Below are 55,688 nucleotides of genomic sequence, written 5' to 3'. Positions count from 1 at the left end.
CCCACCGGAGTGGTCGGCGCCATCACGCCGTGGAACGTGCCGTTCTACCTGAACATCGCCGAGACGATGCCCGCGCTGATGGCCGGCAACACCGTCGTGCTCAAACCCGCGCAGCTCACGCCGTGGTCGGGCAGCGAATTGGGGCGCATCCTCGCCGAGGAGACCGATATCCCGGCCGGGGTGTTCAATGTCGTGACCTCCAACGCCAACGAGGTCGGCGCGGCACTGAGCGCGGACCCGCGCGTGGACATGATCACCTTCACCGGTTCGACAGCGACCGGCCGGGCGATTCTGGCGGCCGCGTCGGCGACGGTGAAGAAGACGCTGCTCGAATTGGGCGGCAAATCCGCGCATATCGTGCTCGACGACGCCGACCTGTCCGCATCGCTGCCGCTCGCGGCAATGATGGCGTGTGTGATGAGTGGGCAGTCCTGCATTCTGCCCTCACGAATCCTGCTGTCCCGCAAGCGCTATGACGAGGGTCTGGCGATCCTCGAGACGAGTATGGCCAATTTCCCGGTCGGCGACCCGTGGACGCCGGGCGTCATGCAGGGCCCGCAGATCAGCCAGGCCCAGCGCGAGAAGGTGTTCGGTCTGATCCGCTCCGGGATCGATTCGGGCGCACGGGTTGTCACCGGCGGCGGCACCCCCGCGGATCTGCCGGTCGGCTATTACGTCCAACCCACGCTGCTCGCCGATGTGGACCCGAATTCGCGTGTGGCACAGGAGGAGATCTTCGGCCCGGTACTGACAGTGACGCCGTACGACACCGAGGACGAGGCCGTCGCCATCGCGAACAACTCCATCTACGGGCTGTCCGGCGAGGTGTCCGGCGCCGATGTGGACCGTGCGGTGTCGGTGGCGCGGCGCATGCGGACCGGCAACGTCACGATCAACGGCAAGAGCCACTTCGGCATCGGCAGCCCGTTCGGCGGCATCAAACAATCCGGACTCGGGCGACGCAACGGCGACGAAGGTTTCAAGGAGTACCTGGAATCCAAGACCGTCGGCATGCCCGCCTGAGGCGATAGGCACTGTCGTGAAATTCTGGACCGGCACGGCGTTCACGCCGACGACAGACGCTATCGCGTTGGCGCGCATACTCGACGAGGTCGGCTTCGACGGGATCGTGGTCTCCGATCACCTGATCTATCCGCGCGAGCTGACCTCACCGTATCCCTCCCCCACCGGCAAACCGATGTGGACGCCCGATACCGCCTGGCCGGACTCGTGGGTACTCATCGGCGCGATGGCCGCTGTGACACAACGGATTCGGTTCACCAACGCCGTCTACGTCGCACCGGCCCGGCCGCTGTTGGAGGTGGCCAAACAGGTGGCCACCGCCTCCGTCATCGCCGACGGCCGCGTCGCGCTGAGCGTCGGGGCGGGCTGGATGCGCGAAGAGTTCGAGTTGCTGGGTCAGGAGTTCGGTAATCGCGGCAAACGCCTGGACGAGATGATCGAGGCACTTCCGGCGCTGTGGCGCGGTGGCTGGGTGTCCTGGACCGGAAAGCATTACCGCATACCGGAACTGATGATCGAGCCACACCCGCCCGAGCCGGTTCCCATCATGTGTGGCGGCGAGTCGGAGGCGGCGATGCGGCGCGCGGCGCGATTGTGCGACGGATGGGTCGGCAGCGCCTACACCTGGGACGAGGCCGTACACCGGGTCCAGAGGCTCACCGCGCTGCGTCGCGAATACGGCCGCCAGAGCGAACCTTTCGAGATCATGTTCGCATTCCGCGAGAAGCAATCGGTCGATCTTTTCGAACGCGCCGAGGACCTCGGGGTGACCGCGGTGATGTGCAGCCCGTGGGCGCGAACGACCGAGCCGCCCGAGCAGACCGGCGGTTCGCCCGCCGACCGTTACCGACCGCAGATCGAGCGATTCGCGCAGGACATCCTGTCCAGGATGCGGTAGCGCCCACGAAGGAGATCAGATGACGCAAACCCGTGCTGCACAACAGGATCCGAGGCCGCCGCAGGGCGATTGGCTGGGCACGCCGTATCTGCGGTTCACTCGGGAAGGTCCGTTCGGGGTCTGCACGCTCGATCGCCCCGAGGCCCGCAACGCGATGACCCCGGCGATGTATTTCGGCATCAAGTACGCGGTCAACCACGTCGGTTCCGACCCGGATCTGGCCGGGCTGCTGATCACCGGCACGGGCGATGTCTTCGCACCCGGCGGCGATATGGGTGGCGGCGGCAGCGACAACTGGATGAGTTTCGGTTCGGCGCTGGGTATGGACGCCCTGCCGTTCGAAACCTTGCGCCAATCCGCGAAACCGGTGGTGGCGGCGGTGAACGGATTGTGTCAGGGCGGCGGGCTACAGATCGCGCTGTGCGCCGATATGGCCGCGGTCAGCGAACGCGCCACCTTCCGGGTGCCCGAGCTGTACCGCGGGATCGCCGATACGTACTACAGCCAGATGCTGGCCCGGCTGATCGGGCCGGTGCGCACCCGCGACCTGATGTTCACCGGCCGCACCCTGACCGCACACGAGGCGCTGGACTGGGGCATGATCGCCCGCGTCGTCCCGCACGAGGAACTGGCCGCGGCGGCCCGCGAGGTCCTCGCACAGTGCTGTCGCACCGCGCCGGACGCGCGTGCGGCGATCAAATCCAGTCTGGACAGTTATCTGGGCCTCTACGACCGGATCGGCATGCAGGCGAGTCTGCGCAAACCCGAAGCGGCCGAGGGGTTCCGGGCTTTCAAGGAACGGCGCTCACCGGACTGGGTGCATCCCGAACTGCGGCTCGACGGGCGGCTGTGAGCGTCCCAGCGGTCGGCCCGGTCGCTGGTCACCCGATCGCGCGGGCAATATCGAGCCCCTGCTGTATCCGCGAAACAACCTCGGCACGAAAGGATTCCAGATCCTCTGGCCGCTCGCCGAGTTGCCCGTCGAGATATCTCCGGTACACGCCCGCCAGAATCGCCGCGGATCGCCACGCCGTGAACGCCCGCCAGTAGTCGAGGTCGGCGACCGAGCGACCGGAACGTTCGGCGTAGCGGCGGACCAGATCGTCACCGTCGGCGAAACCGGGTTGCCGGCCGGGCGGGCGGGAGAATCCCGGCCGCAGGTCCGGCGCTGTCCAGGACCGCAGGAAATACGCCAGGTCCAGCAATCCCTCACCGAGAGTGCACAATTCCCAATCCAGGACTGCCAGCAGACGACCGTCGCGGTTGATCAGCGCATTGCCGAGCCGGAAGTCACCGTGTACCAGACACGACGTCGTCTCGGCCGGGCGATGCTCGACGAGCCAGGTGTGCAGGACGGCCATGTCCTCGAGGTCGTCCAGTCCGGCCGACTTCCACTGCGCTGCCCACCGCCGCAGTTGCCGGTCGAGATATCCACTGCGACGGGACAATTCGCCGAGCCCGGCGCGGTCGACGTCGATGCCGTGCAGGGTCACCAGGGCATCGATCAACTCCTGTCCGGCCCGCTCGCGCGCAGCGGGCGCGGGCAGGAATTCCTCGGCGTCGGACTCCGAATCCACCACGACGCCCTCGACGTACTCCATGACGTAGAACGGTGCGCCGGTGACCTTTTCGTCGTCGCAGGCGCCGAGCATCCGAGGCACCGGCAGGCCGGACCCGGCCACCGCCCGCATGACGTCGTGCTCCCGAATCACATTGTGTGCGGTGGCGAGCAGGTGACCGACCGGCGGACGACGCAGCACATACCGCCGACGATCGCGATCGGTCACCCGATACGTGAGGTTCGAATGCCCGCCGATGATCCGTTCGTAGGTGAACGGCGGCGCGGCGTGGGCCACCCGCTCCGCCAGCCACCGTCCCACCGACGCGACATCGATTCCGACCGGCGTCCCGGACGACTCCGAACTCACTGCCCCACCACCCTGTTTTCACCGAATGACGAACGGATTACCCACCGGCGCACCGGTATTGATCCACACGGTCTTGGTGTCGAGGAACTCCTCGACGGCCGCGCTGCCGTTCTCCCGGCCGATACCCGAATCCTTGACCCCGCCGAACGGAGCCATATAGCTCACCGCCCGATAAGTATTCACCCAGACCGTGCCCGAGCGGATGCGATCGGCCATCCGGAATCCGCGACCGATGTCGCTGGTCCACACACCGGCGGCCAGACCGTACCGGACATCGTTGGCGAGGGCGACCGCATGATCCTCGTCGCGGAACGTAATCACCGCCAGGACCGGGCCGAACACCTCCTCCTGTGCGATCCGCATCCGGTTGTCGACTCCGGTGAAGATCGTCGGCTCCACGAACCAGCCCCCGGTGCCGCATTCGGGCCCGGTGGCCGGACCGCCCCCGCACACCGCGACCGCACCTTCCTCCCGCGCGATCCTGATGTACTCCAACACTTTTCGATACTGCGCGGGCGTGGTCACCGGACCCACCTGTGTGGTCTCCAGCATCGGATCGCCCATTCGGGCCGTGCGCGCCAATTCGACCACGCGCGCGACGAATTCGTCGTGAATGCTCTCCTGCACCAGCAGTCGCGAACCAGCCAGACAGGTCTGCCCGGTGGCCGCGAAGATGCCGGAGACGACACCGTTGACGGCCGCGTCCAGATCCGCGTCGGCGAACACGATATTCGGTGATTTCCCACCGAGTTCCAGCCCGACGTGCTTGAAATCGCGGGCCGCGGCCTCGCCGATGAACCGGCCGGTGCCGTCCGATCCGGTGAAGCTGATCTTGCGCACCAGCGGATGTTCCACCAGCGGCGATCCGACGTCCGGACCGAACCCGGTCACCACGTTGATTACACCGGGCGGCACACCGGCCGCATCGAACAGGCGGATCAGCTCCAGGGTCGAGGCGGAGGTGAACTCCGAGGGCTTCACCACCACGGTGCATCCGGCGGCCAGCGCCGGAGCCAGCTTCCAGGTCAGCAGCATCAGCGGCGAATTCCACGGGGTGATGATCCCGACGACGCCGATCGGCTCCTTGCGGGTGTAGGCGAAGTAGCCCTTCTTGTCCAGCGGCAGTACCGAACCCTCGATCTTGTCGGCCAGACCGCCGTAGTAGTAGAACCACTGCGGCAGATAGCTGAGCTGGGCGTACATCTCGGCGAACAGCTTGCCGTTGTCGCGCACCTCGAGATGGGCCAGTTCCTCGGCGTGCTCGGCCAGGACGTCGCCGAGTGTGCGCAGCAGCGCACCGCGCCGGCTGGCGGTGTACTCGGGCCAGGGGCCCGAGGTGAGCGCTCGATCGGCGGCGCGGACGGCGGCGTCGACATCCTCGACGCCGCCCTTCGCGATTTGCGCCCACGAACTACCCAGGAACGGATTGTCGCTGGGAAACCATTCACCACCGCTGGGCGAATGGTCCTTCCCATCGATGAACATCGGATAGGTCCGCACGGCAGTCACGGTTCGGCTCAGCCCTGGGCCGGACCCGTGGGAGCCGCGGCAGGCGGGGCGTGATGCTGGGCCTGCAATTCGTTGAACTTCTGCGCGCCCGCGGCGATGCCGACCGGAATCGCCAGGGCCACACCGCCGACCAACGCGCCCACACCGCCGACCGCGACCGCGCCCACCAGGCAGGTGGCGGCGAACGCCGGGACGGTCATGGTGCCCGCCGTCGCCAGCGCCATCAGCGTTCCGCCGGTCGCGACGCCGAACGGGCAGCCGATGGCCGCGCCGACCACCGAACCGGCCAGCGAACCCACGCCCATCGCCATACCCATGTGCGGATTTGCCGCTTCCACAGCCTGATTCAGGTCGGACATCACGTCATCGGGCGGCTGCTGTGCCGGTGCGGATTGCGCCGGTGCCGCGACCTGGACAGGAGCCGGTGCCGCGAGTCGAGCAGGGGCCGCGTGCGCGGCGGTCGACTGGGCCGACGGACCGGCCGCCGGGATCGCCGCCCCGGCCACGGTGTGACCCGCGGTGTCCTGGATGCCGAACTGCCCGCCCTGGACGGCGACCGTGCCGAAAGGAGTGCGCAACACGGCGAGACCGGTGGCCGCATCGTCGCTGTATCGAACGCCGGGCGCGACGTCGGTGGAGACGGTGGGTGTTTTCGCCGAACCGGCGGGGACAGCGGTGTCGGCGTTCGCGACACCTGCCGCCGCGACAACCGCCATCGCGGTCAATGCGGTGACCGCCGCGCCTCGATTTTTGAATGTCATCTCTTACTCACAATATGAATAGTTCGGAAATCGGACGGAATACCGGAATTACTGCGCGCCATTCTGCACCGGAACGGGTGCGGCGATCAGTCCCTTGGAATGCAGTGATTGATATTGCTGATTCAATGCGTTCAACGTCGCGGGCGATCCGGAGACGACACTGCCGACAGTCCCGCCGACGAATCCCAGTGCGGCAGCGCCGATGAGGCAGCCGCCGACGATTCCGACCGGGGTGAGCGGAGCGACGGGGAGGAACAGCGTCCCACCGGTGACGGCGCCGACTGGGCATCCGACCAGGATGCCTGCCGTCGTGCCGACGACGCGTCCCACCGTGGAGTCGTTCGAGAAGGTTCCCGCGACGCCGTCGAATGCCTTCATGTATTCGGCGCCCGGATCGACCGGCGCGGTCTGCGGCGAATTATCGGCGGGGGCCGCTGGATTCGATTCCGATGCGGATTGCGCCGGATTCGCCGCATCGGCGTTCGCAACGCCTGCGGAGATCACCGACGCCGCGAAAATCATTGTGGCCATAGCGGTAGCTCGAGAAATGTGATACATCGTCGCAGGTCCTCATCATGCGTGCGAACAAAGGTGGAAATGAGATTCTCTGACACGGAGAATAATGGGCGATGAGGCGTGTGTTTGAAAAATGAAAATTTGCTATGCGCCCATACGCGATCGGCATACCCGCACGCGCACGATCAGTCCGCGCGATCACCTCACGGCCGACGCGGGCGCATCGGCTCGATCGCCTCCGGATCGCCGTGCCATTGCGCCGACAACCACCCGCCCGCGGTCACGGCCGCGCGCATCGACCGCGCGAGCTCCTGCGCCACGATGTCCACCGCGGCGGGCATCCGGCCCGTACGCGACATGCCCAGCACGATCGATCGCCGAATCTCCGGCTGCCGCAACGGCGCTGCGCTCAACCTGCCCTCGGCGACATCCGCGACGATCCCCGACGCGGGCAGAATCGTCCAGCCGTGCCCGTCGATGACGAGCAACTTCTGCAGATGCATCGAATTGGTCTGCACCCCGATGTCGAAGACCACGTCGGCCTTCGCCGCCGCCGCATCGATCAACACCCGCAACGCGTGTCCGGCCGAGGGCATCACCACCGGATGTGCCGCCACCTCGGCGAGGGCCACCGGCCGATCCGCACTCAGTCCCGCATCCATGGTTGCCACGGCCCACAGCTGCTCGCTGACCAGTGGAGCCACATTCAGCGACGGCGAGTCGGACAGGTTGTACAGCAGGCTCAGATCCAGGTCGCCGTCGTCCATCCACCGTTGCAGATGTCCGGAATACGCTGTGAGAATACGCAATTCGATACCGGGATGACTGCTCAGCACCGCCGCGGTCAGCCGGCCCGCGATCAGATCGACGGCACTTTCCAGCAGGCCGACGGTCACCACCCCGCCCACCACCCCGGGCGGCGGGGTGATCTCGGCCCGCGCCCGCCCCAACTCCCGCAGCGCCCGCCCGGCCCGCTCGACCATGACCGCACCCGCATCGGTCAGCCGCATACCGGTGTGGCTGCGCTCGAACAGCTCCACGCCGAGTTCGTGTTCCAGGGTGCGAATCTGGCGCGTCACGGCCGGCTGGACCAGGTGCAGCAGTTCGGCCGCCCGCGTCACACTCCCCACCTCGGCGACGGTGACCAGCGCCTTGAGCTGTTTGAGATCCATGCGCTGCTCCTGACGAGGCGTTTTCGAGGGTGCGAGAATCGCCTTCTCTCTATACCTCATTTAGATTCTGCGAGTCTCGCGTGGACAACGAATTTCCGGCGAGTCAGCACGGGTCCACGGGCGTGAGCTCACGCTCGAGCGCCTGCGCGTAGTCCCGGAAGACCCGATCCAGCGAGATCGAGGGGTCCAGCAGCCAGGTGGTTTCCATTCCGCTCAGGAAGGCGGACACCTCGACGGCCTTCACCGCCGGATCAATGTCCGCACGAAATCGGCCGGTGCGCTGACCTCTGCGGATACCTTCGGCGATGACCTCCACACTCGCCCGGTGCCGATCGAGCAGCCGAGCGCGCAGCGGGGCGTCGGGGTCGAGATTTTCGGCCAGCAGGACGGTGTACATGCCGATCAGATCCGGTGCGCGACGAAAACGCTCCACCACGTTCTCGATCTCCGCGATGACGTCGCCGCCGAGGTCGGCGTGCTGCTCGTCGTCCGCGTCGCGGACATCGAGCACCGCGCGCAGCAACTGGTCCTTGGACTCGAAATGATGCAGCAGCCCCGCACGGGTGACCCCCGCCTTCTCCGCGATCTGTGCGAGCGTGGTGTTTCGCCATCCGTACCGCGTGAGCAGGCGTTGTGCGACCACCAGAATCCGCGAACGACGCTGCTCACCCTTGGCGAGCAACGCCTGATAAGGCCGGGTGGACTCGCGAGGGGGCACCGGACTCCTTAGCTCGGCGAAACTTACCGACTCAACAGTAGGTCTATCGCATCGACGTCACAAGACGCACCCACTTCCGCGATCGAGAAGATAAACTCTTGTTAGAGAGAACCTTATTCTCGTTAGGATAGAACCAAGATATCCAAGAAGGAGCCGGGCGTGAGTGAGCAGAGCACGGACCGTATCGCATTCATCGGCCTGGGCACGATGGGCTCGCGCATGTCCCGACGCCTGGTGCACGCGGGATTCGAGGTGATCGGCTTCGATCCGGTCGAGGCGGCCCGCGCGGATCTGGTCGCGGCCGGGGGACGTGCGGCCGCGACAGTGGCCGAGGCGGTCACCGGCGCCGAGTACGTGATCCTCATGCTGCCCAGTTCCCGGGTCGTGGAATCCGTACTCGACGACGCGGCGCTGCTGGACGCGCTGAAGCCGGGCATCGCCGTGATCGATATGAGTTCGTCGGAACCGGAATCGACCCGAAAACTGGCCGCCGCCTTGGCCGAACGCAAGCTGACCCTCGTGGACGCACCGGTTTCCGGTGGTGTGCGGGGCGCGGAGGCCGGGACGCTGACAATCATGGCCGGGGGTCCGGGCGATGCGATCACCGAGGTCCAACCGATCCTCGCTCCGCTGGGCACGGTCCGGCACGTCGGCGGGACCGGAGCGGGCCACGCGGTGAAGGCGATCAACAATCTGCTCGCCGCGACGAATCTGCTCGCCGCCGCGGAAGGGGTGGCCGCCGGTCGCCGGTTCGGCGTCGACCCGAGCGTCATCATCGAGACGATCAACACCGCGAGCGGCCGCAGCGCTGCCACCCAGCTCAAATTCCCGCAGAACATCCTGCCCGAGACCTACGACTCCGGATTCGCCCTGGCGCTCATGCTCAAGGACATGCGGATCGCAACGGATCTGGCGCGATCGGTCGGCGCGCCCGCGACGCTCGGCGAGCAGGCGGTCGAGCTGTGGAGCCGCGCGGCCGCGGACCTGGATCCCGCCGCCGACCAGACCGATATCGCCCGCTGGGTGGACCGGCCACGAAATCCCTGACACACCAACCTGTTCCGCTTCGTCATCCAACCGGGAGTTCCCATGACCACCGTCGAAATCAACTCGTCGCCCCGCCACGTCGGCCACCGCCCCGACCGCGGCTTCGCGTCACGCTCGCCGATCCACTCCACGGTCACCGAGATCCTGGACTACTTCGGCAAGTGCCCGCGCTGCGGATATCCTGCCACCGCAGCACATCTCGCGCACACCTACGCGGATGGCACCTCCGATTCGGAGATCATCGCCACCTGCGGCCAGCCGTGCGGCTGGCAGGGTCCGGCGACCGTCACCAGGATGACGCACGCCCGCGGGCGGCGATAGGCACCCCCACCAGCGACACTCATCTCCAGGCCCACGGGACACATCGAGCCCGTGGGCTTTTCGCTGTTTCAACGCGGATCACACCGGACCGGACACCTCCAGCGCGGAGGGCGATCCGGCTGCGAGAGTGCCGAAGACTCCCTCGATCACCTGCATCTTTAGAGTTTCACTTCCATGAAACGAGAGTCATGTTCTACTCTGAGTGAGAATTAGATTCTTACATTTGCTCGGTGGAGGTGGTTCGTGGACTCCGAAGCGTTCACGGGGATTCGGGTGGTCGAGCTCGCGCAGTGGGTGTTCGTGCCGGTGGCGGGAGCGCTGCTGGCGGACTGGGGCGCGGAGGTGATCCGCATCGAGCGGCCCACCGGAGATCCCTATCGGCAGCTGGCCACCCAGCGCATCGGATCGGACAGCGACGGCGTGAATCTGTCCGTGGCCCTGGCGAATCGAGGCAAACGGTCGATGTCGATCGATCTGAGCACCGAGCGCGGGCGCGAACTGCTGCACGAGTTGCTGGCCACCGCCGACGTATTTCTCACCAACTTCCGGCCGGGCGCGCTGGAGCGGCTCGGGCTCGACGCCGAACGACTCACCGCCAGGTATCCCCGGCTGGTGTACGCCCGCGGTCACGGGTTCGGGGTGCGCGGGCCGGGTGCGGACAAGCCGGGGTACGACTCCTCCGCGTTCTGGGCGCAGGGTGGTGTGGCGCATGTGCTCACCCCGCCCGAGCGGGACCACCCGATCAGTCAGCGCGGCGCGATGGGCGACCGAAACGGCGCTGTCGCACTGGGATTCGGCATCTCCGCCGCTCTGCTGCGACGTGAACGCACCGGCAGCGGCGGCATCGTGGACGTCTCACTGCTGGCCGCCGCGATGTGGATGCTGTCCTCCGATGTGCTCGCCGCCTTGTCGGGCAATCGGCCGCGAGCGGTCTCGGGCCGCGGCGGATCGGTGAATCCGCTCGTGGGCAGCTATCGCACCAAGGACGGTCGGCACATCCAGCTGGTCTTCCTGGAATCGGATCGCTACTGGGCCGATTTCTGCCGGCTGATCGGCCGCGAGGAACTCATCGAGGATCCGAGGTTCGTCGACCTGGCCGCTCGCGGAACCAATCTCGCCGCGTGCGTGGCCGAACTCGAGGCCGAATTCGCCCAGCGGACCTTCCAGGAGTGGAAGGATCTGCTCGCGGATCTGGACGCGCCCTGGGCGCCGGTGCAGGCCGTGGAAGAGTTGCTCGAGGATCCGCAGGTGCAGGCCAATCAGTACCTGGGCCGGGTGGACCTCGAGGACGGTCGCTCCTACTCCCTGCCCACCGGGCCGGTGCAGTTCGACCAACATCCCCCGCAGCTGCGGCGCGCACCCGAGCACGGCGAACACACCGAGCAGTGCCTGCTCGACATGGGCTATTCCTGGGACCGGATCACCGAACTCAAAGACGCCGGAGTCATCCCGTGACGCGCCCGGTGCCGATCCCGGACGACTCCTCCGCCGAGTACTGGGCCGCGGCCGCCCGGCACGAACTGCGCATCCCCCGCTGCGCCCGATGCGACGCGTATTCCCTTCCCCCCGAGGCGATCTGCCAGCACTGCGGATCGACCTCGCCGAACTTCCGCTACGAGCGAGTGAGCGGGGACGGCGCGGTCCGGTCGTGGACGACGGTGTACCGGGCGACACTGCCCGGATTCGCCGATGACGCGCCGTACCTGCTCGTCGACGTCGAACTCGCCGAGCAGCCCGATCTGCGAATGATCGGCCGTCTGCTGGATGGTCCGAACAGCGTGCTGCACCAGGGTGATTCGGTTCGAGTCGGCTTCGAGGACATCGCCGATGACGTCGCGATACCCGCGTTCGTCCTGGCCACCGAAGCGCGGGCCCGATGACCGGCCGGTTCCGCGCGGGCGGCACGGTGGCCGTCGTCGGATTCGCGCACAGCCAGGTGCGGCGGCACTTCGACCGGCCGCTGGGCGCGGTCACCCTCGACACCGCGCGCGCGGCGATCGCCGATGCGGGACTGCGATCGGCGGATATCGACGGATTCGTCGCTGCCGCACTGTTTCCCACCGCCGGGGCGCACGCGGTCCAGGACGGTGTGAGCACCGTGACCGCGGGCTGGCTGGCCCAGCGCATCGGCTCGGATCCGCGCTATGTCGCGGGATTCCAGGGCATCGGCCAGATATCCGGCTCGGTTGCCATGGCGGTCAACGCGATTGCCGCCGGTGCCGCGGATTACGTTGTGCTGCACCGTGCCCTGCACAACCCGGCCGGTGGCTACCACGACAATCCGGCGACCGCGATCGGCGGTGCGCAGCAGTGGACCGCGCCGCAGGGCTACAGCGGTCCGCTGTCGATGATCGGGTTGCCCTACAACGAATATCTGCAACGCTACAAAGCCGATCCGGCGGCAATGGCGCACGTCGTCGTGGAGGCCCGCCGGAACGGGGCGGCGCTGCCCTGGTCGTACTGGTATCAGCGGCCGATCACCGTCGAGGAGTATCTGGAAGCGCCGATGATCAGCGATCCGGTGCGTCGCCTGGACTGCGATATCCCGGTCGACGGCGTGGCCGCCTTCGTGCTGACCTCCGCCGAGCGCGCCCGCGATCTGCCGCATCCCCCGGTCTATGTCGCGGGATATGCCGGGAGCGGGCCGATACCGCCTCGCCTGCCATCGCATTGGCCGTTGGACGACATCATGACCGGGGGCGCGGCCACCGCACGACGACTCTGGGAGGCCACCGGCCTCGGTTCCGCCGACGTGGATCTGCCGCAGCTGTACGACGGGTTCTCCCCGTTCGTCTACTTCTGGCTCGAATCACTCGGCCTGTGCCCCGTCGGCGAGGCGCATCGCTTCGTGCAGGACGGCGGCATCGACTCGTCCACCGGCCTGCCGGTGCTGTCCGGCGGCGGAGCCCTGGGCACCGGTCGCATGCACGGGATTCCGCAGATGCTCGAGTGCTACCTGCAACTGTCCGGACGCGCGGGCGCCCGGCAGCGCGCCGCGGCGAGGGTGGGCCTGGCCTGCCAGTCCTGCCCGCACTACGGCGGCGCCGTGCTCTACACCAGCGAGCCGCTATGACCTTGTGCGGCAACGACGAAGGAGATCAGAACGTGCCGACGATCCTCGCCGAGCGGCGATCGTATGTGGCCGGTCGATGGGTGACGGGTGAGACTCCCTTCGCCGTCGAGAATCCGGCCGATGAATCCGTGGTCACCGAATTACCGGCCACACCCATGGCCGAGATCGAGCGCGCCGTCACCGAGGCCAGGCGATCATTCGACAGCGGCGTGTGGGCCCAGGCCACAGCGGCCGAGCGCGCACGTGTCCTGCGCATTTTCCTGGACCGGCTCGAGCAGGACCGCGACGCACTGGTCGCGACCATGGTCGCCGAGGCCGGGCAGCCGCTCGCATTCGCCGAACGATCCCAGTTCCTCTCGGGAATCACGCTGGCGCGCAACACCATCGAGCTGTACCTCACGATGCCCGAAGAACGGACCAATCCAGTTCCGGTGGACGAGCTGACCCGCGGCCGGGTCGCGCTGAGCATCCGCCGATACGAACCCGTCGGCGTGGTCACCGCGATCACGCCCTACAACGCCGCGTTCATCATGGCGTTGCAGAAGATCGTCCCGGCGCTGCTCACCGGCAATTCGGTGATCCTGCGGCCGAGTCCGCTCACGCCGATCTCCTCGCTGATCTTCGGCGCTGCCGCCGAGGCGGCCGGACTGCCGCCCGGGGTGTTCAGCGTCGTCGTCGAGGCCGGGTCCGCGGGTGCGGAGCTGCTCACGAGTCACCCTGCGGTGGACATGGTTTCGTTCACCGGATCCACAGTCGTCGGAGCGACGATCGCCGCGCAGGCCGCATCGACGATCAAGCGGGTGGCGCTGGAGCTCGGCGGCAAATCGGCCCAGATCTACCTGCCCGACGCGGTGTCCAAGGCGGGCGCTGGGGCTGCCGCGGTGGTCGGCGGGATGGCCGGGCAGGCATGTGTCGCGGCCACCCGGATGCTGGTGCCGCAGGATGCCAAAGACCAAGTGATAGAAGCCGTTTCGAAGGTGTACGCCGGACTTCGGGTCGGCGCGCCGACCGATCCGGCGACCGCGCTCGGCCCGGTGATCAGCGCCGCGCAGCGGGAACGCTGTGAGCGCATCATCGCTCAGGCAGTCGAGGCGGGCGCGACCCTCGCCCAGGGCGGCCGACGTCCTGCGGAATTCGAGCGTGGCTACTACGTGCAGCCGACCGTGCTCGACGTGCCAGACAACGCCAATCCCGCCGCGCGAAAGGAGATCTTCGGACCGGTGCTGTCGGTGATCGGCTACCGCGACGTCGACGACGCGATAGCCATCGCCAACGACAGTCGCTACGGGTTGTCCGGCCAGGTGTACGGGGCCGATCCCGCCGCGGCGACCGCCGTGGCACGGCGACTGCGCACCGGTGCGGTCAACGTCAACACCGCCCTGTTCAGCGCGTACGCGCCGAGCGGCGGCTACAAGCACAGCGGCCTGGGCCGCGAGCGGGGCCCGGACGGCATCCGGGCCTTCCAGGAAGTCAAACACCTGGTCATCGGCGAATTCCGGTGACCACCAACCCATCCGAAGGAGGAACCATGTCCGAACTGTCCCTCGACTGGTTGATCTCGGTCGACGACCACATCCTCGAGCCCGGCAATCTGTGGGTGGACCGGGTGCCACGCGCGGACCGCGATCGCGCACCGCATCTGGAGGTCGGCGACGACGGCATCGACTGCTGGGTGTACGACGGCAAGCGCTTTCCCAGCTCGGGCCTGAGCGCGGTGGCCGGGAAGTCCAAGGAGGAGTTCAGCCCGAAACCGCTGCCCTACAGCGAGATGCGGCCCGGCTGCTATGACGCGAAGGCCCGCGTCGAGGATATGAACCGCGCGGGAATCCTTGCCTCGCTGTGCTTCCCGACGGTCACCCGGTTCTGCGGCCAGCTCTTCTCCGAGGGCAGCGATCGCGACTTCGGCCTGGTCTGCCTGAAGGCATACAACGACTGGATGATCGAGGAATGGTGCGGCGCGGCGCCGGGCCGCTACATCCCGCTGGTGCTGATTCCGCTGTGGGATCCGAAACTCGCCGCCGCCGAACTCGAGCGTTGCGCCGCCAAGGGCGCGACCACCTTCGCGTTCTCGGAAAATCCCGCGCCCCTGGGACTTCCGACGATCCACGACGCCGGGGGCTACTGGGATCCGGTGATGGCCGCGGCCAACGATCTGGAGATGGTCGTCTCGATGCACGTCGGCTCGTCCTCGACCGTGCCGCAGATCGCCCCCGACGCGCCGTTCCTGGCCAACCTCGCCTGGGGCGCCACCCGCACCTCGGGAGCGATGCTGTCCTGGCTGTTCAGCGGCATGTTCCAGCGCTATCCGAAGCTCAAGATCGCACTGTCCGAGGGCGAGATCGGCTGGATGCCGTACTTCCTCGAACGCGCCGAACAGGTGCTGGACAAGCAGCGGCACTGGGTCAAGAAGGGGATGAAGTGGGGTGATCACGCGGCCAGTCACCACGTGGATCTCGATGCGCTCGACATCCGAAGCACGTTCCGGGAGCACGTCTTCGGCTGCTTCATCGAGGATGTGCACGGGATCGCCAGTATCGATGTGATCGGCGAGGACAACATCATGTGCGAAACCGATTATCCGCATTCGGACTCCACCTGGCCGAACTGCATCCAGACCGTGCGGCGGGTCATCGAGCATCTGCCCGAGCAGACGCAGTACAAAATCCTGCGCGGCAACGCCGAACGGCTGTACCGCTTCACCCCGGCCGAACCTCCGGTTCTCGCCGGAGTCTGAGATGGCGGACTGGACGGTCCGGGTCGACCGATCCGCCTGCCTGGGCTGTGGCGTCTGCCTGGACTACGCACCGCGCAGCTTCGTGCAGGACGAGGACGGGCAGGCCGTGCTGCGCGAGCCGCCCGGCGACGAGTTGGACCGGGTCCGGGAGGCGGTGGGCGCATGTCCCACCGGCGCACTGCAATTGGTGATCGGCAGCGATGCCGAGTGACGAGAGTGAATTCGAATGATGCTCGAAGGTAAGGGCGCGGTCGTCACCGGCGCCGGGTCCGGCGTGGGTGCGGCCTCGGCGGCGCGGTTCGCCGCCGAGGGCGCCCGCGTGCTGTGCGCGGACATCCGCCTGGAAGCGGCCGAGGAGACCGTGCGCCGGATCGAGAAGGACGGTGGCACAGCGGTTCCCATCGCCTGCGATGTCGCGCACGAGGACGAGGTCTCCGCGATGATCGCCGCGGCGGCCGAGCACTTCGGCCGCCTGGACGTGGTGTACAACAACGTGGGCGTGCCGACGCCGCGACTGGGCTCGAAACTCGAGGACCACACGGCCGAGGATTTCCAGCGATTGTTCGCGATCAATGTGGGCGGGGTGTTCTTCGGCTCCAAACATGCTGTCGCACAGTTCAAACGGCAGGGCGGCGGCGGTGTCGTGCTCAATACCGGCTCGGTCGCGGGGCTGGTGGCCTGGGGCGGTGCGGTGTACGCCGCCACCAAGGGCGCGGTCCATCAGCTGACCAAGGCCGTGGCGATCGAGGGCGCGCCGTTCGGCATCCGCGCCAATGCGATCTGCCCGGCGGGCATGCCGTACACCGGATTCATGGCGGCCGGTGGCCTGTCCGGAGATCCGGACACGGTCGCCCAGCGCACCGCGGCCAACCATCCACTCGGCCGCCCGATCACCGCCGAGGACTGCGCCGAGGCCGCGGTCTTCCTGGCATCCGAACGCGCCGCGAACATCACCGGCGTACTGCTGCCGGTCGACGGCGGATATGTGGCGAGGTGAGATCATGTCCGCAGCAACACGATTGGACCGCGCACGGGTCCGCGAACTGTTCGATCTGCGCGGTTCCTATCTCGTGCAGACCGGCGGCGACTACCAGGACGATCCCTATCCGGTCTGGCATCGGCTCCGCGCACAGGCGCCGGTTCAGCCCGGCACGGTGCACGAGCTGACCGGCTATCCGGGTCGGGCGGTGTTCCACGGGCTGCCCGAACCGGATCGGGAACATTTCTCCGCATTCGGTTTCGCCGCTTGCGATTCGGCGTACCGCAACCCCGAGGTGTTCGTATCCGCGCCTCATCCGGTGGATCCCAATCAGGGTCCGGTCGGCGCGACGAACAGCATGCTCGCGATGAGCGGCGCTCAGCACCGCAGATATCGGGCGCTGGTGCAGCCGTCGTTCACGCCGTCGAATGCGGGCTGGTGGATCCACAACTGGATCGAGCGCACCGTCCACGAACTCATCGATGGCTTCATCGACGAGGGCCGCGCGGAACTCAACGTGGATTTCTGCGCGGCCATCCCGGTGCTCACCATCACCGGCAGCTTCGGTGTTCCGGTGGATCAGGCGCTGGAGATCCGGGCGGCGTTGCAACGGCCGGACCGGGTCGTGGAGCTGATCCGCCCGCTCGTGGCGGCGCGGCGCGAATCCCCGCGCGACGATCTGCTCAGTGTCCTGGTCCAGGCCGAACTTCCGGGCGAGGACGGCGCGCCCGAACGGCTCACCGATGCCGAGATCCATTCGTTCGCAGTGCTTCTGCTGACCGCCGGATCGGGAACCACCTGGAAGCAGATGGGCATCACCCTGACTGCGCTGTTGCAGCGACCCGAGATACTCGAGGCGGTCAGGGCCGACCGGACGCTGCTGCGCCCGGCCATCGACGAGGCGCTGCGCTGGCAGCCGACCGATCCGATGTTCTCCCGATATGTCATGCGTGACATCGACTTTCACGGAGTGCATCTGCCCGAGGGCGCGGTGCTGCACCTGGGCGTGGCCGCGGCCAACCGGGATCCGGCGCGCTGGCCGGATCCGGACGTCTACGACCTCACCCGAAAACCCCGGCCCTCCTTCGCCTTCGGCAGCGGTGCGCATGCCTGCCTCGGCATGCATGTGGCCAAGGCGGAGATGGTGACCGGGATCGGCGCACTGCTGGACCGGCTGCCGAATCTGCGCCTGGATCCCGACGCCCCACCGCCGCGCATCATCGGCCTGTACGAGCGCGGCGCGACCGAAATTCCCGTGCTGTTCGGCTGAGCACACAACCCTGGAGGCACAGTGCCCGATTCCACCTACCGACCACCCGACATCACCCTGCGGGGCGCCGAACACGTGGCCCGTTACCGCGAAACCGACGGCGAGATCGGCTACACCTGGAACGGCGTTCCGATCCTGTTGTTGACCACGACCGGACGCAAGTCCGGCAGCCGCCGGACCTCGGCGCTGATCTACGGCAGGGACGGCGCGGACTATCTCGTGGTCGCCTCGACCGGCGGCGCACCGCGTCATCCGGCCTGGTATCTCAACCTGCGGGCGCATCCCGAGGCCGAGATCCAGATCAAGGCCGAGCACCTGCCGGTCCGCGCGCGGACCGCGACCGGCGAGGAACGCGACCGGCTCTGGAACATCGTCACGGCATACTGGCCGAACTACGACGCGTACCAGGAACGCACCCGCCGGGTGATTCCGGTCGTCACGCTCAGCCCCGTCTGAAAGGCAGGTCCGCTGTGGTCACATCGGATTCCTCGGTCACGCACGACACCCCGGCATGGGCCGATCGCGCCGCGGCGCGCTCACGCTCGGTGCAACGTTCGCGCATCCGCAGTATCGAGCAGGCGCAGACCATCGTCGCCGCGGCCCGCCGCCTGCTCGAGACCGAGGGCTCCGGTTTCACCACACAGCAGTTGTCCAAGGAGGCCGGCATCGCCCTGCAGACCTTCTACCGGCATTTCGCGAGTAAGGATCAACTGCTGCTGGCCGTCTTCGAGGACTTCCTGATCGAGGCGTCGGCCAGGCTCGCCGAGGCCGCGAAGGAATTGCCGGATCCGGTGTCCCGCTTGCGTTTCTACATCTCCTCCGCACTGCATTCACTGGACGGCGCCCAAGGCGCCGCACCGAAATTCGTCACCGCCGAGCACTGGCGGCTGTATCAGTTGTTCCCCACCGAGATGGCCGGGGCCAATCAGTCCTTCGCGGATCTCATCGAGCAGGAACTGCGGAATGCCAACCAGCAGAACCTGCTGCACTCCGCCGACCCGGCCGCCGATGCGTGGCTGGCGACCAAACTCGTCATGTCGGTGTACCACCACTACGCGTTCGCACCCTCACCAGCCGATACCGGCGATTTCGGCGAACGCCTGTGGTCATTCTGTCTGGCCGCCTTCGGCGGCCATCTCCCCGAGAGGTAATGGTGCCGCGCAATGGAGCAAGCACCCGTATTTTCCACCGGCCGTGATCTCGACGCCGCACTCGACGCCCTGCGCCCCTGGCTGGCCGCGCGGCTCGACGCAGCCGAGGTCGAGATCGACCCGCCCAGCTATCCGCAGGGTGCGGGCGCTTCCAACGAGACCCTCCTGATCCGGGCCCGCGCCGACGGCCGCACCGCGGAATTCGCCGTGCGGATCGCCCCCGGTCCGGACCATCAGATGTACTACGAACCCCGGTTCCGGCTGCAGTACGACATCCTGCGCGCACTGTTCGGCAGATTCGATGTCCGGGTGCCCGAACCACTCTGGTTCGAATCCGATCCCACCGTTCTGGGCAGGCCGTTCTATGTGATGCGGCGCTTGCTCGGACGGGTGCCGGTGAGCATGCCGGTGTACAACTCCTCGGGCTGGCTGTTCGAGGCCACCCCCGCGCAACGCCGGACGCTGTGGCAGAACTCGATGCAGCAGCTCGGCGCGATCCACTCTGTGCCGATCTCGGAGGTGGCGTTCGTCGACCGGCCCGAACACGGTGTGTCCGGGGACGAGCAGCAGCTGTCCTATTGGCAGGCGTACGCCGACTGGGCTTTCGGGGAGAAGACGCCGGAGGTCGCGGCGGCGCTGTTCGAATGGCTGGACGCGCACCGACCCGCGGCTTCGGCGCCCGGGCTGTCGTGGGGTGATGCCCGGATCGGGAATATCATGTACGACAACGACTTCCAGGTTCTCGGGGTGATGGACTGGGAACAGGTCTCGCTCGCCGGACCGGTGGCCGATCTGGCCTGGTGGCTGCTGTTCGACGAATCGCTGTCGGCCGGACAGGGCATACCGCGTCTGGCGGGGCTGGGCACGCGCGAGGAGACGATCGCGCTGTGGCGCGAATCCACCGGCCGCACACCGGACGATCTGCACTGGCACGAGGTGTTCGCCCGCTTGAAGGCCGGACTGCTGAGTCTGCACAGCCGCCGCTCGCTGCCGCCGATGGCGCGCACCAGCACCCGGCATTTCTCCTATCTGCACCACGCCTGCGATCTGGCCGGTCTGGTTGTGCCCGAGGGGATTCGATGAACAATCCCGCACCCGACGACGAAGCGGTCGTGCTCTCGCCGCAATGGCTCACCGCCCTGCTGAGCACCGGTCATTCCAACGCCGTCGTGACCGGCACCGAGGTGGTCCAGCGGCTGGAAACCGTCGCTACGAAGGTGCGTTTCCGAGTCGACTACGCCCAGCCGACCGATGCGCCCACGGCCCTGTGCGCCAAGGGATACTTCAACCCCGCCCTGCGGCGTGCCACCCGCGCCGAGGCCGACTTCTATCGCCTTGTCGCCCATCATCTTCCGGTGCGCACCCCACCGTGCGTGCACGCCGCGGTGGACGATCGGACCGGTCACGCACTGGTACTGATGCGAGACCTCGTCGCCGAGGGAGCCCACTTCCTGGATCCGCGCGTGGGGTACCGGGCCGAGCAGGCCGCGGCCACGCTCGACCAACTCGCGGCCCTGCACGCGGCCACCTGGGACGGGAAACTCCCCGTGCCGGCCGGAAATTTCCCGCCTCGCCCGGTATCGCTCGCCAAACACCTGACCGTCGAGCAACTGCAAGCACAGCTCGAAGACGGTCGCGCACAGGCGATCTCGACCGAGGTGCACAGCGCCGACCGGCTCATCGCGGCGATGGGCGCGATCGGCGCACTCGCGCGGGATTCGGCGACCTGCCTGGTGCACGGCGATCTGCACACCGGCAATATCTACCAACTCCCCGACGGCAGTCCGGGCCTGATCGACTGGCAGGTCGTCCAGCACGGCGTCTGGGCCCTGGACGTCGCCTACCATCTGGCGACCGTCCTGGACCCCGACGATCTGGCCCGGCACGAACGCGAACTGGTCGAGCACTACCTCGACCGCCTGGCCGCGCACGGCATCACCCCGCCCGATCGTGACCGGGCCTGGTGGCTGTACCGCGCATTACTGCCGTACGGCCTGTTCATGTGGGCGATCACCCGCGCGGTCGAACGCCCGATCATCGAACATCTCACCGACCGGCTGGCCCGCGCGGTCGAACGCCATCGCAGTCTGGATCTACTCGACGTCTGAGTGCAGCGCCCGTTCGAATACGAACGGGCGCTGCACTATTCACGAACCGAGGAGCTGCCGTCGTCCGACGGCAGCTCCTCGCGTCACTCCCCGCCGGTGGCGGGTTTGCGGCCGTGCCGCATCAGCACCGCGATGACCAGGGCGACGGCGGTCGTGCCGACCATCACCCAGAAACTGTCGGTGTACCCGCGATCGGCGAACACCTGCGGAATCACCTGGCTCGTCGTATGACCCGCGACATCGATGTGCGCGACGACCGGGTTGTTGTTCAGCAGCGCCGTCGTCACCGCCATGGCCGCGCCGGTGCCCAAACTGGTTGTCACACCGAGCATTCCACTGCTGACGCCCTGCTGCTCCGGCGGCACCGCCTCGACGATCAGGGAGGGCAGCGCGGCGTACAGGAAGCCGAAGGCGATGCCGGACAGGATGTACAGCACCAGGTAGGTGACCAGGCTGTACTGCGAGACGGCGAATCCGATGGCGGACACGGTCAGCAGCGCGAAGGCGATGATCGCGGGTATCCGCCCGCCGATCCGGCGAATCAACGCTCCGGCGAACGGCCCGACGATCATCCCCAGGACCCCGGCCCACATACCGATGTGCACCGCGTACTGGACCATGCCGTACCCGTTGCCGTAACTGTAACCGGGGTCCAGGAATACCCGGATCATGTCTCGCGGTATCGGATGTCCCGCAGCCTGCGCGTGCGCCGCCGCACCCTCGGCGATCTGCCCGCGCAACGTCTCACTGCTCGGCGTCTGGGTCATGTATCCCAGCGCCAGCGGCTGCACGGCGGTGATGCCCATACCGATGACCGTCATCAACAACACGACGCTGACCTTCGGATTCAGCAGTAGCCGCATATCCATGATCGGCCGCGACACCCGGCGCTCGACGACGACGAAGGACACCAGCAGCAGCAGGCCGACGATCAGCCACAGCAGACTGGTCGCTCGCGTCCAGCCCCAGTTCTGCCCGTTGTCCAGGTACAACAGGGTCAGCAGCGCACCCGCGGACAGCAGCACCGCACCGAACGGATCGATCCGATCCCGCAGCCGCACAGTGGATTCCGGCACCAGCAAGATCACCAGCGGAGTCAGCACGATGGTGAAGATGGCCAGGAACCAGAACATCGAGCGCCAGTCGAAATGGTCGACCAGCACTCCGCCGATCAGCGGCGCGGCCACACCGGAGAAGCCGACGCCGGTCCCGATGAAGCCGAGCCCGATCGGAACATACTTGCGGGGCAGCAGATCTCGTACCAGTCCGTAGGAGATGAACTGGGTCGCGATGGCGAATGCGGACAATCCGCGCCCGATCAGGAAAATGGTCCAGTTGCTCGTCGAAGCGCAGATCACGCATCCGGCGAGGAACAGCACCCCGCACACGAGCAGCATCCGCTTCTTACCCCAGATATCGCTCGCCTTGCCGAGGACCGGTGTGGCCGAGGCGCCCACGAGCCCGAGGATGATCACGGCCCAGTTGATGTTGCCGCCGACCGTGGGGAACGTCGCGGTCATCTTCTGCAGTGCCGCGGCGACCATCGTGTACTGCAGCGGGGCGATTTCGGTGTAGAGCACGATCACAAGGAGTATCGCGGCGATGCGGAATTTCGAGGCGTCGTCGAGTCGGCCGGCGCTGTGGGTGACCGCTGCGCCGGTATCGTCCGGCACCGGACTGGTCTGGGTTGTGGACATGGGTGTCTCCCGGAAGGAATGGAACGAACGGCGAAAAGACGCCGGGAATTACGCGGAACGCAGGTTCCGGCGCAGCAGGAATTTCTGGACCTTGCCGCTCGCGGTGCGCGGGAAGTCGGTCACGATGTGGATCTCCTCGGGCCATTTCTGTTTGGCCAGACCGGCATTCGCGAAATGCGCGCGCAGATCCTCGAGGGTGGGAGCCGGAATATCGGCGGCCAGCCGCAGCACCGCGGCCACGTGCTCGCCCAGGCGGGTGTCGGGTGCGGCCACGGCCGCCGCCTCGACCACGCCCGGCATGGTGATCAGTACGTCCTCGACCTCGAGCGCGCTGATGTTCTCACCACCGCGAATGATCAGATCGGTGGTGCGGTCGGTGATCGTGATGTAGCCGTCGGCATCGAGCGTGGCGACGTCCCCGCTGTGATACCAGCCCTGTGCGTCGAATCGCGCGGTGGTGAGCGCGTCGTCGGTGTAGCCCAGGCACAGATCCGGTCCGCGACTGAGGATTTCGCCGTCCTCGGTCAGGCGCACCTCCACACCGCGCGCCGGGCAGCCGTCGGTGTAGATCCGCTTGTCGCGGGAATCGGTGTACTCCGACACCGTCATCGACGGATGTTCGGTACTCCCGTAGGACCGCGCCACCTCGATCCCCAGCGCCGTGAGCCGCTCGACCACCGCGACCGGCACGGGCGCTCCGCCCAGCCCGGCGTACTTGATCAAGGCCAGATGTTCCGGGGTGAAGTTCGGATGATCGATCAGGCTCGTCATGTAGTACGGCACGCCGCCGCCGACGGCGATGCCGTACGCGGTCATCAGCTCGAGCACCTGTTCGGGATTCCAGGTGTCGACCATATCGATGGTGCTGCCCTCCAGCACCGGGACCAGGAATGCGGTCAGCATGCCGATGAAGTGCCCGACCGGCGCGGTGATGAGTTGCGGGGTCAGGTCGGCGGGACGTCGCGCGGTCATCTGCCGGGTCTCGAACAGCAGGGTCCGGTGGCTGTGCACCACGCCCTTGGGCGCGCTGGTGGTTCCGGAGGTGAAGGCGATCAGCACCGGCGCGGCCGGATCCACCGCGGCGTGGCCCTGCCACGCCTGGTCGGCGAGCAGGGCGTCGAAGTCCGTGCCGGGATCCTGCCCGCCCACGACGCCGACGATCGGCACTCCGGCGTACACCTCGGGATCGTAAGTGCGCGAACCGAATCGGTCGGCGGTGAGGAACACTCGCGGACGGACCGATTCGAGGATGTGGCCCACTTCCCGATGCCCGTAGATGTGCACGATGGGCACCACCACCGCGCCCAGCAGCGAGGCCGCCCAGAACGCGGCCGCCGCCTCCATCCAGTTCGGCAGCTGGAACGCGACGGTATCTCCGGCGGTGACGCCGCGGGCGCGCAGACCGCCGGCCAGTCGCCGCGCCACCAGTTCGACGTCGCGAAAGGTGCCCTGCCACGGCCGGGCGGTGGAATGGACGCGGAACTCGGTATCCGGTGCGGCGGCCAATCCGCGAGTGAGCAGATCCGCGATCGAGTCGGCGGTCCACCACCCCTCGCGTTCGTACCGTTCGACCAGATCCGGGGGGACAACACGCATAGTCGAGCTCCAATGCCCTGCACGACAGCCGGCGGCTCGCTCCGCCGCTCCATCGAGGTGATCCGAGATTCGATGCCGGGAATTCGCCCCGGCGAGGCCCGGTTCGAGAACCGGGCTCTAGTCGAGAGTAGAACGCGCTTCTCGTTCTCGAGAGTGAATTGGCAGGAAATGGAGAACTATCGGTCGGATTCGTCGCATCGAAGGCGGCGCACACCGCGCGTGATGTCGATGACCACGGCGTCCGCGGCGCCGTCCGGCCGGATTTCCGAGCCGAAGGAGTCCATCGACCCGCCGCGGGCACGCGACCACGAGCCCAGATGCACCAGATCGGCCGTGAATCCGCCACGCGGGCCGCGGCGATGGAAGGTCTCGACGCCCGGGACCGATTCGAAGGATTCCCCGGCGAGCGTCAGCGCGCTGGCCTTGAACGCCCGCGCGGCCGCGGACAGCCGATGTTCGACGCCGCGGACGCGACCCTCGCACCGACCCCAGAACATGATCTCGTCGGCATGCGCCTCGAGATTGGCCGTCACACCCGAGCGAACCCGGGCATCGGAGTCGAATACCGTTGCGGCGACCACGAGTTCGTGCGGCCAGATCTGCACGGCGTCCGGCGGTGAACCGAGGGCGTCCTCCAGATTCACCACAATGGCCCCGAGAATCTGCAGCGGCGCCCGATCCGCCAGGTCCGGCACCACAACGGTGACCTCCCAGCCCGCCATGACCCGATCGAAGACCCAGCCGCCCACCGAGTGCACGGCGTCGACGACGTTCGGGGCGATGATCGCCACCCGGTACCGCAACCGGTGCCTGCAAGCGTGCGCACGCGCGTCGGCGACCGAGCGAATCGCGCCCACACCTGGATCGACGGTATCGAGCGATCGAGCAACCATATGAATTCCCATCCGGTTGATGAGTGCATGTCGCCGCCTCGACGGTCGGCGTTACGTCCCGATCGAGCCGGGCTGGGGGAAGCCGGCGGTGGGCTGCACCGCATTCCTCCTCGACCAAACCTACTAACTCTCCAGTAGGTTGGTCACCACGATAGAACGCCCACCATTGGTGTGACAAGGCTCTCAACCAAGATCTTTCGGTGCCGATTCGTGATGACCCGATGCCGCCCACGCATGGATGGGGAGAAGATCGGAGACGGCAGGCGACATCACATTCTCCGGTACAGTGCAACAATGTTCTGCACAAGTGACAAGGAACAGGTTCATCCGTGACAAGCCCCATCGAAGAACCGGGCTGGAAGCAACGCGCGGTCGAGCGGTCGCTGCGCACCGCCAAGATGCGAGCCGAGCAGCGGGTGCAGCGCTTCCTCGACGCCGCGCAGGCGCTGATCACCGAGAAGGGCACCACCGACTTCACCGTCCAGGAGGTCGTGGACCGCTCCCGGCAATCCCTGCGCAGCTTCTACCTGCAGTTCGACAGCAAACACGAACTGCTGCTGGCATTGTTCGAGGACTCCCTGGTTCGTACCGCCGACCAACTGCGCGTCGCGGCGACCAACGCGTCCGATCCCGTCGAGCGCCTGCGGATCGTCATCGAGCTGCTGTTCGAGCTGTGCCGCCCGGACCCGACCGCGCGACGGCCGCTGTTCACCGATTTCGCACCGCAACTGCTGGTGACCCATCCCGCCCAGGTGAAACTCGCGCACGCCCCGGTGCTCATGCTGTTCACCGAATTGCTGGAGGAAGCCGAACAGGCCGGGCAATTGCGCAAGGGCGTCATTCCCCGGCGCATGGCCGCGATGGTCATGCAGACCGTCATGTTCAGCGCGCAATCCGCCGAGGATCCCGAGAACGAAACCCAGTATCCGGTGACCGGCGAGGAAGTCTGGGACTTCTGCGCCCGCGGTTTCACGAAGAAGTGACTGCGTTGCGGCCGGAACAGTTCCGGCCGCACCGAGTTTCGAATTGCCGGGCTCAGCCGAGTATGGACGCCAAGGTTTTTCGTTCCAGGAATTCCTCCAGACCCGCCACGCCCATCTCGCGGCCGATACCGGACTGTTTGTATCCGCCGAAGGGCGCGTCGGGGAAGAAGTAGTTCCCGCCGTTGATGCTGAACGTGCCGGTGCGGACACGGCGGGCCACCGCGAGGGCACGATCGTGGTCGGCGCTGAACACCGCGCCGGACAGGCCGTAGGCGGAGTTGTTCGCGATGCGGACCGCGTCGTCGTCGCCGTCGTGCGCGATCACCGCCAGCACCGGGCCGAACACCTCCTCCTGGGCGATCTCGCTGTTCGGATCGACGCCCGCGAGCAGCGTGGGCGTGTAAAAGTATCCCGGCCCGACCTTCTCACCGCCGGTCACCAGTTTCGCGCCCTCGGCCACCGCACGCTGGACCAGACCGTCGACCTTCTCGCGCTGCGCCGCGCTGATCAACGGGCCCATATAGGTTTTGCGATCGTTCGGGTCGCCGAAGCGCACCCGGGCCATATTGGCGGCGACGAGTTCGACGACGGCATCGTGATCCGCGCGCGGCACCAGCAGGCGCGTGGTGAGCGCGCAGGCCTGCCCGGCATTGAGCGTCGCGGCGAACGCCGCGTACTGCCCGACGCCCTTGTAGTCGGCGTCGTCGAGTGCGATCGCGGCCGATTTACCGCCCAGCTCCAGGAATACCCGCTTGAGCCCGTTGCCGGCCGCGGACATGATCGAGCGGCCCACCGAGGTCGACCCGGTGAAGGTGATCAGGTCCACGTCGGGATGGATGGTCAACGCCTCGCCGACCGAAACCTCCTGGGAAGAAAGAATATTCACGACACCGGCCGGGATGTCGGTGTATTTCTCGATGATCTCGCCCAGGGCGAGGGTCACCAACGGCGTGGCCGGCGCGGCCTTGAGCACCACCGTGCATCCGGCCGCCAGCGCGGGCGCCAGTTTCGCCAGCGCCAGCTGATTCGGGTAGTTGTAGGCGACGATCGCCGACACCACGCCCGCGGCCTCCTTCTCCACCCAGCGCCGGTGCTGTTGGCCGAGATATTCGACCGGGCCCAGATCCTCGGTGAAGGAGTACGTCTTCAGCAGATCGGCGTAGTACCGCACGATCTTGATCGGATCCTCCAATTGCGCTGCGCGCGTGAGGGACAGCGTCGCACCCACCTCGGCGATGGTGAGTGCGCGCAGCTCCTCGACGTGGTCGGTCAACGCCTGATGCAGTTGTTCCAGGCACCGGATGCGCAGACCGACATCGGTCGCCCAGACTCCGTTGTCGAATGCCTCGCGCGCCGCGGCGATCGCAAGGTGGGCGTCGTTCACCGTCGCATCGGGGGCATGGCCCACCAGGGCCTCGGTGGCCGGGTTGTACGACGGATAGGTCCGCTCGGCGTCGACGAGCCGTCCGCCGATCAGCAGTTGCCGGTCGGCCTTCGACTCGTCCGCGGCGACAGAGGCCGCTGATCGGTTCGTGGTCATGATCGTCTCCAAAGATGTTCGTACTCAGGTATTTCGGCCACCGTTGACGCCCAGCACCTGCCCGGTGATGTATCCGGCGTCCTCCGAGACCAGGAATGCGCAGGCCGCCGCGATGTCCTCCGGTCTGCCCGCGCGGCGCACCGGCGTGAGTTCGGCGTGGTGATCCACCGTGCCGCCGAGCAGCCCGTGACTCTCCGAATTGCGCAGCATGGGGGTGTCCACGAAACCGGGCGGAATCGTGTTCACCGTAATTCCCGACGGACCCAGTTCCAGCGCAAGGGATTTCGTGAATCCGATGACACCGGCCTTGGCCGCGACATAGTGACTCATGAACTGCTGGCCGGAATGGGCGCTGGAGGAAGAGATGTTGATGATCCGCCCCCACCCGGCGGCCAGCATGTCCGGCACGGCCGCCTGGCAGCAGTAGAACGTGCCGTCCAGATTGACCGCCAGGGTCCGCCGCCAGACCTCGTCGGTGATGTGCAGGAACTTCTTGAACCCGGTCAGCCCCGCATTGTTCACCAGGACCAGGACCGGGCCGAGTTCCGAACGCACCCGCTCGATCGCGGCGTCCACCTGATTGCGCGAGGAGATGTCGACCTCGCCGAAGGCCGTCGCCGAATATCCCGCCGCACGGATCTCCTCGGCGACCGTCTTCGCGGCCGTACCGTTCAGATCCAGGATCGCGACCTGAAACCCGTTCGCCGCCAACCGATGTGAGATGGCCCGGCCGATTCCCGAACCACCACCGGTCACCACCGCGACCCGCCCGGTAGCGCCAGGCCCACTCATCGGGCATCCGCCTTGGATACTCCGTTGTTCACGGCGGAGAGGAAAAGGCGGGCAAGTCGTCTGTATCGCATGACAACTTCTTTCGATAGTATGTTCGAATGGATGAGGTGGTGCGGTACACATACCGGCTTCGGCCCGGGCGCACCGCCGAGAAAGCGCTGCTGGCCGAGTGGGGGCGCTGCCGATGGTTGTGGAACGAGGCGGTCCACCAGCAGAAATCTGGACAGAAACCTACGTTCGCGCGACTCGGGAAGCTGCTCACCCGAGCGCGAGCGACGCAGCAGTGGCTGCGCGAAGGCTCTCAAGTCGCCCAGCAGCAGACGTTGCGTGATTACGCGCGGTCGCTGGATCACTCGTTCACGGTGAAGGGGCGCGGCCGTCCGAAGGTGAAGTCCCGCAAGACCTCCCTGCCGTCTCTGGAGTACACGAGTCGAGGGTTCTCGCTCCGCGAAGGCCGTCTGATACTGCCCAAGGGCATCACGATCCCGGTCGTCTGGTCGCGAGAATTGCCGTCCGAGCCGACATCTGTCCGTGTCAGCCGGGACAATCTCGGGCATTGGTATGCGTCGTTCGTCGTGCGCCGCGAGATCGCGGTCCATGTACGCGGCCACGGCGGCATCGGTATCGACTGGGGTGTGACCACCACTGCGATGACCACCGACCCAGCCTTCGATTTGCCACATCTCGGTCATCGCAGACGATGTGCCGCCGAGCTGGCGAAGGCGCAACGCACGATGGCCAGGCGTCACCGTAAGGGCCACTTGCAGTCGCGGGGCTATGCCGATGCCAAGCGGCGTGTTGCCCGGCTGGCGAAGAAAGCTGCCCGGCGAACCGTCCACGACTCGCGGGTGTGGGCCAAACACGTTGTCGACCAACACGACCTGATCGCCATCGAGAACTTCAAGCCAACGTTCCTGGCGAAGTCCACTATGGCCCGCAAGGCCGCTGACGCCGCGATCGGGACGGCCAAACGAGAACTTGTCGAGCGTGCTACGCGGGCTGGACGGACGGTGGTGTTGGTCCGGCCCGCCTACACGACTATGACGTGCAGTACCTGCTTTACGAGAACCAAGCAGAGACTGGAACTGCACGAGAGAGACTTCCGATGCGACAGTTGCGGATTCGCAGACGGTCGCGATCGGAACGCTGCCAGAGTGATTCTGGCCGTGGCAGAACGGGGCCACGTCGGTGTCGAGGACGTCAGACAATCGGATCACCTCCTGCGGGTGGATGGTTCGGTTGCGGTCTGAGCTGGAAATCTCCCCCCTTCAGGCGGGAGAACCGTTAAGCGACAGCCTCCTGGCCCGCCAGTGACGCACGGTGCATCAGACGAGTCGACGTGGGCCCGTACGGAAGTGCGCGATGCAGCATGCCGGTGTTGTCCCAGACGACCAGATCGCCGACCTGCCAGGTGTGCCGGACAACGTACTGCGGCTGAGTGGACCATTCCAGCAAGCGGTCCAACAGTTTTCGCCCCTCGGCGGGTGAGCGGCCCACGACCGTGTCGGCGGTGGACCCCAGCAGCATGGATCTGCGGCCGTTGCGATGGGTCCACACCAGCGGATGTTCGCGCGACGGGTTGCGATCCCACGCCGCACGCTCCTGTTCGGACGGATTCGGCTCGACCAGCAGCTGCGACGCGGCGAAACTGTGCACCACCCGCAGACCGTCGAGTTCACGCTTCTCGTCCTCGGGCAAACCCTCGTACGCGGCATAGGTATTCGCGAATTCGGTGTCGCCGTCGCCGTCGCCGGAGATCTCCCGCGCGGTCAGCAATGTCGCCCGGCTCGGCACCGCGTCGGTCGATCCGTCGATGTGCCAGTGGAACGTCCCCTCCCGGTACGCGGCGAGCTTGCTCTTCGACGCATCGCGCGTGATCTTCTGTATCTCACGGTATTTCGGATGACTCCCCATCGGCAGCGGCACCACCTCCCCGAGCAGCCGCGCGAACGCGACCAACTGGTCGTCGGTCGCGTGCGCCTCCCGGAATACCACGACGCCACGGTGTTCCAGGGCGTCCAGTGTCTGCGCGGCGATCTTCTCGTCGAGGAGGTCACCGCCCGGCACGCCGGTGAACTCCACGCCGGTGGCGGGTGTGAGCTCGGAAACGTTGTGTCCCATGACCGGCCTCACACCGCGGGTTCGGAAACGGTGTCGAAGAACGAAGCGCCGGAATCGGGGATACGCGGCTGCTTGAACACGTTCACCGGATAGGAGACCATCACCAGCGAATACATCAGCCACAGCAGCCGGGTCTCGGCCTCGGGCAGTTCGTTCAGATCGAACGTGTTCAGGTGCTCGATGGCCGCCTCGGCGTGCGGGGCGATGGCGTCGTAGAACGCGTCGAGTTGTTCGATGGTGCTCGCGAGCCGGGTGTCGTACCGCTCCTGCCGGGTGGGCTTGGCCCACTCGCCGACATAGGGCTCGAGGTCGCGGAATGCTTCGGGGAGAACCGCGGTCGTCATCGGATGCTCCTCCTTATTTCTGGTCGAGGGCCTGGTGGGCGGTCACCGTGTCCCGGATGACCTTGTGGAAGTTGCGGATCATCAATTCCTGATCCGACAGGTGGAATTGCCGGTTGGCGCCGGTGGCCAGCGCCGAATGCGTGGCCTCGACGGTGTTCGAGTCCTGCATCGCGAATTCGATGGTGGTCTGCGCGGTCATCTCCTGCGCCAGCCGTTCGGCGGCGTTGCGCGGCGGGGTGAAATAGATGTCGAGCTCGTAGGTGTGCGAGTCGACCGCTTCGGGCCAGTACTGGTAGGTGATGTAGAAATTGCGCGCCCAGATCTGCACCGAGAAGTTCGGGAACAACCAGTAGGCGTCGTTACCCCAGGACTTGATCCGGCCGGGGTTCAGCACGTCGGGCAGGGGCCCGAGGTCGGCGACGTCGTCGGGGCCGAACAGCCCGGCCCGCAACAGCTTGTAGATCCAGCGCTGGTCCCGCTTGGCCGGGCCGAGCTCGCCGGGGGCGCGCGGCGGCAGCTGCGGCGGGCCGGGCACCGAGTTCAGCATGTGCGAGGTGAACAGGTCGTAGTAGTACGCGTCCGGCGGCGGCACCAGTTTCTCTGCCTTCGACACGTCCGGATTGATGAACCGGCCGTGCACGTACGGCGGGTGGTACCACTCCAGAATCGTGTCGATCGACAACTTCCAGTTGCCCTTGACCCGGGTCTTATAGGCGTAGCGCTCGGTCAGCTGCTCGAACGGGTAGCTCTCCACCTCGGTGAACTTCGGGCCGAGGAAGGTGCGCAGCGGCTGGGCGTGCGGATCGAAATTCACGAAGATGAACCCGGCCCAGGTGTCGCAGTGCAACTCCGGCATGCCCAGGGCGCCCTTGTCCAGGTCGAAGAACTGGTCCTCGTTGGTGACGTGCGCGACCTTGCCGTCCAGGCCGTAGCGCCAGCCGTGGTACTTGCAGGTGAACACGCGGCACGAGCCCGCGGTCTCCTCGGCCGGATGCTCCTGCCACACCACCTTGTTACCGCGGTGCGCACACACGTTGTGCAGCGCCTTGACGGTGCCGTCGGCCTGCCGCACGAGCACGATCGAGCCGAGACCGGGCAGTTCCCGGGTGAAGTAGCTGCCGGTGCGTGGAAGTTGTTCCATCCGGCCGACTTTCAGCCACGACCGCTTGAACACCGCCTCCCGTTCGGCCCGGAAGAACTCCTCGGACACCGCGTCGTCGTAATCGACCGGGCCGGTGCCCAGCTCCGGATATTCGGGCGTGAACTTGCCACGTCCGGTGGTGAGTTTTTCCTGAATTGCCATGACACAACCTTTCTGACTTGTCGTGGTTCGGACGGTCGTGGTCCGAAAGAAGGGTTCAGATGACACCCGCGTCGCGCAGGTGGGCGATCTCCTCGGCGGTGCGGTGCAGCAGCGCGCCGAGTACCTCATCGGTGTCCGCGCCCAAATCGGGCCCGAGCCAACGGATCTCACCCGGGGTTTCGGACAGTTTCGGCAGGACGTCCGGCACCGACAGCGGTCCGATGCGCGAATCGGTCCGGGTGATCGTGCCGCGGTGGGCGAACTGCGCGTCCTGGAAGATGTCGGCGATCGAATTCAACGGTCCCGCAGGGACTTCGGATTTGCGGCAGCGTGCCAGCACCTCGTCGCGAGACAGTGTCGCCACCCAGTCCGCCACCAGCGCGTTGACCTCGTCGCGGGCAGCCAGGCGAGATGCCTTGCGGCCGAACCGATCCGGATCGGCGAGTTCGGGGCGGCCCATCGCCGTGGACAACCGGGCGAACATCTCGTCGTTGGAGCACGCGATGGCGATCCAGCGGTCGTCCGCGGTGGAAAAGTGACTGTGCGGCACCACGTTCACGGTGTCCGCACCCATCCGCTCGCGGACGAAGCCGAATTGCTGATAAGCGGGGGCGATCTCGTCCAGTACCCGGAAGATGGACTCGAACAGCGCGAGATCGACACACTGCCCCCGGCCGGTGGCTTCCCGGGCCCGCAGTGCCAGCAGCACGCCGATGACGCCGTACAGGCCGGTCAGATAGTCGCCGAGCGAGGTCGATCCGGGGGTGACCGGTGTGCCGTCCGGCTCACCGGCCAGCAGCGACAGTCCGGCAAAGGCGTGTGCGACCCGCGCGAATCCGGGTTGGTCGGCCAGCGGGCCGGATTGTCCGTAGGCCGAGACCCGCAGCATGATCGCCCGGGAATTGAGCCGCCGGATGTCCTCGTAACTCAGGTCCCACCGCTCCATCACGCCGGGCCGGAAGTTCTCGATCACCACATCCGCGCCGGTGATCAACTCCCGCAGCAGCTCTCGCCCACGCGGATCGCCGAGATCCAGCGTCACCGACCGCTTGTTCCGGGCCTCGCTGAGCCAGACCAGGGTGTCACCGCAGTCGGTCTCGGTGCCGAAACGGCGCAGATGATCACCCGTGCCGGGCCGTTCGACCTTGATGATCTCGGCCCCGAATTCACCCAGCACCGTGGCGCAGTACGGTCCGGCGATGTAGGTGCCCAGATCCAGCACCCGGATCCCGTCGAGCGCGTGCATGACGTACCTCGGAATCTATTGCGTATCAGGCTGATCGGAGGTGGACCAGGGCTTGTCGTCCCAGGCCCGATCCAGCGCCTCCATCCGGCCGCCGGCCGGGAAGAAGCCGCGCTGGGCGTAGGTCTCGAAACCGATGCCCTGCCCCATCTGATCCAGGAAGGCGCGCTTGAGCTCGTGGGTGAACAGCTGGCGGGTGTAGCGCAACGTCAGCGGTGGGCGTTTCACCAGCTCGCGAGCCAATTCCCAGGCCCGGTCCAGCAGTTGGTCCTTGGGATGCACTTCGGCGACCGCACCCCAGTCCAGCGCCTCGCGCGCCGCGAGCTTCTTACCCGTCAGCAGCAGGTAGCGGCCGCGATTGTGGCCGACCAGGAAGTTCCAGATCACGTGCTGCCCGTCACCGGGGACCTGGCCGCGCGGGAAGTGCGAAACATCCTGGAACCAGGCGTCTTCCGAGGCGAGCACGATATCGCCCATCAGCGGCACCTCGGAGTGGATGTTGCACGGGCCGTTCACCGCGCTGATCATCGGCACGTCCACGTTCAGCACGTTGAACATGAGATTGCGGTTGTACCAGGCCTTCTCGTCCAGTTTCCACAGCCCGCGATCGCCGGGCATGGCCTGATAGATCGGCGGATCGATGGGTGAGCCGTCGGGCATGAATCCCCAGTCGGCGTTGTAGTTCTCGCCGGTGCCGGTGTGGATGAGCACCTTGATCTCGCGATCGCCCGCGACATCGGCGAAGGCGTCGGCCATATCGTCGTGGGCCTTCCAGTCCCACACCAGCGAGCCACCCTCGGTGTGGCACTGCATCAGCAGAATGCCGTCCTCGCTGAGCTCGAAACGATAGTTCCGGTAGCGATCCTTGTATTCGCTGTAGCGCGAACGCTTGACCATGTCGATCCTTCCGAAGTTTCTCTCGCTATGTGCCGTTCAGCGCCGCGACGACGGGCGCGAACGCCTCGAATTCGCCCTGCTGCACGCTGATGTAGTTGGCGCCGAAGATCTCTCGCCGTTCGAGCAACAGCTCGACGATCCGATCGACCGTGCCGACCAGAACGTTCGGGTGGTCACCGAGACCGCCCGCGGGGATGCGCAACATCCCCGCGATGCGGTCGAGCGCCGCGGCCGGATCGTCGGTGACCGCGGTGAAGAACGGGGAGCTCTCGATATCCAGGCTCGCGAACCGGTCACCGGCGCCCGCGCGCACGAATCCCAACCGCCGCACCGCCTCCTGCCGCGGCGTGCGCCCCGCGGCGTCGACCGGGTCGAACGGGACGTTGTTGATGCTGACGATGTCCGCCTCGCGCCCGGCCAGGGACAACACCCGTTTGCGGCCGCCGCCGATCATGATCGGCGGATGCGGTTTCTGCACGGGCAGTGGCAAACCCGCGTAGTCGTGCGCGGTGACGTACTCGCCCGCGAAGTCCAGCGGTTCACCCGCGCAGTGCGCCTTGAACAACGCGACGAACTCTTCGAGTTTCGAGATCCGTTGCGGGCCTAGCGCGAACGGGACGCCCATGGCCCGGTACTCCGGCTCGCTCCAGCCGCCGCCGATGCCGAATTCCAGTCGGCCGTCGGACAACAGGTCCAGCGTGGTCGCTTCCTTCATGAGCACGCCGGGGACGTGGTAGTCCACGCAGAACACCCGGCACCCGACCCGAAGCGAGCTGGTCACCGCGGCGGCGACGGACATCGCCGCGATCGGGGCCAGATGTTGCGGAGGCCATTTGGCCGCCTTCGCCGCGGGGCCCTTGCCCAGATAGTGATCGGCCAGGAACAGGGTGGAATATCCCGCGGCCTCGACACGCGTGGCGGTGTCCCGCCATTGCGCCGCCGTCGTCGCCCGGGTGGCCTGCACCGCGAAGCGGAAAGGTCTGCTCATCGCACTCACCTGGCCACGTATCCGCCGTCGACCGGAATCGCGGTCCCGGTGACGAAGGAGGACTCGTCGCTGGCGAGAAACAGTGCGGCCGAGGCCAATTCGACCGACTTGCCCCATCGCTTCATCGGCTGCGGTGGCACCACATCGGTCGGCGGCTCGCTGTCCTCGGGAGCGCCGGCCAATCCGGTCCAGGTCATTCCCGGGCAGATCGCGTTCACCCGGATGTTCTGCGTCGCGTAGTCCAGCGCAGCGGATTTGGTGAGTTGCACGATCCCGCCCTTGGCGGCGGCGTAGGCCGCGATGCCTTTCCAGCCGACCAGCGCCGAGGCCGAGGCCGTGTTGATCACCGATCCGCCGCCCGAGGCCAGCATCGCCGGGATCGCGTACTTCATGCCCAGGAACGCGCCCTTGAGATTGACTGCGACGACGGTGTCGAAGGAGTCCTCGTCCAATTCCGCGAGCGGACCTCGCTTGCCGCTCATTCCGGCGTTGTTGAACAGGATGTCCAGGCGCCCGAACGAATTCACCGCGGCGGCGATCATCTGTTGCACATCAACGGATTTCGCGACATCGACCTGGACCGCGACCGCGGCTTCGCCGATGTCGGCGGCGGTCTTGTCCTGTCTGCCACTGATATCCGCGCAGACCACTTTCGCCCCCTCGCGGGCGAACAGCAGCGCACTGGCCCGGCCGATGCCCGACCCCGCTCCGGTGATCACCGCGACCTTTCCGGCCAGGCGTCCGCCGTCGGTCGAATCGCTCATCGGGTGGCACCACTTTCGATCTGCGCGAGTGCGGCCTTGGCCAGGACGTTCTCGGCGAGGCGGAGATGACCGGCGTCCACGAGCTGACCGGACTGCCCGATCGCGCCGACGCCGCCCTGCTGCGCCGCGCGATAGCCGTCGACAAGCGTTCGGGCACGGTCGATTTCGTCGGCGGTCGGGGTGAACACCGCGTTGGCGATCGGCACCTGACTCGGGTGGATCGCCCATTTGCCGTCGAATCCCAGGGCCGCGGCGTGGGTGGCGTCGGCGCGGTAGCCGTCCGCGTCGGCGTAGTCGGGATACGGCGAGTCGATCACATCGATGCCGGCCGCTCGGCCCGCCGCGAGCACCTGCACCCGTTCGGCATGCCAGAAATCGCCCGGATACGCGCCCGGCTCCGGGCGGAAGTTGCCGCCCACCCGGGCGTGCAGGGATGCGGACAGGTCACCGACGCCGAAGATGATCGCCTCCAGGCGCGGGCTCGCGGTGGCGATCTCGGCGGCGTTGAGCAGTCCCTCCGCCTCCTCGATCAGCACCTCGAGCCCGATCCGGTGGGACAGGCCGAGCTTGGTCTCCAACTGGGTGAGCAGCACGTCCACCCACCACACGTCGCGGGCGGTCCGCGCCTTCGGGACGATCACCACGTCCAGGCGATCCCGGGCGCCGGTTACCACCTCGATCAGGTCGTCGTGGCACCACGGTGTGTCCAGTCCGTTGATGCGGACCGCGCGGGTGGTGCGGCCCCAGTCCAATTCGGTGAACGCGCGGACCGCGATCGACCGCGCGGCTTCCTTCGCCGACGGGGCGCAGGCATCCTCGAGGTCCAAGAACACCAGATCGGCGTCCGACCGGGCCGCCGCGGCACACATGGACTCGTTGCTCGCGGGAGTCGCCAGCTCCGAGCGCCTCGCCCGGGCCACTTTCGCTGTCGCGCCGGTCATTTCGCGATCGCCTCGAAGCCGTCCAGCGATGCGCCCGCTGCCGGTCGCACCGCATCGGCCGCCGCAAACCCCCCGAGGGGTATCACAAATGTTAATCGGTCGATCAATATTTTGTTCCCCACGGAACCTTCGGAACTTTCGAAGGAAACCACCGGATCGACCTCCCTGGTGATGAAATACTCTGCACTCCAACATCTTTGGAGCACCTGCAAGGGGACCTCGACCAGACCTACCGCGGGGCTGCGAGGCCTGTCGTTCGGATGCCGCTTGCTCCACAACTGTTTAACACTTATCGTCGAATCATGTCAATCGTCAGCGATCGACCTTCAAGCCACACACGCGCTCTACCTGCATGTATGCCCATACCAACCTGGCCGCCAAGCAGGCGATCTGCTCAGTTTTTAAACGATCGCTTAGCAGTCTCGTGCGAGATCGCAGACGCTGCCGCCGGACAGCTGAGCAGTCACCTGTTGATAGATTCGGTCACGTGAGCGCGCCCGCGAATGAACCATCAACCCCGCGCACGCCGCACACGACAGCGGCGAGCGTCGGCGAGGTGCAGCCGTGAACGGGCTCGCGAGTGGAGCAGCGGTCCCGCGCACACCGCGCAGGTCGCAGGCGCGCGGCAGCACCGCGGCCACGCGCGAGCGGGACGCGGTGGCGGACCACCGCTGGGAGGAAGCCCTATGAGTGCACCGCGCAAGCGTCGCCGCGGCGACGATACGGACACCCGCGATCAGCTGATCGAGGCGACCGCCGAACTCATGTTGGAGGAGGGTTACGCGGGAGCCACCACCCGGCGCGTCGCCGCGAAGATCGGCGTGAATCCCGCCCTGGTCTACTACTACTTCCCCTCCCTGGACGACCTGTTCCTGGCCGTCTTCCGCAAGGGCGCCGAGGCCAATCTGGAACGCCAGCGCAAGGCTCTTACCTCGGATAATCCGATGCGCGCGCTCTGGGAGACGGCCACCGACGCCCGCGGCACCGCACTGCTGATGGAATTCATGGCGCTGGCGAACCACCGCAAGGAGATCCGCGCCGAGATCGCCGCCTACGCCGAGCGGTATCGGGAGAGCCAGCTCACCGCGCTGACCGTCATCCTGAGCAGTCGCGGATTCGACGTCGCGGGTCTGCCGCCCGCGATGATGTCGGTGGTGATCAGCAGCCTCGGCGCCACCCTGGTCAACGAATCCAGCCTGGGCATCACGCTGGGCCACCGCGAACTGGCCGAATTCGCCGAGGATTTCGTGCGACTGTTCGAGGGAAAGCCCTGGTCCCGCACGATCATTCCGCCCCGAATGGGCGCCGGTCGGCCCGAAGGCAACGACCCGGCATAGCGGTCGACATTTTATCCGCCGTCGGGGTCCGGTGACGTGTTGAGCAGGATGTGGGTGCGGTACAGCACGTCCAGTTGCGCGCGGTTGTAGACGTCGACCAGAGCCTTGGCGGCCGTCTCCTCGGCGAACCGGACACCGCGCGGCGCATCCGACGACAGCGTGTTCAAGCCGGGGTGCTCGGCCAGGAGCACGCGGACGTAGGGAACCAGACGCTGCGCCAGATCGGCGCGGGTCTGTTCGTCGGCGTCGTCGGTCAGTTCGTCGAGATCCTCGGCCGGGGCGTCACGAGCGGTGCTGCTCTGCAACATGTCCGCGTAGGTCCGCATCCCCTCCGGACCCAGGACCCGGCTCATGACCACGATGAACGACCGATCCGCGTCGGACATCTCGGCCCCCGCGGCCGCCGCGGCGACCTCGGGCGGCAGATCCGTCGGCGTGGACCGGCTCAGGATGAGACCGAGTTCGACCCGAACCCGTTGCAGGCGTTCGATGGTCGCGGCGAGTTCGGCATCCAGGGTGCGCAGGGCCTGCTCCGGATGATCGTCGTCATCGCCCATCTCGGCGATCTGCGACAGCGAGAAACCCAGGTCCACCAGTCGTTTGATCCGCAGCAACCGAACCAGGTGCGCGACGCCGTACTGCTTGTAGCCATTGGCGCGACGTTCGGGCTCGTCGAGCAGGCCGACCTCGTGATAGTGCCGGACCGCCCGCAGGCTGGTGCCGGCGAGTTCGGCGATCTCCCGGGTGCTCCAGGCCATGACGCTCAACCTCGTTTCGACGGCGACTCGCATCGACGCGGTCGCGCCGACGCCCCCAGTAGAAACCATGCCGTCGCGGCACAGTGAAGCGCTCTCGCGCGGAAAATCGCGGAAGTGATCCGGATCACTCACCGCAGGGCTTGAGTGTGCCGCAACGGCACAGCTTTTCGTGAAGGGGTCGCTCGAACAGAACCGGGGAGAACATGATGACCAGGATCGATCGCAACAACACCGACGACCACGACGAGAAGGCACCGGCCGAACCCGGCCGCACCGTCGACCTGAACCAGGCGCTGCTCGAGGGACTGGGTGGCGTGTCCGGGATGGTGTACACGGCGCTGCCGGTCATCGCCTTCGTCACGGCCAACGCCTTCTGCGCGCTGCCGATCGCGATCGGTATCGCGATCGGAGTCGGCCTGGTACTCACCGGATGGCGGATCAAACGCGGCGAGCGCTTCTCCTCGGCGGTCGGCGGGCTGCTGGGTGTCGTGGTCGCCGGTGGCATCGCGGCCTGGACCGGATCGGCGAGCGATTTCTTCGTGATCGGGATCTGGGCGGCGTTGCTCTGCGGCGTCGTCACGCTGATCTCCCTGCTGGCGCGTCGCCCGCTGACCGGGGTCGTGTGGAACGCCGTGCACGGCGGCGGGCATCCCTGGCGCGAGGACCGGCCGACCCTGCTCGCGCACGATATCGCCACTCTCGCAGCGACAATCGTCTTCGCCGCCCGCTTCGCGGTGATGCAGTGGCTCTATCTCGCCGACGCGACGGGTACGTTGGCATTGGCGAAGATCGCGATGGGTACTCCACTGACGGTGCTGACCGTCCTGGTGATCATCTGGTCGTTCCGCCGCTCCACCAAACGCCTGATCGGGCCTGCACCGGCCGAATGAGCCGCGTGTCGCGGCGGGCTGCGTCGGACTCACCGTGCGCCAATCCACCGAGATCACCGACGCTCCGGCCACGATCCTGAGCGCCGATTCCTATCGATCCACTGCCGTCGAGGCCGGAGCCCAGGTCGCCGCCGAGTGAGGTGCTGCACTTCATGATCTCGAACCTGTAAGCCACTCAACGGATCTCGAGGACCGGCTCGATCCGGGGTTACACAGCGACACTGGAGGAGAATCTGACTCTCCGATTTGAATCTCTTACTTCTTCTTGGTGGTAACTTAGTTACCCGAATGAGAGAGTGATGGAAGTCTCTCTGGAGAAGTGGAGGAGCGTCGCGTGAGTCCTGCCGAGTCGGTCTACTGGGATCCCTGGGACCGTGACATCGCCCTCGACCCGTACCCGGTATACCGGCAGTTGCGGGACCGAGCACCGCTCTACTACAACGAACAGCACGACTTCTACGCGCTGAGCAGGCATGACGATATCGATCGGGCACTGCTGGACTGGAAGACGTTCTCCTCCTCGCGCGGGCCGATCCTGGAGATCATCAAGGCCGGTGTGGAAATTCCGCCGGGGACGTTGCTGATGGAGGATCCGCCCGCGCACGACATCCATCGTTCGCTGCTGGTGCGTGTGTTCACGCCGCGGCGGGTGCTGTCGCTGGAGCCGCAGATCCGCCAGATGTGCATCCGTTCGCTGGAGCGCCTGGCCGGCCTGGACCACTTCGACCTCATGACGGAGTTCGCGAACGAGGTGCCGATGCGGGTGATCGGCATGTTGCTCGGGATCCCGGAAGCCGATCAGCAGGCGGTACGCGATCGCGCGGACGCCGATCTGCGCACCGAACCCGGCCAGCAGATGCAGGTCGATCGGGCCATTCCGCATACGGACCACTTCGCGGAGTACATCGACTGGCGCGCCGAGCATCCCTCCGACGATCTGATGACCGAACTGCTGCACGCGGAATTCGAAGATACCCACGGGGTTCGGCGAACCCTGACCCGTCAGGAGATCCTCACCTACATCTCGGTCGTGGCCGGCGCGGGCAACGAGACCACCGCCAGGTTGATCGGCTGGCTGGGTTCACTGCTGGCCCGCTACCCGGATCAGCGCGCCGAACTCGTCGCCGATCCCCGCCTGATCCCGAACGCCATCGAAGAGACCCTGCGCTTCGAACCCACCGGCCACGCGATCGCCCGCTACGTCACCACCGACGTCGAAATACACGGTGACACAGTGCCCGCGGGCAGCGCCATCATGCTGCTGGTCGCCTCCGCCAACCGCGACGGGGACCGCTGGTCCGATCCCGACCGCTTCGACATCCACCGCAAGATGACCAACCTGCGCACCTTCGGTTTCGGCACACACTTCTGCCTCGGCGCGGCCCTGGCCCGCCTGGAAGCGAAGATCGCTCTCGAGGAACTTCTCACCCACTTCCCGACCTGGGACGTCGACCGGAACAATCTCACGCTGTCCCCGACCTCGACGGTCCGCGGCTGGGCAGCCCTCCCCATCACCGTCCCCTGAATCTCACTGCACCACAGGGGTTTCCGCACGAACGAGACGCCTGCGGAAAACCCCTGTGCGAGTCAGTGATCGGCGTCGGTGAAGCGGATGACGCCGCGAATGTTCTTGCCGTCGAGCATGTCCTGGTAGCCGTCGTTGATCTGGTCCAGGCGGTACTGGCGGGTGACCATATCGTCCAGGTTCAGCTTGCCCGCGGAGTACATCGACAGCAGCTGCGGGATGTCGTAGTGCGGGTTGCCGCCGCCGAAGATGGTGCCCTGCAACCGCTTCTGCAGCAGCGACAGCATGGCCAGGTTCAGCGTGGCCTCGTTCTCGACGAGATTGCCCATCGCGGTGACCACGCAGGTGCCCGCCTTGGCGGTGATGCCGAGCCAGGTGTCGATGTCGCGGCCGTGCGCCTCCCCGACGGTGACGACGACCTTCTTGGCCATGCCGCCCGCGGTGATCTCCGCGCACGCGGCCGTGGCCTCCTCGATGGTGGCGTAGGCGTGCGTCGCACCGAACTTCAACGCCTGCTCGCGTTTCCACTCGATCGGGTCGACGGCGAAGATGTAGCGCGCTCCGCAGTGCACAGCGCCCTGCAACGCCGCGATGCCCAGACCGCCGATGCCGATGACCGCGACGTCCTCGCCGGGACGGATGTCCGCGGCGCGGGTGGCCGAACCGTATCCGGTGGTGACGCCGCAGCCGACCAGGCAGGCGACCTCGAACGGCACCGTCGGATCGATCTTGACCACCGAACTCTGATGCACCACCGCGTACGGGGCGAAGGTCCCCAGCAGGGTCATCGGGAAGACGTCCTTACCCCGCGCGGTGATCCGATGCGAGCCGTCGCTGACCGAGGTGCCCGCCAGCAGCAGCGCGCCCAGATCGCACAGGTTGCGCAGACCGGCCTGGCACGACGGGCATTTCCCGCAGGAAGGGATGAACGACAGCACGACGTGGTCGCCGACCGCGAGATCCTCCACATCCGGCCCGACCTCGACGATCACGCCCGCGCCCTCGTGCCCGCCCAGCACCGGGAAACCCGCCATCGGAATGCCGCCGGTGACCAGATGGTGGTCGGAGTGGCACATCCCGGCCGCCTCCATCCGCACCTTGACCTCGCGGCGGCGCGGCTCACCGATCTCGATCTCCTCGATCGACCAGGGCTGGTTGAATTCCCAGAGGAGGGCGCCTTGTGTCTTCATCGTCACACTGCTTTCACGATCGGGATCGCCGCGGGGCTGGTGCGCGACGATCGGAACGAACTCGGATCGAGGGTCCCGGGCCCGCGCAGACCGCGCGATGCAATGCCCGCGTCCCATCCGGCGCGCCATGGAGACCTCTGCATGATACAGGTGTTTAGACAGCCGTCCAGCACTTTGCGAGGTCGAGTCTCGCTGACCGGACAGCGCACCGATCGCCGCTGGTCACCACGGGGTCAAGACGAGTTTGCCTCGGACGCGGCCGGATTCGCTGAGCCGATGGGCACGGGCCGCTTCGCCGAGGCCGAGTGTGCGCTGGATGTGGACCCGGATTCGGCCGGCCGCGACGAGTGCACCGATGGTGGCCAGATCGCCGGGTGAGGGTGTGCCGGTGATCGAGCGGGCCCGCGGGTCGTGCTCGGCATCGGACCGTTGCACGGTGAGGTAGCGGCCGTCCGGTCGCAGAACTCGCAGCGAACGACTCCCGTAGTCACCTCCGACGAGATCCAGGACCACATCGATGTCGGCCGTCCGATCGGTGAAATCCGTTGTGCTGTAATCGATCAACTCATCGGCGCCGAGTTCGCGCAGGAATTCGTGGTTGACCGCCCGCGCCGTGCCGATCACTCGTGCGCCCCGATGCCGCGCGAACTGGACGGCCAGGTGCCCGACTCCCCCGGCGGCGGCATGAATCAGCACTCGACGCCCCGGCAGATCCGCGTGGCTCAGCGCCTGCCACGCGGTCAGACCGGCCGTGGCCAGCGCGGCGGCGGTGCGATGATCGAGCCCCGCCGGACGCACCGCGAGAGCGTCGGCGCGGGCCAGCACATATTCGCTGTAGGTACCGGTGCGGCTGTGCACCATGCCGAAAACCTCGTCACCCACAGCGAATTCGGCGACGCCCGGCCCGAGGTCGACCACCGTGCCGGAGACGTCGAACCCCAGCGTGAACGGCGGCGTCCCGAGAAAGTTCACATATCCGGAGCGAAGTTTGCAGTCGACGGGATTCACCGAGGTGGCCCCCAGACGGATCGACACCTGACCGGGCCCCGGCGTCGGTCGCGGGACCTCGACAGTGTGCAGCACCTCCGGCTCACCCAGGCGCAGCTGGCTGACAGCCCTCACAGTGCGGCCTCCCGCGGTTCGACCCGGTCCAGATATTTCTCGACCAGCTCGATCATCTCGGCATGTCCGGTGACCGTGCCGAAGGACTCCTCCAGCTGAATCATCCGGGGAATCGCGGACATCAGGAACACCACGGCGGCAGCGGGAATCCCGTTGTCGCCCGGTCCGTATCGCGCCACCACCGGTTCCAGCGCGGCCACCAGCGCTCGCCGCAGACGTTCACCACCGCGACCGATGACCGGACCGATCGACTTGCGATGATTGGCCAGCGCCATGAATTCCAGCAGCAGCGCCGCGCCGTCCTTGTCGTTGGCGTACTCCCACACCGCGCGCAGCGGCTGCTCGGCGGCGGCCGCATGCTCGAGCCGCTCGACCAGACCGTCGGTGCCCGATTCGAGGATCGCGACGAAAAGCTCGTCCACCGTCGGGAAGTAGTACTGGACCAGCCCCGGTGTCACCCCGCACCGAGCCGCGACGCCGCGATAGGTGACCGCGGCATATCCCTGCGCCAGCATCAGCTCACCGGCCGCCCGCAGGATGTCGACCCGGGCGCCCGAACTGCGAATACCCACTCCCCGTTGCGCCTGCATGTTGCCTCTCCATTTTGAGAATAAGACTCTTCTATAGTCTAGATTAGATTCTTATACGTCAGTACAACAAGGAGGGCCCGATGCCTGCCACCATTCGTCCCGGCAAGCCGTTCGGAGTCGAGATAACGGGAGCGACCGGGGCGAGGCCGACCGCACGGCGGCTCATGCCTCGCACGACGCTCACCGGCATCGAGGCGGTGGCCTGAGATGAGCACCGAATCCGAAGCGGCCGAACTCGAGCGGCGGCTGCGCCACCTCGAGGACCGCGCGGAGATCCTCGACTGCATCTCCCGGCACGCGCGTGGTTGCGACCGGCACGACGCCGAGCTGATCGGCAGCGCCTACCATCCCGATGCCGTCGACCGGCACGGCAATGCGACCAATACCGGTGCGGACTACGCGAACTGGGCCAACACCACCCACGCGGCGACCTCGCAGGTGCATACGCACAACATCACCACGCACACCTGCGAGATCGACGGCGACCTCGCGCACTGCGAGAGCTATTCGATCGTGGTGCTGCTGGGCGCCGACGGCCGCACCGCCCAGATCCTGAGCGGACGGTACATCGATCGCCTCGAACGCCGAGAAGGACACTGGCGCATAGCGTTACGCCACTCCACCGTGGAGGTGAGCTGCACCGCCGACGCGCGGGTCCTGCGATCCCCGTTCTTCACCGACCAGGGCTATCCGAAGGGCACCCGCGACACCGGCGACCTGTCCTACCGGCGTCCACTGCTACCGGACTCCCCGGTCACCGCCCGCTGGGACGGGTCCGCGTGACCGGGCGACACGGAGTTCGGTCGAGGCGTGCCTCAGGATGCGTCGGAGACGTGCACCGAGTGGGCGACGGCGGTGACGTGCAGGCCGTCGGCAGCGGGCTGGATCGCCGTGAGCTGCGCGCCCAGCGGGAGCTTCTGCAGGGGCACGGTGAAGGTGAGCGTCCGCCGCAGCAGGGACAGTGACAGGCTCGGACCACCGACGGCGGCCTGAACGGAGATCGGGGTGACCGATATGCCGTTCTCGGTCGGCGAGACGGTCACCACGACGGTGCCCGGGACCGAAATGCCCTCCACCTTGAACGTCCCGCTGACGTGCATGCCGTCCGTGCCGTAGGAGATCGACTTCACGCCCGACGGGGCGAACTGCTGCACCGTGTCGTAGGGCACCCGAGCCGTCGCGGTCGCCGAATCCGCCACGAAATTCGACGTATTGTTGTGCAGCACATCGTTCAGCGGCGCGGCGACATCGGTCAGCGTGACGTCCAGGTCGTTGACGGAGATCTTCTCCCCGGTCCAGTCCCCGGCGTGCACCTCGATGTCGTGGTACTTCCCCGCCACCGCCTGCGTCAGGAAGGGAAAGCCGCCGATGCGGACACTCGGCCGACTCGCCATGTGGTACTCGGCGGCGATCCTGTCACCGATCCGGTTCTGTGCCATCACGACCGCCACACGGTCGCCGACGACCAGCGCGATCACCACCACGACGAGAAATATCAGGAATCCGCGCATACACCTACCCGTTCGAACATCTCCCCATCATGCGGGTGATCGCGGCTCGGCGCAGCACGGCCTCGCCGTCGCCGTCGAAAATCCACGTCGGCGGGAGGTCGCTCAGCCGTTCGCGACGCGGTGATCGCGGACGGCGATGAGGTTGTCGACCAGGCGGGCGGCATCGACGCCGGGATCCAGGGGGGCGGAGACCAGCGCCCGGACATAGGCCGGGGACAGAATGATCTCGAAGACGTCGCCACTGTGCAGCACGGTGGTGCCGCTCGCGTCCAGGGTCGCCTGGATCTCCCGGGCTCGCGGCTCGAGAAATTTCGCGGCGTCGATCAGTTCGGTTTCACCGCCGGCGCCCGCTCGGGTCAACGAGCGCAGGAAGGCCGGGGAGTGGGGCCCGCGCAGATCGGCGAGCAGGTTCGTGGTCCAGGCGAGCATGTCCGCGCGCAGGTCACCGGTCGCGGGTAGCGGTGCGCGAGCGGACAATTCGGCCACGATCGTATCGATGATCAGCCCCTCGGCCGAGCGCCACCGGCGATAGATCGTGGCGATGTGCACTCCCGAACGCGCCGCCACCGCGGCGATCTCGACGGTGCCGTCCGCGGATTCGGCCAGCAGTTCACGGGTGGCCGCGTGGACCGCCGCCCTGGTGCGTGCGGTGCGGCCCCCGGGCCGGGTCACTCCGGTTGCTTGGGACATGGACCCATATTAACGCGAAGCATTTGCGTTAGCGCTCGAGAGGCAGTTACCTTTAATGCGAAAAGTTCGCATCAGCGGCACGGAGGTAGGGGCCATGGCACAAGCACTCATCGTCGGCGGCGGAATCGCGGGTGACACTCTCGCGCTGCTGCTCGAACGAGACGGCTGGGCGGTGACCGTCGCCGAGATCGCACCGGCCCCGCGCGCCGGTGGCCAGACCGTCGACCTGCGCGGCGATTGCCGAGAGGTGCTGGCGCGGAACGGATTACTGGACCAGGCCCTCGAATGCCTCATCCCGCAGCGCGGCGCGGCATGGATCGACGCCGACGAGCGCAGGCTCGCGGTGATGCCGGTGGAGGCGTTGGACGGGCAGGGCCTGGTGTCGCGGGAGGAACTATTGCGCACCGACCTCGCGCGGATCATCCACGAGGCGGCCGGGCCCGGCGTGCGGCATCGCTTCGGCGAGACGGTGGACGCCCTCGAGGATGCGGGCGACCGCGTCCTGGTGCGCTTCCGCAGTGCCGAGCCGGAGGAGTTCGACCTGGTCGTCGGCGCCGACGGCGCGCATTCGCGGGTGCGCGCGCTGCGCTTCGGCCCCGAGGAGAACTACCGCCGCGCACTCGGTCTGGCGCACGCCTGGTTCACCCTCGCCGAGCAGCCGGACACGCCCGCGCTGGACGGCTGGTTCCTCATCCACAACTCCCCCGGCCGACGCGCTGTCCAGGCTCGGCCCGGCCACCCCGGCCAGCAGGAGATCGGCCTCACCTTCGCCGCCGACACACTCCCGCCGCATCGGGACCGCGAAGCCCAATTCGCGCTGCTGGAAAGGACTTTCGCCGACGTCGGATGGCGCACGAAGGAATTCCTGGCCGCGGTTCGGGAAGCTCCGGACTTCGCCCTGGACACCCTCGATCAGATCGACATGCCCGGCTGGCACGACGGCCGGGTGGTCCTGCTCGGCGACAGCGCGTGGTGCGCCAGCCCGCTCAGCGGCCTGGGCACCGCACTGGCCCTGCGCGGCGCCGACGAGCTGGCGGCGGCGTTGCGAACCGCCGGAGTCGCGCACGATCCGGCCCGCCTGCCCGCCGCACTGACCGCATTCGAGACGGCCATGCGCCCCCACACGTCCGCCGCGCGGCAACTCCCGCCGGGCCGCGTCGCCGCCGCGGCCCCGCGCTCGGCGCTGGGCATCCGCGTCAACGCACTCGCCATGCGCGCCCTGCAGTCCCGGGCCCTGCGGCCCCTGATCGCGCGCGCGATGGCATCGAGCGAACACGCCCGCGGAACGTCGGAACAGGTGCCGACGACAGACCCGACGAGCCGGTGATCACAATGGACCCGAACGACAGGAGTATCGAACATGCCCGCGAACCCCCTCGGCGTCGCCCTGCGCAACCGGCGTGCTGGTCACCACACCCTGGTATGGGCCCACCCCGACCTGCAGGCCCCGGAGAACTTCACGCTGACCAGCCCCGCCTTCGAGCACGAAGCGCCGATGCCGGAGAAGTATCGCGGCCGGGTGTTCGGCGCGAACATCTCCCCCGCGCTGTCCTGGACCGAACCTCCCTCCGGCACCGTCGAACTCGCCCTCGTCGTGCAGGATCCCGATGTCCCCCTGGGGAAACCGGCGACCCACGCCCTGGCACTGGGCATCGATCCCGCGCTGGCGGGCCTGCCGGACAACGCCCTCGCCGCACCCGGCCCGGTCCCCGGGATCCGGCACGGCAGAGGCGGTCTGGGCCGACGCGGCTGGACGGGCCCGATGCCGATCCGCTCACACGGCCCGCACTCCTACGTCTTCCAGCTGTTCGCCCTCGACCGGATCCCGGATGTCCCGGCGGGTTTCACCCTCGACCAGACGATCACCGCCATCACCGGCCACGTCATCGGCCGCGCCCGCCTGGACGGCACCTACGAAAACCCTTGAGCCGGGTTCGAACCGGAGTCGTCCTCGCGGTGGCGGGTTCGAGTCCGCGGCACCCCCGTCTCAGTGCGCGATCGGTGTGTACGTTTTCGAGTCGCTGACGAATTCGGGATTTCCGTAGGCGGCCAGGCGGCGTTTCACCAGCCGGGTGAGGTACCGGTCGACGGCCGGGCGCAACATCGGGATGCGGTTCGCGCCGGTCACGGCCAGAACGCGACCGATGATGAAGGGCGCCGTCAGCGCGATCCGCACGAGATCGAGCACCCCGATCGATACCCCCATCCGCCGGGCGACATGTCGGTTGCCGTGACAGAAGGCCAGGACGAAACCGGCTGTGCTGTAACTCTTCTCGACCGAGTCGGCGATCCGGTCGAATCGGGTCCCGCCCGCACGCAGATAGGCCGCCATCGTCGAGCGGATCAGCCCGCCGCAGGTGGCATCGTCGAATCCGTCGCGTAGCAGCGCGGCGCGAGCGTGGAAGACCTCGATGATCCCCTCGGCCGTGGTGGGCAGCAGTTCCTCGGGCAGTCCGAGCAGAAAGCAGCGGTAGCGCGCGAATTCGACCAGGGCGCGCTCACCGCGGGTGAATTCGGTGCGTCCCGCCCGGCGAATCCGGATCGCCAGCAGATACAAGCCGATCATCCCCGCGGGCATCTGATCGACCTGCGGCACCGGCACCCCGTAGATCTCCGGATCCCAGCGATCCGACCGCTCGAGCGCGTTGTAGCGGACCATCGAATGCATCAATCGCACCATGGCCGCCGCCTCGAATCCCGGACCGTACCGATCCAGCGCACCCGGCAGCGTGGTGACCGCGAAGAAATTGGCCGTCTCGTTGACCCGCCTGGCCGCGCGCCGCCCCGACAACGCACCGGTCAGCGCCATCGGCAGCGCCGCATAGGTATTGGTGAACGTGGCGATGAACGCGCCCCGGGTGATGAAGGGCGACAACAGCGCCGCATCCACGCGAGCCTGCCGAGCGCCCTTGTGGACCAGCTCCATATCGAGCCATTGCGGTGCGGCCTCCATGGCGGCGATGAACGCGACCAGTTCCGGCGGTGCGTCGGGGACCGCCTCGACACCCTCGCGACACGCCTGCCGGACCATGCCGACCAGACCGGTCACACTGTGTCGCGCCATCAGCGCGGCGAAGGGATCCGCGACGGTGTCGCCCAGCATCGTCGCGGTCGAGATCAGTTCGACCACACGCTCATCGGTCAGGATCGGCGCTCGCTGGGCCACCCACTTCGGCAGTGCCGACGCATCCTCCGGATCGGTCGCGAGCCGGTACGGCGGAGTGTCGAAGTCGATCCCCCCGTAGAGCTCCGGTTGCAGCTCGGGCTGGCTGCGCACGCGTTGCGCGAGATCCGGGTAGTGCGTCGTCATCGAAGCCTCCAGCAGAAACTAACAAAGTGTTAGTAACCATACTCACGAAGTGTTAGTTATGCTGTCAAGGGTGAACTCGCAGCGCCGACGCCGGATGACCGCCGAGGACAGACGCACGCAGATCCTCGACGTCGCGCACATGATCATCACCGCCGAGGGCTTCCACGCCGCGACGCCGAATCGCATCGCCGATGCGGCCGGGGTCAATCGCTCACTGCTGTACCAGCAGTTCGGCGATCCGGCCGGTCTGTTCGTCGCGCTGATCGACCGCGAGGCCGCACGAGCCGCGGTCCAGTTCAACGAGGCAGTCGCCGAGGGCGAGGGCGGCGACAGCGATGCGCTGCGCACCTTCGACGGCATCCTGCGGGCGGTGGACGCCCACCCCGACACCTGGCGACTGTTCCTGTTCCCGCCCCAGGGCGCACCACCGGAACTGTACGAACGCCTCACACAGGCACAGGCGGCGGTCCGCGAATACTTCGTTCGCCAACTCTTGCACGCCAATCCGAATCTCGAGGACCCCGAATACACCGCCTACGTCCTGCACGCGGCCGGCCGAGAACTCCTGCAACTGCGCCTGCGCGACCCCGACTCGGCCACCCACGAACGCCTACGCGCCCTGGTCCGCAGACTCAATTCCGAACTGCAACACCGGATCCGGTAGTCCGCCGACCACGTCGCGCACGCCGAGACGAACGCGACCCCGTCGCCGGGCCTCGATCCGAGCGGGCCGGAGTCCCACCAATTCGTAAGTCCAGGGGGAATACTGGGCGCGGTGAATGACGATACCGACTCGGTTCCCGCCTGGGCTCGGCGTAGTGCGGGTGAATCGCGGGTGGCCGCGACCGTCGCGGTACTCGTGGTGCTCGCCCTGCAGTGGGGGTTGCCCGATCGGCTGACGGTGCGGCCGACGTGGCTGGTTCCCGGGTTGGCGCTGGTGTTGCTGGTGGTGTTGATCGTGGCGAATCCGGTGCGGATCGACCGGGAGGCGCAGTGGTTGCGGTGGGCGAGTCTGGCGTTGTCGGGGCTACTGGGCGTGGCGACGGTGTGGTCGGTGGATCGGCTGGTCCAGGGCCTGCTCGACGGGCAGCTCAGCAATGATCCGGGGGCGTTGCTGTCCTCCGGCGCGGGAGTCTGGCTGACCAATGTGCTGGTCTTCGCGCTGTGGTACTGGGAATTCGATCGCGGTGGCCCGGCCGCGCGCGCACACGGTCGCAAGAAACATCCCGATCTGCTGTTCCCGCAGATGCAGTTGGGCAAGCTCGCCGACCGGAACTGGGAACCGGAATTCGTCGACTACCTCTACCTGGCCTTCACCAATGCCACCGCGTTCAGTCCGACCGATGTCATGCCGCTGTCCCGCTGGGCGAAGATGATGATGACCGTGCAGGCGGCGATTTCCTTCGTCACCGGGATCCTGGTGATCGCCCGCGCGGTCAACGTCCTGAAGTGACCTTGCGGTTGCCGGAAGGTCGCGCGTGAGGTTGTAGAGTTCAGCCCGAAGTGCTGCGGCCCAGAACTGAGGAGTTCGGCATGCCCTACACAGTGGACTTCGACACCGTTTCGACCGCGGGCCTGGAATCGTCGCCGGTGGCGGCGGCGCTGGCCGGACTGCGGGCCAACGAGGCCCGGTACTTCAAGAACAAGTACGGCCACGTTTTCACGGTGGAGCCCGCGAAGGATGCCCAGCCGATCATCGACCGGGTGAGCCGGATCCTCGAGGACGAGCGCAGGATCGTCATCGCCTCACCCCCGCTGGAAGCCACCGCCTTCCAGGTCGAGGATCTGCACTTCGACTACGTCTTCTACGAGAACGGCCTGTCGATCAACGTCCTGTACTCGATCGACGAGCTCGGCAAACGGGCGGTCGGGTTCAAGCTCTCCGACGGGATGGACGTCCCGACCGAACTGGCCGCGTTCAAATTCGCCCGGCAGAAGTCGAAACTGGCCGGAACCATCCGCGGCTCCTACTTCGTCATCAAGGGCGACTACCCCGTCGGATAGAACAGGAACAACGTGCACCCGGTGGCAGTGTTGGGGATGTGCCAGGTACCGGCTGGGGCATGCAGGAAGGTTCCGGCGGGATAGTCGCGGGCCCCGTCGTTGAAGGTTCCCGCTACCACGTAGACCTCCTCGGGGCCGGGTTCGTGAACGTCACGGCGCAGCCACGTGCTGCCCGGATCCATTTCCAGGACGTGGGCGTGCGCACCGGACCCCCCGGTCCACAGCGAACGCAGCCGGATGCCCGGAAAAAGTTCGCGGACAGGGGATTCGGCGACCGTGGCGGAGGTGTAGCCGTCCTGGGTGAGGATCTCGGGATGCATGATTACATGATAACGATCGACATCATCCAGGCGTGATGCAGGTTCGGCGATGGTCGGAATGCCGGTGCCGCCGTTCGAAGTCGCCGTACGCGCCGACCGGCCGGCTCGGATGTACCGCCGAATTCGCCGGTGAGTCAGCATCTGTCGGCGCCGCGGACGGGGATGTTCCCATGAACGGGACCATGTCCGCTTACGATGGGCCTACAGCAGGGACGGATCGTGATCGGCGCGACAATTCGGGGACGCGGTCTCGTTGGACGGGAGGATCGCGTGTCGGAGATCAGGATTCAGTACGAGGACAGAGCGGTGATCGACGCGTTCGCGCTGGGCGCGATACGTCGGCTGGCGCGCAATGCCGACGGCCTGTCCGATGCGTCGCTGGTGATCCTGACCAATTTCGCCACCGCACTGCGACGCGCCGAGAAGCTGTTCCCGGAGACCGCCGATCTGTGAAGGCGCACAGTCGATCCGGGTCGACTCAGCGCATCAGGCCGGTCAGCCGGCCCCACACTCCGGTCCGCTGGGGTGCGACGGTGAACTCGTCCTCGTCGCTGTCGTCCTCGTCGTCGTAGCGGTCGTCACAATCGTCGTCGAATTCCGCCGCCGTCTCGACTTCCGCAGCGGGCGTAGGCATCTCGCGATCCTGCGAAACCGCCGACCACGCCACCGGTTCGACCGCGGCGGGATCGATCACGGGTAGTTGCATGGTCGGCTGGTCATCGAATTCCGCGCGTAGCCGGGCGAAGAACGCCTCGAGCGAACCGTAGCGATCGGTGACCTCGCCCACGAGACGCAACACCTCGGACTGTGAACCCATTATCGTTCTCCCCTCGTAGATTTCAGTGCCGCCCCGCGTGGCGCACGCGCAGGCGAGGAGGCTTCCGGCATGAGTCGCCCACGTGTCACGGGAAGCCTCCCCACCCATCGAGCACCACGTACTCGGTCACTCCGACGGCTCCACCCCGGGAGCAGTCCGTGTACTGCGGCGCGCACCACTCTAGAGCCATCGCAGCTACTTCTCGAACATCTTCGCGGAGTCGTTTCGCGTGTCGTAGCTAATTTCAGACATATCTACCGAATCCGGAGCTAGAGATTGCGAAAGTTCCGATGTGAGTTATCATTTCGGCGACATAGCAAACCTTGGCCGATTCTGTCTAGAGCATTTGGCTACCGGATGGCAATCTATGGTCCGCGGTGTCTCGATCCGGCGGCGGACCGGACCTGCCGAGCCATCCGTGCGATCTCCATCATTCCTGATCTTGTACCTCGGGCGCAGAATTCCCCGGTACCGATTCGGTAATGCCGACACCGAACGAATCATCAGGACACAGACGATATTCCGGAATCAGCCACGGCCCTCGACCAGCGGCCCGCCGACCTGACGACCCCGGAACCAGGTCGCGACGACGGCCGGGATCGGGCCGGTACGCACGGCGATCATCGTCGCGGGCCGAGCCTCGGCGAGCACACCGTCCGCCGCGGGCGCGGGGACATCGACCAGCCGCGCCGGACCGACCGTGGTCAATCCGACCGCCCGGTCCGCGGAACACAGGCCCGCGCGCACGAGTTCGATTGCGGCACGGACCATCGCCCCGCTGTGATAGTCGGAGGTGAGCGCGTCGACCGTGCCCGCGGCAATGGCCTCGCGGGCCGACAGATTGTCCAGATGCGACGCGCCGCGCCAGGCGTTGGGTGCGCCCATGACGACGCCGATCCCGAGTTCGTGCGCACTCGCGGCCGCGCGGGCGGTGATCGGGAATTCGCAGATGCGCGCGCCGTTTTCGTGCGCGTCGCGGACGTCGGCGTCGGTGTCGGGATCATGGGTCGCGTAGACCGCACCGGCGGATCGGGTCAGCTCGGCCACGGCCCGGCGGCGTGCGGGATCCTCGGCCGCGACCGCCAGCAGCCGGGTCAGCCAGTGCTCGAGGGCGCCGTCGCCGAGGTGCAGGCGCGCACCCATGGCGGCTCGCCAGCTCACCTCGTCGCGGTACTGGCCTTGTCCGGGCGTGTGATTCATGGTGGATACCAACCGAATTCGATCGGCGTGCCGGTCCAGCAGCATCTCGGCCGCCGCGATCGATCCCGGATCACCGGTATCCACGCGCAAGTGGACGCGGACCGGTACCGGCAGCACCCCCTCGATGACATCCAAGGTCTGCAGAATCGTGTGCGCGCGGGCGTAACCGCTCTCCGGATCGGGCCCCTCACCGACCGATACGCACAGATACGGCCGCACGATGCCGTGCGAGACGGCGTCGACGGTGAAATCGTGCAGCGCGACATCCAACGGAATGCGCGTCCCCGCACGCGGACTCTCGAATCGAGCCAGCGAATCCGCGTGCAGATCCACGATGCCCGGCCACAACTGGAGCTCCCCCAGATCCCGCAGGAGAGCACCGGCCGGTGGCTCGCCGTCGACGGACACGATGCGATCGCCGTCGACGGTCAGCCAGCGCGGCCCGCACATCGCGTCACCGGATTCCCCGGTGACGATGCGGGCCGCGCGCAGGCCGATCACGCGGCGGGCACGATCGCCTGCCGCAGACCGGGCCCCTCGGCCGCGGCCCGCACGGCGTCATCGATCCGGTCGAGTCCGTAACCGCCGCTCACCAATTCGGCGAACGGAAACCGCTCGTGGTTGTCGGCGAGGAACCGGACCGCTGTTTCCAGATGTCCCGGGCGATAGTTGTGCACACCTGTGACGGTAACCAGATTCCGAACCAACCGCTCGGGATCGAATGCCACGGGCCTGCTGCTGGACACCGATCCGGCCAGCACCACGCGCCCGCCGACACCCACCGATGCCAGGCAGGTTTCCACCGCGGCGGCGTTCCCGGACAGCTCGATCGCGATATCGAACCCGCTCGGCCGCTCATCGGCCCCGAACAGCCGATCCGCCCCGAACCGCACGGCCAGCGCCCGTCGATCGGCGTCCGGGTCCATCACGACGACCTCCCCGCCCGCCCGCGAAGCCATCGCCGCCGCGGTGACGCCCAGCATTCCGGCCCCGGTGATCAGCACGCGTCGCGGTCCGGCCGGTCGGTCCTGGTTCGCCGCATCGAGCACCGCGGCAACCGTGGCCGTCGCGCAGGATGCCGGACACGCCACCCGGTCGGGCAGCTCGCCGGGCA

62 protein-coding genes (2 of these 62 running past the window's edge) are annotated in these 55,688 nt (G+C 67.0%); 31 read left to right on the top strand and 31 right to left on the bottom strand.

What is annotated here, in order from left to right; translation table 11 throughout:
• The 3 genes in view from K7711_RS40785 to K7711_RS40775 are tightly spaced (at most 19 nt apart) and all read left to right on the top strand, a layout consistent with a single transcriptional unit that may run on beyond the window.
• Nucleotides 1-1,023: the 3' portion of an aldehyde dehydrogenase family protein gene (locus K7711_RS40785; RefSeq protein WP_235748575.1), read on the top strand. The gene continues 414 nt to the left of window position 1, outside the view; 1,023 of the gene's 1,437 nt are visible here — the last part of the coding sequence; the start codon falls outside the window, past its left edge; its stop codon occupies nt 1,021-1,023.
• A 16-nt stretch (nt 1,024-1,039) separates the two neighbouring features.
• The gene (locus tag K7711_RS40780; protein WP_222977278.1) at nt 1,040-1,921 is read left to right on the top strand and encodes a TIGR03619 family F420-dependent LLM class oxidoreductase; all 882 of its coding nucleotides are present in this window, start codon (nt 1,040-1,042) and stop codon (nt 1,919-1,921) included.
• A gap of 19 nt (nt 1,922-1,940) precedes the next feature.
• Nucleotides 1,941-2,774: an enoyl-CoA hydratase/isomerase family protein gene (locus K7711_RS40775; RefSeq protein WP_222977276.1), complete on the top strand. Its 834-nt coding sequence runs from the start codon at nt 1,941-1,943 to the stop codon at nt 2,772-2,774.
• 28 nt (nt 2,775-2,802) lie between these two features.
• Here K7711_RS40775 and K7711_RS40770 read toward each other — a convergent pair whose 3' ends face one another.
• The 6 genes from K7711_RS40770 to K7711_RS40745 all read right to left on the bottom strand — a co-directional run bounded on the left by K7711_RS40770 (nt 2,803) and on the right by K7711_RS40745 (nt 8,525).
• The gene (locus K7711_RS40770; protein WP_222977274.1) at nt 2,803-3,849 is read right to left on the bottom strand and encodes a phosphotransferase family protein; all 1,047 of its coding nucleotides are present in this window, start codon (nt 3,847-3,849) and stop codon (nt 2,803-2,805) included.
• 18 nt (nt 3,850-3,867) lie between these two features.
• On the bottom strand, nt 3,868-5,334 hold the full coding sequence (locus K7711_RS40765; protein ID WP_222977337.1) for an aldehyde dehydrogenase: 1,467 nt from the start codon (nt 5,332-5,334) through the stop codon (nt 3,868-3,870).
• Nucleotides 5,335-5,366: 32 nt separating this feature from the next.
• On the bottom strand, nt 5,367-6,119 hold the full coding sequence (locus K7711_RS40760) for a hypothetical protein (RefSeq protein WP_222977272.1): 753 nt from the start codon (nt 6,117-6,119) through the stop codon (nt 5,367-5,369).
• A gap of 48 nt (nt 6,120-6,167) precedes the next feature.
• Nucleotides 6,168-6,650, bottom strand: coding sequence for a hypothetical protein (locus K7711_RS40755; protein ID WP_222977271.1), 483 nt, complete (start codon nt 6,648-6,650; stop codon nt 6,168-6,170).
• Nucleotides 6,651-6,838: 188 nt separating this feature from the next.
• Nucleotides 6,839-7,807 carry a LysR family transcriptional regulator gene (locus K7711_RS40750; protein ID WP_222977269.1) on the bottom strand — a complete coding sequence of 323 codons (969 nt, stop codon included), beginning with the start codon at nt 7,805-7,807 and terminating at the stop codon, nt 6,839-6,841.
• 103 nt (nt 7,808-7,910) lie between these two features.
• On the bottom strand, nt 7,911-8,525 hold the full coding sequence (locus K7711_RS40745; RefSeq protein WP_222977264.1) for a TetR/AcrR family transcriptional regulator: 615 nt from the start codon (nt 8,523-8,525) through the stop codon (nt 7,911-7,913).
• A 159-nt stretch (nt 8,526-8,684) separates the two neighbouring features.
• Between K7711_RS40745 and K7711_RS49145 the strand changes: the two genes are divergently transcribed.
• The 14 genes from K7711_RS49145 (at nt 8,685) to K7711_RS40675 (ending at nt 21,208) form a co-directional block, all read left to right on the top strand.
• Nucleotides 8,685-9,572 (top strand): NAD(P)-dependent oxidoreductase, encoded by an 888-nt coding sequence (locus K7711_RS49145; protein WP_222977263.1) that lies wholly within the window; start codon nt 8,685-8,687, stop codon nt 9,570-9,572.
• A gap of 42 nt (nt 9,573-9,614) precedes the next feature.
• Nucleotides 9,615-9,893 (top strand): hypothetical protein, encoded by a 279-nt coding sequence (locus K7711_RS40735; protein WP_222977262.1) that lies wholly within the window; start codon nt 9,615-9,617, stop codon nt 9,891-9,893.
• A gap of 243 nt (nt 9,894-10,136) precedes the next feature.
• Nucleotides 10,137-11,348 carry a CaiB/BaiF CoA transferase family protein gene (locus tag K7711_RS40730; RefSeq protein ID WP_222977260.1) on the top strand — a complete coding sequence of 404 codons (1,212 nt, stop codon included), beginning with the start codon at nt 10,137-10,139 and terminating at the stop codon, nt 11,346-11,348.
• Nucleotides 11,345-11,773, top strand: a complete 429-nt coding sequence (locus K7711_RS40725) for a Zn-ribbon domain-containing OB-fold protein (RefSeq protein WP_308015176.1) — start codon at nt 11,345-11,347, stop codon at nt 11,771-11,773. The genes K7711_RS40730 and K7711_RS40725 overlap by 4 nt, the downstream gene beginning before the upstream one ends.
• Entirely contained in the window at nt 11,770-12,966 is a 1,197-nt protein-coding gene (locus tag K7711_RS40720) for a thiolase family protein (RefSeq protein ID WP_222977258.1), read from the top strand. The genes K7711_RS40725 and K7711_RS40720 overlap by 4 nt, the downstream gene beginning before the upstream one ends.
• A 32-nt stretch (nt 12,967-12,998) precedes the next feature.
• Nucleotides 12,999-14,468, top strand: a complete 1,470-nt coding sequence (locus K7711_RS40715; RefSeq protein ID WP_308015175.1) for an aldehyde dehydrogenase family protein — start codon at nt 12,999-13,001, stop codon at nt 14,466-14,468.
• Between the two features lie 26 nt (nt 14,469-14,494).
• The gene (locus K7711_RS40710) at nt 14,495-15,700 is read left to right on the top strand and encodes an amidohydrolase family protein (RefSeq protein WP_222977246.1); all 1,206 of its coding nucleotides are present in this window, start codon (nt 14,495-14,497) and stop codon (nt 15,698-15,700) included.
• A gap of 1 nt (nt 15,701) precedes the next feature.
• Entirely contained in the window at nt 15,702-15,911 is a 210-nt protein-coding gene (locus K7711_RS40705) for a ferredoxin (RefSeq protein ID WP_222977245.1), read from the top strand.
• A 15-nt stretch (nt 15,912-15,926) separates the two neighbouring features.
• The gene (locus K7711_RS40700; protein WP_235748532.1) at nt 15,927-16,697 is read left to right on the top strand and encodes an SDR family NAD(P)-dependent oxidoreductase; all 771 of its coding nucleotides are present in this window, start codon (nt 15,927-15,929) and stop codon (nt 16,695-16,697) included.
• 4 nt (nt 16,698-16,701) lie between these two features.
• A complete protein-coding gene (locus K7711_RS40695; RefSeq protein ID WP_040832697.1) occupies nt 16,702-17,949 on the top strand; it encodes a cytochrome P450 in 1,248 nt (415 codons plus the stop codon).
• Between the two features lie 21 nt (nt 17,950-17,970).
• Nucleotides 17,971-18,405, top strand: coding sequence for a nitroreductase family deazaflavin-dependent oxidoreductase (locus K7711_RS40690; RefSeq protein WP_222977244.1), 435 nt, complete (start codon nt 17,971-17,973; stop codon nt 18,403-18,405).
• Between the two features lie 14 nt (nt 18,406-18,419).
• Nucleotides 18,420-19,100, top strand: coding sequence for a TetR/AcrR family transcriptional regulator (locus K7711_RS40685; protein ID WP_308015174.1), 681 nt, complete (start codon nt 18,420-18,422; stop codon nt 19,098-19,100).
• 12 nt (nt 19,101-19,112) lie between these two features.
• Complete coding sequence (locus K7711_RS40680) at nt 19,113-20,183, top strand: phosphotransferase family protein (protein ID WP_222977242.1); 1,071 nt, start codon at nt 19,113-19,115, stop codon at nt 20,181-20,183.
• A complete protein-coding gene (locus tag K7711_RS40675) occupies nt 20,180-21,208 on the top strand; it encodes a phosphotransferase family protein (protein ID WP_222977241.1) in 1,029 nt (342 codons plus the stop codon). The genes K7711_RS40680 and K7711_RS40675 overlap by 4 nt, the downstream gene beginning before the upstream one ends.
• An 83-nt stretch (nt 21,209-21,291) precedes the next feature.
• On the opposite strand, the gene K7711_RS40670 is transcribed toward K7711_RS40675, so the two are convergent.
• From K7711_RS40670 to K7711_RS40660, 3 genes are all read right to left on the bottom strand, one after another.
• Nucleotides 21,292-22,905, bottom strand: a complete 1,614-nt coding sequence (locus tag K7711_RS40670; RefSeq protein WP_222977240.1) for an MFS transporter — start codon at nt 22,903-22,905, stop codon at nt 21,292-21,294.
• 48 nt (nt 22,906-22,953) lie between these two features.
• A complete protein-coding gene (locus tag K7711_RS40665; RefSeq protein ID WP_222977239.1) occupies nt 22,954-24,501 on the bottom strand; it encodes an AMP-binding protein in 1,548 nt (515 codons plus the stop codon).
• Nucleotides 24,502-24,677: 176 nt separating this feature from the next.
• Nucleotides 24,678-25,394, bottom strand: a complete 717-nt coding sequence (locus tag K7711_RS40660; RefSeq protein ID WP_222977237.1) for a hypothetical protein — start codon at nt 25,392-25,394, stop codon at nt 24,678-24,680.
• Between the two features lie 329 nt (nt 25,395-25,723).
• Between K7711_RS40660 and K7711_RS40655 the strand changes: the two genes are divergently transcribed.
• On the top strand, nt 25,724-26,377 hold the full coding sequence (locus tag K7711_RS40655) for a TetR/AcrR family transcriptional regulator (protein WP_222977235.1): 654 nt from the start codon (nt 25,724-25,726) through the stop codon (nt 26,375-26,377).
• A 52-nt stretch (nt 26,378-26,429) separates the two neighbouring features.
• Here the strand turns inward: K7711_RS40655 and K7711_RS40650 are convergent, their stop codons facing one another.
• Both K7711_RS40650 and K7711_RS40645 read right to left on the bottom strand, forming a co-directional pair.
• On the bottom strand, nt 26,430-27,917 hold the full coding sequence (locus K7711_RS40650; protein ID WP_222977233.1) for an aldehyde dehydrogenase family protein: 1,488 nt from the start codon (nt 27,915-27,917) through the stop codon (nt 26,430-26,432).
• A gap of 24 nt (nt 27,918-27,941) precedes the next feature.
• Complete coding sequence (locus K7711_RS40645) at nt 27,942-28,709, bottom strand: SDR family NAD(P)-dependent oxidoreductase (RefSeq protein ID WP_222977231.1); 768 nt, start codon at nt 28,707-28,709, stop codon at nt 27,942-27,944.
• A gap of 98 nt (nt 28,710-28,807) precedes the next feature.
• Between K7711_RS40645 and K7711_RS40640 the strand changes: the two genes are divergently transcribed.
• Nucleotides 28,808-29,959, top strand: coding sequence for an RNA-guided endonuclease InsQ/TnpB family protein (locus K7711_RS40640; protein ID WP_222977229.1), 1,152 nt, complete (start codon nt 28,808-28,810; stop codon nt 29,957-29,959).
• 34 nt (nt 29,960-29,993) lie between these two features.
• Here K7711_RS40640 and K7711_RS40635 read toward each other — a convergent pair whose 3' ends face one another.
• Genes K7711_RS40635 through K7711_RS40595 form a run of 9 tightly spaced genes read right to left on the bottom strand, consistent with a single transcriptional unit; the run spans nt 29,994 to nt 37,462 of the window.
• Entirely contained in the window at nt 29,994-30,830 is an 837-nt protein-coding gene (locus K7711_RS40635) for a TauD/TfdA dioxygenase family protein (protein WP_222977225.1), read from the bottom strand.
• An 8-nt stretch (nt 30,831-30,838) separates the two neighbouring features.
• Complete coding sequence (locus K7711_RS40630; protein WP_040832565.1) at nt 30,839-31,174, bottom strand: hypothetical protein; 336 nt, start codon at nt 31,172-31,174, stop codon at nt 30,839-30,841.
• 13 nt (nt 31,175-31,187) lie between these two features.
• Nucleotides 31,188-32,477 (bottom strand): aromatic ring-hydroxylating oxygenase subunit alpha, encoded by a 1,290-nt coding sequence (locus K7711_RS40625; RefSeq protein WP_222977217.1) that lies wholly within the window; start codon nt 32,475-32,477, stop codon nt 31,188-31,190.
• 55 nt (nt 32,478-32,532) lie between these two features.
• Nucleotides 32,533-33,723 carry a CaiB/BaiF CoA transferase family protein gene (locus K7711_RS40620; protein WP_222977215.1) on the bottom strand — a complete coding sequence of 397 codons (1,191 nt, stop codon included), beginning with the start codon at nt 33,721-33,723 and terminating at the stop codon, nt 32,533-32,535.
• A 15-nt stretch (nt 33,724-33,738) separates the two neighbouring features.
• Entirely contained in the window at nt 33,739-34,617 is an 879-nt protein-coding gene (locus tag K7711_RS40615) for an enoyl-CoA hydratase/isomerase family protein (protein WP_222977212.1), read from the bottom strand.
• 25 nt (nt 34,618-34,642) lie between these two features.
• The gene (locus tag K7711_RS40610; protein ID WP_222977210.1) at nt 34,643-35,605 is read right to left on the bottom strand and encodes a TIGR03621 family F420-dependent LLM class oxidoreductase; all 963 of its coding nucleotides are present in this window, start codon (nt 35,603-35,605) and stop codon (nt 34,643-34,645) included.
• A 5-nt stretch (nt 35,606-35,610) separates the two neighbouring features.
• The gene (locus K7711_RS40605; protein WP_222977208.1) at nt 35,611-36,369 is read right to left on the bottom strand and encodes an SDR family NAD(P)-dependent oxidoreductase; all 759 of its coding nucleotides are present in this window, start codon (nt 36,367-36,369) and stop codon (nt 35,611-35,613) included.
• Nucleotides 36,366-37,310 carry an HpcH/HpaI aldolase/citrate lyase family protein gene (locus tag K7711_RS40600; protein WP_222977206.1) on the bottom strand — a complete coding sequence of 315 codons (945 nt, stop codon included), beginning with the start codon at nt 37,308-37,310 and terminating at the stop codon, nt 36,366-36,368. The genes K7711_RS40605 and K7711_RS40600 overlap by 4 nt, the downstream gene beginning before the upstream one ends.
• Nucleotides 37,307-37,462 carry a hypothetical protein gene (locus K7711_RS40595; protein WP_222977204.1) on the bottom strand — a complete coding sequence of 52 codons (156 nt, stop codon included), beginning with the start codon at nt 37,460-37,462 and terminating at the stop codon, nt 37,307-37,309. Before K7711_RS40595 ends, K7711_RS40600 begins: the two co-directional genes overlap by 4 nt.
• 412 nt (nt 37,463-37,874) lie before the next feature.
• Here K7711_RS40595 and K7711_RS48700 point away from each other — a divergent pair, with 412 nt between their 5' ends.
• On the top strand, nt 37,875-38,000 hold the full coding sequence (locus tag K7711_RS48700) for a hypothetical protein (protein ID WP_268929685.1): 126 nt from the start codon (nt 37,875-37,877) through the stop codon (nt 37,998-38,000).
• Entirely contained in the window at nt 37,997-38,647 is a 651-nt protein-coding gene (locus tag K7711_RS40590; protein WP_222977203.1) for a TetR/AcrR family transcriptional regulator, read from the top strand. Before K7711_RS48700 ends, K7711_RS40590 begins: the two co-directional genes overlap by 4 nt.
• A gap of 11 nt (nt 38,648-38,658) precedes the next feature.
• Here K7711_RS40590 and K7711_RS40585 read toward each other — a convergent pair whose 3' ends face one another.
• Nucleotides 38,659-39,405 (bottom strand): helix-turn-helix domain-containing protein, encoded by a 747-nt coding sequence (locus K7711_RS40585; RefSeq protein ID WP_222977190.1) that lies wholly within the window; start codon nt 39,403-39,405, stop codon nt 38,659-38,661.
• Between the two features lie 206 nt (nt 39,406-39,611).
• Between K7711_RS40585 and K7711_RS40580 the strand changes: the two genes are divergently transcribed.
• The gene (locus K7711_RS40580; RefSeq protein WP_235748531.1) at nt 39,612-40,295 is read left to right on the top strand and encodes a DUF3159 domain-containing protein; all 684 of its coding nucleotides are present in this window, start codon (nt 39,612-39,614) and stop codon (nt 40,293-40,295) included.
• A 334-nt stretch (nt 40,296-40,629) separates the two neighbouring features.
• Nucleotides 40,630-41,820 carry a cytochrome P450 gene (locus K7711_RS40575; RefSeq protein WP_222977186.1) on the top strand — a complete coding sequence of 397 codons (1,191 nt, stop codon included), beginning with the start codon at nt 40,630-40,632 and terminating at the stop codon, nt 41,818-41,820.
• Between the two features lie 62 nt (nt 41,821-41,882).
• On the opposite strand, the gene K7711_RS40570 is transcribed toward K7711_RS40575, so the two are convergent.
• The 3 genes from K7711_RS40570 to K7711_RS40560 all read right to left on the bottom strand — a co-directional run bounded on the left by K7711_RS40570 (nt 41,883) and on the right by K7711_RS40560 (nt 44,722).
• A complete protein-coding gene (locus tag K7711_RS40570; protein WP_222977179.1) occupies nt 41,883-43,010 on the bottom strand; it encodes an NDMA-dependent alcohol dehydrogenase in 1,128 nt (375 codons plus the stop codon).
• A 222-nt stretch (nt 43,011-43,232) separates the two neighbouring features.
• Complete coding sequence (locus tag K7711_RS40565; protein WP_222977176.1) at nt 43,233-44,132, bottom strand: NADP-dependent oxidoreductase; 900 nt, start codon at nt 44,130-44,132, stop codon at nt 43,233-43,235.
• Nucleotides 44,129-44,722, bottom strand: a complete 594-nt coding sequence (locus K7711_RS40560; RefSeq protein ID WP_222977174.1) for a TetR/AcrR family transcriptional regulator — start codon at nt 44,720-44,722, stop codon at nt 44,129-44,131. The genes K7711_RS40565 and K7711_RS40560 overlap by 4 nt, the downstream gene beginning before the upstream one ends.
• 80 nt (nt 44,723-44,802) lie before the next feature.
• Between K7711_RS40560 and K7711_RS48695 the strand changes: the two genes are divergently transcribed.
• Both K7711_RS48695 and K7711_RS40555 read left to right on the top strand, forming a co-directional pair.
• On the top strand, nt 44,803-44,928 hold the full coding sequence (locus K7711_RS48695; RefSeq protein WP_268929684.1) for a hypothetical protein: 126 nt from the start codon (nt 44,803-44,805) through the stop codon (nt 44,926-44,928).
• A gap of 1 nt (nt 44,929) precedes the next feature.
• Complete coding sequence (locus K7711_RS40555) at nt 44,930-45,505, top strand: nuclear transport factor 2 family protein (RefSeq protein WP_222977172.1); 576 nt, start codon at nt 44,930-44,932, stop codon at nt 45,503-45,505.
• Between the two features lie 32 nt (nt 45,506-45,537).
• On the opposite strand, the gene K7711_RS40550 is transcribed toward K7711_RS40555, so the two are convergent.
• Together K7711_RS40550 and K7711_RS40545 are read right to left on the bottom strand one after the other, a co-directional pair.
• Complete coding sequence (locus tag K7711_RS40550) at nt 45,538-46,233, bottom strand: LmeA family phospholipid-binding protein (RefSeq protein ID WP_222977170.1); 696 nt, start codon at nt 46,231-46,233, stop codon at nt 45,538-45,540.
• Between the two features lie 102 nt (nt 46,234-46,335).
• The gene (locus tag K7711_RS40545; protein ID WP_222977166.1) at nt 46,336-46,923 is read right to left on the bottom strand and encodes a TetR family transcriptional regulator C-terminal domain-containing protein; all 588 of its coding nucleotides are present in this window, start codon (nt 46,921-46,923) and stop codon (nt 46,336-46,338) included.
• Nucleotides 46,924-47,017: 94 nt separating this feature from the next.
• On the opposite strand from K7711_RS40545, the gene K7711_RS40540 reads away from it, so the two are divergent.
• On the top strand, nt 47,018-48,250 hold the full coding sequence (locus K7711_RS40540; protein ID WP_222977163.1) for an FAD-dependent monooxygenase: 1,233 nt from the start codon (nt 47,018-47,020) through the stop codon (nt 48,248-48,250).
• A 33-nt stretch (nt 48,251-48,283) separates the two neighbouring features.
• Nucleotides 48,284-48,850 (top strand): YbhB/YbcL family Raf kinase inhibitor-like protein, encoded by a 567-nt coding sequence (locus K7711_RS40535; protein ID WP_222977161.1) that lies wholly within the window; start codon nt 48,284-48,286, stop codon nt 48,848-48,850.
• 60 nt (nt 48,851-48,910) lie between these two features.
• Here K7711_RS40535 and K7711_RS40530 read toward each other — a convergent pair whose 3' ends face one another.
• A complete protein-coding gene (locus K7711_RS40530) occupies nt 48,911-50,233 on the bottom strand; it encodes an oxygenase MpaB family protein (protein WP_222977159.1) in 1,323 nt (440 codons plus the stop codon).
• Between the two features lie 94 nt (nt 50,234-50,327).
• On the opposite strand from K7711_RS40530, the gene K7711_RS40525 reads away from it, so the two are divergent.
• The 3 genes from K7711_RS40525 (at nt 50,328) to K7711_RS40515 (ending at nt 52,237) form a co-directional block, all read left to right on the top strand.
• Entirely contained in the window at nt 50,328-50,897 is a 570-nt protein-coding gene (locus K7711_RS40525) for a TetR/AcrR family transcriptional regulator (RefSeq protein ID WP_222977324.1), read from the top strand.
• 111 nt (nt 50,898-51,008) lie between these two features.
• The gene (locus tag K7711_RS40520) at nt 51,009-51,686 is read left to right on the top strand and encodes a DUF1345 domain-containing protein (protein ID WP_222977152.1); all 678 of its coding nucleotides are present in this window, start codon (nt 51,009-51,011) and stop codon (nt 51,684-51,686) included.
• Nucleotides 51,687-51,766: 80 nt separating this feature from the next.
• Nucleotides 51,767-52,237 carry a DUF8821 family protein gene (locus K7711_RS40515; RefSeq protein ID WP_222977144.1) on the top strand — a complete coding sequence of 157 codons (471 nt, stop codon included), beginning with the start codon at nt 51,767-51,769 and terminating at the stop codon, nt 52,235-52,237.
• On the opposite strand, the gene K7711_RS40510 is transcribed toward K7711_RS40515, so the two are convergent.
• Nucleotides 52,222-52,557 carry a cupin domain-containing protein gene (locus K7711_RS40510; RefSeq protein WP_222977142.1) on the bottom strand — a complete coding sequence of 112 codons (336 nt, stop codon included), beginning with the start codon at nt 52,555-52,557 and terminating at the stop codon, nt 52,222-52,224. The two genes, K7711_RS40515 and K7711_RS40510, sit on opposite strands and share 16 nt — an antisense overlap.
• A gap of 270 nt (nt 52,558-52,827) precedes the next feature.
• On the opposite strand from K7711_RS40510, the gene K7711_RS40505 reads away from it, so the two are divergent.
• A complete protein-coding gene (locus K7711_RS40505) occupies nt 52,828-53,010 on the top strand; it encodes a hypothetical protein (protein ID WP_222977140.1) in 183 nt (60 codons plus the stop codon).
• A 25-nt stretch (nt 53,011-53,035) separates the two neighbouring features.
• On the opposite strand, the gene K7711_RS40500 is transcribed toward K7711_RS40505, so the two are convergent.
• The 3 genes from K7711_RS40500 to K7711_RS40490 all read right to left on the bottom strand — a co-directional run.
• Nucleotides 53,036-53,374 (bottom strand): hypothetical protein, encoded by a 339-nt coding sequence (locus K7711_RS40500; protein WP_222977138.1) that lies wholly within the window; start codon nt 53,372-53,374, stop codon nt 53,036-53,038.
• A gap of 528 nt (nt 53,375-53,902) precedes the next feature.
• Nucleotides 53,903-55,075 carry an alpha-D-ribose 1-methylphosphonate 5-triphosphate diphosphatase gene (locus K7711_RS40495; RefSeq protein WP_222977136.1) on the bottom strand — a complete coding sequence of 391 codons (1,173 nt, stop codon included), beginning with the start codon at nt 55,073-55,075 and terminating at the stop codon, nt 53,903-53,905.
• Nucleotides 55,072-55,688: the 3' portion of a zinc-binding dehydrogenase gene (locus tag K7711_RS40490; protein ID WP_222977133.1), read on the bottom strand. It continues 454 nt past the right edge of the window; 617 of the gene's 1,071 nt are visible here — the last part of the coding sequence; its start codon lies beyond the right edge, outside the window — the gene reads right to left on this strand; it ends in the stop codon at nt 55,072-55,074. Before K7711_RS40490 ends, K7711_RS40495 begins: the two co-directional genes overlap by 4 nt.

It is taken from the genome of Nocardia coffeae (assembly GCF_019890715.1).
In the GTDB taxonomy this organism is placed as follows: Bacteria; Actinomycetota; Actinomycetes; order Mycobacteriales; family Mycobacteriaceae; genus Nocardia; species Nocardia jiangxiensis.
The sequence above is the reverse complement of the archived record's forward strand: the minus strand, read 5'-3'. Positions and strand labels throughout refer to the sequence as shown.

Coding starts and splice junctions, on each gene's coding strand:
- K7711_RS40775 (WP_222977276.1), top strand. CDS start 1,941: ATGACGCAAACCCGTGCTGCACAACAGGATCCGAGGCCGCCGCAGGGC.
- K7711_RS40765 (WP_222977337.1), bottom strand. CDS start 5,334: ATGTTCATCGATGGGAAGGACCATTCGCCCAGCGGTGGTGAATGGTTT.
- K7711_RS40760 (WP_222977272.1), bottom strand. CDS start 6,119: ATGACATTCAAAAATCGAGGCGCGGCGGTCACCGCATTGACCGCGATG.
- K7711_RS40755 (WP_222977271.1), bottom strand. CDS start 6,650: ATGGCCACAATGATTTTCGCGGCGTCGGTGATCTCCGCAGGCGTTGCG.
- K7711_RS40750 (WP_222977269.1), bottom strand. CDS start 7,807: ATGGATCTCAAACAGCTCAAGGCGCTGGTCACCGTCGCCGAGGTGGGG.
- K7711_RS40735 (WP_222977262.1), top strand. CDS start 9,615: ATGACCACCGTCGAAATCAACTCGTCGCCCCGCCACGTCGGCCACCGC.
- K7711_RS40720 (WP_222977258.1), top strand. CDS start 11,770: ATGACCGGCCGGTTCCGCGCGGGCGGCACGGTGGCCGTCGTCGGATTC.
- K7711_RS40710 (WP_222977246.1), top strand. CDS start 14,495: ATGTCCGAACTGTCCCTCGACTGGTTGATCTCGGTCGACGACCACATC.
- K7711_RS40705 (WP_222977245.1), top strand. CDS start 15,702: ATGGCGGACTGGACGGTCCGGGTCGACCGATCCGCCTGCCTGGGCTGT.
- K7711_RS40700 (WP_235748532.1), top strand. CDS start 15,927: ATGATGCTCGAAGGTAAGGGCGCGGTCGTCACCGGCGCCGGGTCCGGC.
- K7711_RS40695 (WP_040832697.1), top strand. CDS start 16,702: ATGTCCGCAGCAACACGATTGGACCGCGCACGGGTCCGCGAACTGTTC.
- K7711_RS40680 (WP_222977242.1), top strand. CDS start 19,113: ATGGAGCAAGCACCCGTATTTTCCACCGGCCGTGATCTCGACGCCGCA.
- K7711_RS40675 (WP_222977241.1), top strand. CDS start 20,180: ATGAACAATCCCGCACCCGACGACGAAGCGGTCGTGCTCTCGCCGCAA.
- K7711_RS40670 (WP_222977240.1), bottom strand. CDS start 22,905: ATGTCCACAACCCAGACCAGTCCGGTGCCGGACGATACCGGCGCAGCG.
- K7711_RS40665 (WP_222977239.1), bottom strand. CDS start 24,501: ATGCGTGTTGTCCCCCCGGATCTGGTCGAACGGTACGAACGCGAGGGG.
- K7711_RS40660 (WP_222977237.1), bottom strand. CDS start 25,394: ATGGTTGCTCGATCGCTCGATACCGTCGATCCAGGTGTGGGCGCGATT.
- K7711_RS40650 (WP_222977233.1), bottom strand. CDS start 27,917: ATGACCACGAACCGATCAGCGGCCTCTGTCGCCGCGGACGAGTCGAAG.
- K7711_RS40645 (WP_222977231.1), bottom strand. CDS start 28,709: ATGAGTGGGCCTGGCGCTACCGGGCGGGTCGCGGTGGTGACCGGTGGT.
- K7711_RS40640 (WP_222977229.1), top strand. CDS start 28,808: ATGGATGAGGTGGTGCGGTACACATACCGGCTTCGGCCCGGGCGCACC.
- K7711_RS40635 (WP_222977225.1), bottom strand. CDS start 30,830: ATGGGACACAACGTTTCCGAGCTCACACCCGCCACCGGCGTGGAGTTC.
- K7711_RS40630 (WP_040832565.1), bottom strand. CDS start 31,174: ATGACGACCGCGGTTCTCCCCGAAGCATTCCGCGACCTCGAGCCCTAT.
- K7711_RS40625 (WP_222977217.1), bottom strand. CDS start 32,477: ATGGCAATTCAGGAAAAACTCACCACCGGACGTGGCAAGTTCACGCCC.
- K7711_RS40620 (WP_222977215.1), bottom strand. CDS start 33,723: ATGCACGCGCTCGACGGGATCCGGGTGCTGGATCTGGGCACCTACATC.
- K7711_RS40615 (WP_222977212.1), bottom strand. CDS start 34,617: ATGGTCAAGCGTTCGCGCTACAGCGAATACAAGGATCGCTACCGGAAC.
- K7711_RS40610 (WP_222977210.1), bottom strand. CDS start 35,605: ATGAGCAGACCTTTCCGCTTCGCGGTGCAGGCCACCCGGGCGACGACG.
- K7711_RS40605 (WP_222977208.1), bottom strand. CDS start 36,369: ATGAGCGATTCGACCGACGGCGGACGCCTGGCCGGAAAGGTCGCGGTG.
- K7711_RS40600 (WP_222977206.1), bottom strand. CDS start 37,310: ATGACCGGCGCGACAGCGAAAGTGGCCCGGGCGAGGCGCTCGGAGCTG.
- K7711_RS40590 (WP_222977203.1), top strand. CDS start 37,997: ATGAGTGCACCGCGCAAGCGTCGCCGCGGCGACGATACGGACACCCGC.
- K7711_RS40585 (WP_222977190.1), bottom strand. CDS start 39,405: ATGGCCTGGAGCACCCGGGAGATCGCCGAACTCGCCGGCACCAGCCTG.
- K7711_RS40580 (WP_235748531.1), top strand. CDS start 39,612: ATGACCAGGATCGATCGCAACAACACCGACGACCACGACGAGAAGGCA.
- K7711_RS40570 (WP_222977179.1), bottom strand. CDS start 43,010: ATGAAGACACAAGGCGCCCTCCTCTGGGAATTCAACCAGCCCTGGTCG.
- K7711_RS40560 (WP_222977174.1), bottom strand. CDS start 44,722: ATGCAGGCGCAACGGGGAGTGGGTATTCGCAGTTCGGGCGCCCGGGTC.
- K7711_RS48695 (WP_268929684.1), top strand. CDS start 44,803: ATGCCTGCCACCATTCGTCCCGGCAAGCCGTTCGGAGTCGAGATAACG.
- K7711_RS40555 (WP_222977172.1), top strand. CDS start 44,930: ATGAGCACCGAATCCGAAGCGGCCGAACTCGAGCGGCGGCTGCGCCAC.
- K7711_RS40550 (WP_222977170.1), bottom strand. CDS start 46,233: ATGCGCGGATTCCTGATATTTCTCGTCGTGGTGGTGATCGCGCTGGTC.
- K7711_RS40545 (WP_222977166.1), bottom strand. CDS start 46,923: ATGTCCCAAGCAACCGGAGTGACCCGGCCCGGGGGCCGCACCGCACGC.
- K7711_RS40540 (WP_222977163.1), top strand. CDS start 47,018: ATGGCACAAGCACTCATCGTCGGCGGCGGAATCGCGGGTGACACTCTC.
- K7711_RS40535 (WP_222977161.1), top strand. CDS start 48,284: ATGCCCGCGAACCCCCTCGGCGTCGCCCTGCGCAACCGGCGTGCTGGT.
- K7711_RS40530 (WP_222977159.1), bottom strand. CDS start 50,233: ATGACGACGCACTACCCGGATCTCGCGCAACGCGTGCGCAGCCAGCCC.
- K7711_RS40525 (WP_222977324.1), top strand. CDS start 50,328: ATGACCGCCGAGGACAGACGCACGCAGATCCTCGACGTCGCGCACATG.
- K7711_RS40515 (WP_222977144.1), top strand. CDS start 51,767: ATGCCCTACACAGTGGACTTCGACACCGTTTCGACCGCGGGCCTGGAA.
- K7711_RS40510 (WP_222977142.1), bottom strand. CDS start 52,557: ATGCATCCCGAGATCCTCACCCAGGACGGCTACACCTCCGCCACGGTC.
- K7711_RS40500 (WP_222977138.1), bottom strand. CDS start 53,374: ATGGGTTCACAGTCCGAGGTGTTGCGTCTCGTGGGCGAGGTCACCGAT.